Source organism: Sphingomonas canadensis (genome assembly GCF_026013525.1).
Classification (GTDB): Bacteria; Pseudomonadota; Alphaproteobacteria; order Sphingomonadales; family Sphingomonadaceae; genus Sphingomonas; species Sphingomonas canadensis.
This window is the reverse complement of record NZ_JAPDRA010000006.1, coordinates 57,672-114,606: the sequence shown is the minus strand read 5'-3', so window position 1 is coordinate 114,606 and position 56,935 is coordinate 57,672. Positions and strand designations below refer to the sequence as shown.

At 67.1% G+C, this 56,935-nt stretch carries 54 protein-coding genes (2 of these 54 only partly in view); 32 read left to right on the top strand and 22 right to left on the bottom strand.

Translation table 11 applies throughout. The features are described from left to right. The 6 genes from OM513_RS13280 to OM513_RS13255 all read right to left on the bottom strand — a co-directional run. Positions 1-506, bottom strand: partial view of a CaiB/BaiF CoA transferase family protein gene (locus OM513_RS13280; protein ID WP_264944909.1) — the start only. Its footprint begins 646 nt before the window's first position; the window shows 506 of its 1,152 coding nt (coding positions 1-506); the start codon lies at positions 504-506; the stop codon falls past the left edge of the window. Further along, the gene (locus OM513_RS13275; RefSeq protein WP_264944907.1) at positions 506-1,678 is read right to left on the bottom strand and encodes an acyl-CoA dehydrogenase family protein; all 1,173 of its coding nucleotides are present in this window, start codon (positions 1,676-1,678) and stop codon (positions 506-508) included. The genes OM513_RS13280 and OM513_RS13275 overlap by 1 nt, the downstream gene beginning before the upstream one ends. Before the next feature lie 57 nt (positions 1,679-1,735). Further along, the gene (locus OM513_RS13270) at positions 1,736-1,975 is read right to left on the bottom strand and encodes a hypothetical protein (protein ID WP_264944906.1); all 240 of its coding nucleotides are present in this window, start codon (positions 1,973-1,975) and stop codon (positions 1,736-1,738) included. Between the two features lie 48 nt (positions 1,976-2,023). Beyond that, positions 2,024-3,199 carry a Rieske 2Fe-2S domain-containing protein gene (locus OM513_RS13265; RefSeq protein WP_264944905.1) on the bottom strand — a complete coding sequence of 392 codons (1,176 nt, stop codon included), beginning with the start codon at positions 3,197-3,199 and terminating at the stop codon, positions 2,024-2,026. Beyond that, positions 3,192-4,148 carry an SDR family NAD(P)-dependent oxidoreductase gene (locus OM513_RS13260; protein ID WP_264944904.1) on the bottom strand — a complete coding sequence of 319 codons (957 nt, stop codon included), beginning with the start codon at positions 4,146-4,148 and terminating at the stop codon, positions 3,192-3,194. Before OM513_RS13260 ends, OM513_RS13265 begins: the two co-directional genes overlap by 8 nt. Before the next feature lie 139 nt (positions 4,149-4,287). Beyond that, entirely contained in the window at positions 4,288-5,664 is a 1,377-nt protein-coding gene (locus OM513_RS13255; RefSeq protein WP_264944903.1) for an MFS transporter, read from the bottom strand. Between the two features lie 266 nt (positions 5,665-5,930). Between OM513_RS13255 and OM513_RS13250 the strand changes: the two genes are divergently transcribed. From OM513_RS13250 to OM513_RS13230, 5 genes are all read left to right on the top strand, one after another. Further along, positions 5,931-6,773: an alpha/beta fold hydrolase gene (locus tag OM513_RS13250; RefSeq protein WP_264944902.1), complete on the top strand. Its 843-nt coding sequence runs from the start codon at positions 5,931-5,933 to the stop codon at positions 6,771-6,773. Between the two features lie 88 nt (positions 6,774-6,861). Next, positions 6,862-7,596 carry an IclR family transcriptional regulator domain-containing protein gene (locus OM513_RS13245; RefSeq protein ID WP_264944901.1) on the top strand — a complete coding sequence of 245 codons (735 nt, stop codon included), beginning with the start codon at positions 6,862-6,864 and terminating at the stop codon, positions 7,594-7,596. Between the two features lie 124 nt (positions 7,597-7,720). Further along, positions 7,721-8,368 (top strand): TetR/AcrR family transcriptional regulator, encoded by a 648-nt coding sequence (locus OM513_RS13240; RefSeq protein ID WP_264944900.1) that lies wholly within the window; start codon positions 7,721-7,723, stop codon positions 8,366-8,368. Positions 8,369-8,772: 404 nt separating this feature from the next. After that, positions 8,773-11,208 carry a TonB-dependent receptor gene (locus OM513_RS13235; protein ID WP_264944899.1) on the top strand — a complete coding sequence of 812 codons (2,436 nt, stop codon included), beginning with the start codon at positions 8,773-8,775 and terminating at the stop codon, positions 11,206-11,208. A gap of 100 nt (positions 11,209-11,308) precedes the next feature. After that, a complete protein-coding gene (locus tag OM513_RS13230) occupies positions 11,309-12,808 on the top strand; it encodes an MmgE/PrpD family protein (RefSeq protein WP_264944898.1) in 1,500 nt (499 codons plus the stop codon). Between the two features lie 58 nt (positions 12,809-12,866). Here OM513_RS13230 and OM513_RS13225 read toward each other — a convergent pair whose 3' ends face one another. Together OM513_RS13225 and OM513_RS13220 are read right to left on the bottom strand one after the other, a co-directional pair. Next, on the bottom strand, positions 12,867-14,798 hold the full coding sequence (locus OM513_RS13225) for an FAD-binding monooxygenase (protein WP_264944897.1): 1,932 nt from the start codon (positions 14,796-14,798) through the stop codon (positions 12,867-12,869). Positions 14,799-14,941: 143 nt separating this feature from the next. Beyond that, positions 14,942-15,523 (bottom strand): nuclear transport factor 2 family protein, encoded by a 582-nt coding sequence (locus tag OM513_RS13220; protein WP_264944896.1) that lies wholly within the window; start codon positions 15,521-15,523, stop codon positions 14,942-14,944. A gap of 120 nt (positions 15,524-15,643) precedes the next feature. Between OM513_RS13220 and OM513_RS13215 the strand changes: the two genes are divergently transcribed. From OM513_RS13215 to OM513_RS13160, 12 genes are all read left to right on the top strand, one after another. Next, a complete protein-coding gene (locus OM513_RS13215) occupies positions 15,644-16,075 on the top strand; it encodes a MarR family winged helix-turn-helix transcriptional regulator (protein ID WP_264944895.1) in 432 nt (143 codons plus the stop codon). A 136-nt stretch (positions 16,076-16,211) separates the two neighbouring features. Beyond that, on the top strand, positions 16,212-16,649 hold the full coding sequence (locus OM513_RS13210; protein WP_264944894.1) for a hypothetical protein: 438 nt from the start codon (positions 16,212-16,214) through the stop codon (positions 16,647-16,649). A gap of 32 nt (positions 16,650-16,681) precedes the next feature. Further along, the gene (locus OM513_RS13205; protein ID WP_264944893.1) at positions 16,682-17,230 is read left to right on the top strand and encodes a hypothetical protein; all 549 of its coding nucleotides are present in this window, start codon (positions 16,682-16,684) and stop codon (positions 17,228-17,230) included. A 31-nt stretch (positions 17,231-17,261) separates the two neighbouring features. Continuing rightward, positions 17,262-17,738 (top strand): hypothetical protein, encoded by a 477-nt coding sequence (locus OM513_RS13200; RefSeq protein ID WP_264944891.1) that lies wholly within the window; start codon positions 17,262-17,264, stop codon positions 17,736-17,738. Continuing rightward, positions 17,735-17,926 (top strand): hypothetical protein, encoded by a 192-nt coding sequence (locus OM513_RS13195; protein ID WP_264944890.1) that lies wholly within the window; start codon positions 17,735-17,737, stop codon positions 17,924-17,926. Before OM513_RS13200 ends, OM513_RS13195 begins: the two co-directional genes overlap by 4 nt. Then, positions 17,923-18,243 (top strand): hypothetical protein, encoded by a 321-nt coding sequence (locus tag OM513_RS13190; protein ID WP_264944888.1) that lies wholly within the window; start codon positions 17,923-17,925, stop codon positions 18,241-18,243. The genes OM513_RS13195 and OM513_RS13190 overlap by 4 nt, the downstream gene beginning before the upstream one ends. A gap of 159 nt (positions 18,244-18,402) precedes the next feature. Further along, positions 18,403-19,281 carry a VOC family protein gene (locus OM513_RS13185; RefSeq protein WP_264944887.1) on the top strand — a complete coding sequence of 293 codons (879 nt, stop codon included), beginning with the start codon at positions 18,403-18,405 and terminating at the stop codon, positions 19,279-19,281. 4 nt (positions 19,282-19,285) lie between these two features. Then, entirely contained in the window at positions 19,286-19,801 is a 516-nt protein-coding gene (locus tag OM513_RS13180) for a flavin reductase family protein (protein ID WP_264944885.1), read from the top strand. 49 nt (positions 19,802-19,850) lie between these two features. Then, positions 19,851-21,074 (top strand): acyl-CoA dehydrogenase family protein, encoded by a 1,224-nt coding sequence (locus tag OM513_RS13175; protein WP_264944883.1) that lies wholly within the window; start codon positions 19,851-19,853, stop codon positions 21,072-21,074. Positions 21,075-21,120: 46 nt separating this feature from the next. After that, positions 21,121-22,128 carry a cupin domain-containing protein gene (locus OM513_RS13170; RefSeq protein ID WP_264944881.1) on the top strand — a complete coding sequence of 336 codons (1,008 nt, stop codon included), beginning with the start codon at positions 21,121-21,123 and terminating at the stop codon, positions 22,126-22,128. A 22-nt stretch (positions 22,129-22,150) separates the two neighbouring features. Then, the gene (locus OM513_RS13165) at positions 22,151-23,023 is read left to right on the top strand and encodes a fumarylacetoacetate hydrolase family protein (RefSeq protein ID WP_264944880.1); all 873 of its coding nucleotides are present in this window, start codon (positions 22,151-22,153) and stop codon (positions 23,021-23,023) included. Between the two features lie 11 nt (positions 23,024-23,034). Next, on the top strand, positions 23,035-24,024 hold the full coding sequence (locus tag OM513_RS13160; protein ID WP_264944879.1) for a substrate-binding domain-containing protein: 990 nt from the start codon (positions 23,035-23,037) through the stop codon (positions 24,022-24,024). Positions 24,025-24,064: 40 nt separating this feature from the next. On the opposite strand, the gene dmpG is transcribed toward OM513_RS13160, so the two are convergent. Genes dmpG through OM513_RS13145 form a run of 3 tightly spaced genes read right to left on the bottom strand, consistent with a single transcriptional unit; the run spans position 24,065 to position 26,826 of the window. Then, the gene (gene dmpG, locus OM513_RS13155) at positions 24,065-25,093 is read right to left on the bottom strand and encodes a 4-hydroxy-2-oxovalerate aldolase (protein WP_264944877.1); all 1,029 of its coding nucleotides are present in this window, start codon (positions 25,091-25,093) and stop codon (positions 24,065-24,067) included. Beyond that, on the bottom strand, positions 25,093-26,031 hold the full coding sequence (locus tag OM513_RS13150; RefSeq protein WP_264944876.1) for an acetaldehyde dehydrogenase (acetylating): 939 nt from the start codon (positions 26,029-26,031) through the stop codon (positions 25,093-25,095). Before OM513_RS13150 ends, dmpG begins: the two co-directional genes overlap by 1 nt. Before the next feature lie 3 nt (positions 26,032-26,034). Continuing rightward, positions 26,035-26,826: a 2-keto-4-pentenoate hydratase gene (locus OM513_RS13145; protein ID WP_264944875.1), complete on the bottom strand. Its 792-nt coding sequence runs from the start codon at positions 26,824-26,826 to the stop codon at positions 26,035-26,037. Positions 26,827-26,910: 84 nt separating this feature from the next. On the opposite strand from OM513_RS13145, the gene OM513_RS13140 reads away from it, so the two are divergent. The 5 genes from OM513_RS13140 (at position 26,911) to OM513_RS13120 (ending at position 33,225) form a co-directional block, all read left to right on the top strand. Continuing rightward, on the top strand, positions 26,911-27,711 hold the full coding sequence (locus tag OM513_RS13140) for an IclR family transcriptional regulator (protein WP_264944874.1): 801 nt from the start codon (positions 26,911-26,913) through the stop codon (positions 27,709-27,711). 117 nt (positions 27,712-27,828) lie between these two features. After that, on the top strand, positions 27,829-29,115 hold the full coding sequence (locus OM513_RS13135) for an MFS transporter (RefSeq protein ID WP_264944873.1): 1,287 nt from the start codon (positions 27,829-27,831) through the stop codon (positions 29,113-29,115). Positions 29,116-29,153: 38 nt separating this feature from the next. After that, a complete protein-coding gene (locus OM513_RS13130; protein ID WP_264944872.1) occupies positions 29,154-29,978 on the top strand; it encodes an alpha/beta hydrolase family esterase in 825 nt (274 codons plus the stop codon). Continuing rightward, positions 29,975-31,498 (top strand): carboxylesterase/lipase family protein, encoded by a 1,524-nt coding sequence (locus OM513_RS13125; RefSeq protein WP_264944871.1) that lies wholly within the window; start codon positions 29,975-29,977, stop codon positions 31,496-31,498. The genes OM513_RS13130 and OM513_RS13125 overlap by 4 nt, the downstream gene beginning before the upstream one ends. A gap of 56 nt (positions 31,499-31,554) precedes the next feature. After that, on the top strand, positions 31,555-33,225 hold the full coding sequence (locus tag OM513_RS13120; RefSeq protein WP_264944870.1) for a tannase/feruloyl esterase family alpha/beta hydrolase: 1,671 nt from the start codon (positions 31,555-31,557) through the stop codon (positions 33,223-33,225). Positions 33,226-33,228: 3 nt separating this feature from the next. On the opposite strand, the gene OM513_RS13115 is transcribed toward OM513_RS13120, so the two are convergent. From OM513_RS13115 to OM513_RS13105, 3 genes are read right to left on the bottom strand one after another with little or no spacing between them, the layout of a single operon-like run. Beyond that, positions 33,229-33,663 carry a VOC family protein gene (locus OM513_RS13115; protein WP_264944869.1) on the bottom strand — a complete coding sequence of 145 codons (435 nt, stop codon included), beginning with the start codon at positions 33,661-33,663 and terminating at the stop codon, positions 33,229-33,231. Continuing rightward, positions 33,624-34,676, bottom strand: a complete 1,053-nt coding sequence (locus OM513_RS13110; protein ID WP_264944868.1) for an aldo/keto reductase — start codon at positions 34,674-34,676, stop codon at positions 33,624-33,626. Before OM513_RS13110 ends, OM513_RS13115 begins: the two co-directional genes overlap by 40 nt. 13 nt (positions 34,677-34,689) lie before the next feature. Continuing rightward, entirely contained in the window at positions 34,690-35,751 is a 1,062-nt protein-coding gene (locus tag OM513_RS13105; protein WP_264944866.1) for an alpha/beta hydrolase, read from the bottom strand. 341 nt (positions 35,752-36,092) lie between these two features. Between OM513_RS13105 and OM513_RS13100 the strand changes: the two genes are divergently transcribed. The 6 genes from OM513_RS13100 to OM513_RS13075 all read left to right on the top strand — a co-directional run bounded on the left by OM513_RS13100 (position 36,093) and on the right by OM513_RS13075 (position 44,367). After that, complete coding sequence (locus OM513_RS13100; RefSeq protein WP_264944864.1) at positions 36,093-37,400, top strand: sialidase family protein; 1,308 nt, start codon at positions 36,093-36,095, stop codon at positions 37,398-37,400. A 51-nt stretch (positions 37,401-37,451) separates the two neighbouring features. Further along, complete coding sequence (locus OM513_RS13095; RefSeq protein ID WP_264944863.1) at positions 37,452-38,972, top strand: SDR family oxidoreductase; 1,521 nt, start codon at positions 37,452-37,454, stop codon at positions 38,970-38,972. Continuing rightward, the gene (locus tag OM513_RS13090) at positions 38,969-40,042 is read left to right on the top strand and encodes an LLM class flavin-dependent oxidoreductase (RefSeq protein WP_264944861.1); all 1,074 of its coding nucleotides are present in this window, start codon (positions 38,969-38,971) and stop codon (positions 40,040-40,042) included. Before OM513_RS13095 ends, OM513_RS13090 begins: the two co-directional genes overlap by 4 nt. A gap of 35 nt (positions 40,043-40,077) precedes the next feature. Beyond that, complete coding sequence (locus tag OM513_RS13085) at positions 40,078-40,692, top strand: hypothetical protein (RefSeq protein ID WP_264944860.1); 615 nt, start codon at positions 40,078-40,080, stop codon at positions 40,690-40,692. A 241-nt stretch (positions 40,693-40,933) separates the two neighbouring features. Further along, on the top strand, positions 40,934-43,804 hold the full coding sequence (locus OM513_RS13080; RefSeq protein ID WP_264944858.1) for a TonB-dependent receptor domain-containing protein: 2,871 nt from the start codon (positions 40,934-40,936) through the stop codon (positions 43,802-43,804). After that, positions 43,804-44,367: a hypothetical protein gene (locus OM513_RS13075; RefSeq protein WP_264944857.1), complete on the top strand. Its 564-nt coding sequence runs from the start codon at positions 43,804-43,806 to the stop codon at positions 44,365-44,367. The genes OM513_RS13080 and OM513_RS13075 overlap by 1 nt, the downstream gene beginning before the upstream one ends. Before the next feature lie 92 nt (positions 44,368-44,459). On the opposite strand, the gene OM513_RS13070 is transcribed toward OM513_RS13075, so the two are convergent. The 4 genes from OM513_RS13070 to OM513_RS13055 form a co-directional block, all read right to left on the bottom strand. Then, complete coding sequence (locus OM513_RS13070; protein WP_264944856.1) at positions 44,460-45,950, bottom strand: carboxylesterase/lipase family protein; 1,491 nt, start codon at positions 45,948-45,950, stop codon at positions 44,460-44,462. A 36-nt stretch (positions 45,951-45,986) separates the two neighbouring features. Next, positions 45,987-47,354, bottom strand: a complete 1,368-nt coding sequence (locus OM513_RS13065; protein WP_264944855.1) for an MFS transporter — start codon at positions 47,352-47,354, stop codon at positions 45,987-45,989. 9 nt (positions 47,355-47,363) lie between these two features. Further along, on the bottom strand, positions 47,364-47,978 hold the full coding sequence (locus OM513_RS13060; protein WP_264944854.1) for a hypothetical protein: 615 nt from the start codon (positions 47,976-47,978) through the stop codon (positions 47,364-47,366). An 85-nt stretch (positions 47,979-48,063) separates the two neighbouring features. Then, entirely contained in the window at positions 48,064-49,140 is a 1,077-nt protein-coding gene (locus tag OM513_RS13055; RefSeq protein WP_264944853.1) for a TAXI family TRAP transporter solute-binding subunit, read from the bottom strand. A 271-nt stretch (positions 49,141-49,411) separates the two neighbouring features. Here OM513_RS13055 and OM513_RS13050 point away from each other — a divergent pair, with 271 nt between their 5' ends. Beyond that, the gene (locus OM513_RS13050) at positions 49,412-50,083 is read left to right on the top strand and encodes a GntR family transcriptional regulator (protein WP_264944851.1); all 672 of its coding nucleotides are present in this window, start codon (positions 49,412-49,414) and stop codon (positions 50,081-50,083) included. Here the strand turns inward: OM513_RS13050 and OM513_RS13045 are convergent. Both OM513_RS13045 and OM513_RS13040 read right to left on the bottom strand, forming a co-directional pair. Continuing rightward, the gene (locus OM513_RS13045; protein ID WP_264944850.1) at positions 50,080-51,465 is read right to left on the bottom strand and encodes an MFS transporter; all 1,386 of its coding nucleotides are present in this window, start codon (positions 51,463-51,465) and stop codon (positions 50,080-50,082) included. The genes OM513_RS13050 and OM513_RS13045 overlap by 4 nt on opposite strands. A 38-nt stretch (positions 51,466-51,503) precedes the next feature. Beyond that, the gene (locus OM513_RS13040) at positions 51,504-52,574 is read right to left on the bottom strand and encodes an aromatic ring-hydroxylating dioxygenase subunit alpha (RefSeq protein ID WP_264944848.1); all 1,071 of its coding nucleotides are present in this window, start codon (positions 52,572-52,574) and stop codon (positions 51,504-51,506) included. 193 nt (positions 52,575-52,767) lie between these two features. Between OM513_RS13040 and OM513_RS13035 the strand changes: the two genes are divergently transcribed. Next, on the top strand, positions 52,768-53,436 hold the full coding sequence (locus tag OM513_RS13035) for a GntR family transcriptional regulator (protein ID WP_264944847.1): 669 nt from the start codon (positions 52,768-52,770) through the stop codon (positions 53,434-53,436). On the opposite strand, the gene OM513_RS13030 is transcribed toward OM513_RS13035, so the two are convergent. Then, the gene (locus OM513_RS13030) at positions 53,433-54,401 is read right to left on the bottom strand and encodes a PDR/VanB family oxidoreductase (protein ID WP_264944846.1); all 969 of its coding nucleotides are present in this window, start codon (positions 54,399-54,401) and stop codon (positions 53,433-53,435) included. The genes OM513_RS13035 and OM513_RS13030 overlap by 4 nt on opposite strands. A gap of 131 nt (positions 54,402-54,532) precedes the next feature. Between OM513_RS13030 and OM513_RS13025 the strand changes: the two genes are divergently transcribed. Continuing rightward, the gene (locus OM513_RS13025; protein WP_264944845.1) at positions 54,533-56,137 is read left to right on the top strand and encodes an FAD-binding protein; all 1,605 of its coding nucleotides are present in this window, start codon (positions 54,533-54,535) and stop codon (positions 56,135-56,137) included. A gap of 22 nt (positions 56,138-56,159) precedes the next feature. Here the strand turns inward: OM513_RS13025 and OM513_RS13020 are convergent, their stop codons facing one another. Then, positions 56,160-56,762: a MarR family winged helix-turn-helix transcriptional regulator gene (locus OM513_RS13020; protein ID WP_264944844.1), complete on the bottom strand. Its 603-nt coding sequence runs from the start codon at positions 56,760-56,762 to the stop codon at positions 56,160-56,162. 150 nt (positions 56,763-56,912) lie between these two features. Here OM513_RS13020 and OM513_RS13015 point away from each other — a divergent pair, with 150 nt between their 5' ends. After that, positions 56,913-56,935 carry the 5' end (the start) of a family 78 glycoside hydrolase catalytic domain gene (locus OM513_RS13015; RefSeq protein WP_454616531.1) on the top strand. It continues 2,692 nt past the right edge of the window, so the window shows 23 of its 2,715 coding nt (coding positions 1-23); it begins with the start codon at positions 56,913-56,915; its stop codon lies beyond the right edge, outside the window.

The window sequence follows — 56,935 nt, the reverse complement described above, 5'->3', positions numbered from 1 at the left end:
CCCGTGATGTTGTCGGCGATCGTCGGGCCGGACATCCTGGGATCGGCCGGATCGAGCAGCAGCGATGCCATGCCGGAAAGCGCCAGAGGCACGCTGTCATAGGCCGGCCGCGAGCGATAGGGGCCGGTCGCGCCGAAGCCGGTGATGGAGGCGCGGATCAGCCGCGGGTTGATCGTGCGCAGCCGCGCATTGTCCAGCCCCATGCGCTCCATCACGCCGGGGCGGAAATTCTCGATCACCACGTCGGCACGCGCCAGCAGCAGCGAAAGATTGGCCAGCCCCGCGGCGTCGCGCAGATCGATCTGGATGCTTTCCTTGCCGCGGTTATAGGCGACGAAGGGGGGGCTGTAATTGCCGCCGCCATGGCCGCGAAAGGGATCGCCCGTCTCCGGGTGCTCCACCTTGATCACCCGCGCGCCCATGTCTGACAGCATCATGCCGGCAAGCGGGGCGGTGACCATCGTGCCCAGCTCGACGACCAGCAGATCCTTCAGAACCGCGTGCATCACAGGCCCGCCTGCCGCAGGATCGATCGCGCCATGGTGGTCTTCAGCACCTCGGTCGGACCCTCGGTGATGCGGAAGCTGCGCAGGTCGCGCCAATAGCGTTCCAGCGGCGTCTCGCGCGTCAGGCCCATGCCGCCGTGGAGCTGCAGGCAATCGTCGACCACCTTGAACCCGCTTTCGACGCCGGTGATCTTGGCCATGAAGGTCTCGACGCGCGCGTCCATCCCGCGATCGGCCCTGGCCGCGGCATCGCGCACCATCAGCCGTGTCGCGTGCAGCGCCATATATCCGTCCGCCAGCATCCACTGCACGCCCTGCCGGTCCGAAAGCAGCGCGCCGAAGGTCTTGCGCTGCTTCACATAGGCGGCGGTCAGCTCCAGGCATCGCGCCATCGCGCCGCACGAATGCGCGCCGTGGCGGATGCGGCCGTGGTTGATGTAGTTCTGCGCCAGCGCGAAGCCCATGCCCTCCTCGCCTACCAGATGGCTTGCGGGAACCTCCACCCCGTCGAAGAACAGCTCATAGGGCGTGTCGCCCATCATCGTCATCTCGGCCGGGCCGATGCGCACGCCGGGCGTGTCCATGTCGACGATGAAGCAGGATATGCCGCCGCGTGCGCCGCGTTCGGGGTCGGTCACCGCCATCACCTGCGCGAAATCGGCGGTCGCGGCCTTGGTTATGTAGCGTTTGTTGCCCGTGATCCGCCATCCGTTCGCGGTGCGCACGGCCTGGGTGCGCATCGAGGCGGGATCGGATCCGGCGTCGGGCTCGGTCTGGGCGAAGCAAGCCTTCCGCTCGCCGCGAAGCGCGGGCATCAGGTAGCGTTCGCGCATCTCGCCCTGCAGCGAAAGCAGGATCGGTCCGATCGTGGGGCCGAAGATGCCGTGATCGCGCGCGGAAACCGCGGTGGTGCGTGCGATCTCTTCCCAGAAGATCGCCAGCGCGGTCAGGTTGAGGTCCGCGCCGCCCAGTTCCGCAGGAACGTCGACCAGCCAGAAACCCGCCGCGCGCGCCTTTTCGGCCGCGGCCGCCTCGTGCTCGGGGGGCAGCTTGCCCTCGATGGTGACGTGGCGTTCCAGCGGCATCAGCTCGCGCTCGACGAATCGGCGCACGCCGTCGCGGAACAGGATCAGCTCCTCCGGCAGGCTATAGTCGGGGGCGGTCTCAAACATGCTTCTGCCTTTTTGCGGGATGCTGGCGGTCAGGGTTTCGGCGGCGCGGCGCGGCGGTCAGGCGATGCGCCGGATCCGGTCATAGGAGAGCGTTACGGTCACGCCGCCCGTGCCCACGCGGATCTCGCCGCCGGGCGGGCCGTCGAACGCGCCGGTCGCGCCGGTTCGCGCCACCGCCAGCAGTTCGCCGGTCACCGTCCGCCCGTCGATCAGGTGGAAGGTGATCGGGCCGGGATGCCCGCGGTGAAGCCGGTCGAACAGCGCCTGATCGACGGCGTTGAATGCGTCGCGGTCCATGCGCGGGCTCCGGGTGCGCGCGGCCGGCGGCGAACCGCCGGCCCGCGGTCACGCCGCCACCTCGTTGACCTGCTTGGGCATGTGCGCGTCGGCGGAGAGCCGCTGCCACGCCTTGCCGGGCACGCCCTTTTCGATCGCGGCCATCTCGCGCAGGTACAGCCGGCGCAGCAGTGCGATGCCCATGTCGGAACGGCCCAGCACCTCCTTGGTGCGGTCAACGATCGCGCCCTGGCCCACCGCCGCGACATAATCCTGCGCGGAGGTGAGCTGGACCAGCCTGTCGTCGGGCAGGTTGCCCTTGACGAACAGGTCCTCATGGTGATCGGCCGGGTCATATTCCGAGTATTTCTCGAAATATTCGCGGATGCGCGCGTCGGTCTCCGGGGTTGTTGAGGGGATCGAATAGATCAGGAACCGCATTGTGTTCTCGTCGTCCACGGGCGTCATCCACACGCCCACGTCCACCCAGGGATCGTCCACCTCCAGCGTGGGGTGCGAGATGTGGTTGTTGTTGGGGAAGGTCCAGTCGGACACGCGCTTCGATCCCTGCGATCGTACCGCGGTCTGGCGGATGCCCGCCTCGGTCTCCTCATAGGACAGCTCAGGCACCGTCGCGGCCACGACCGACCCGAACGAGCCCACGCGGCCCCAATGGTGGACGAAGCTGACATGCACCGCATCCATCGAGTTCTCGACCTGCTGCAGCCAGTTGCACGGCCACGTCTCGATGCGCGCGAACTGCAGCGCGCCGGGCCGCTCGAACACCGATTTGCGCGGCAGCTCGAACGCGGGTGCCTCGCCCATGCCCATATAGGCGAAGATCAGCCCGGCATATTCCTGCACCGGATAGCTGGCCACCTTGATATGCCCGTTCCCGGCGCTGAGCTCCGCGGGGCGTTCGGTACACCGTCCTTTCCCGTCGAACTTCCAGCCATGGTACATGCAGCGGAGCTCGTCGCCCTGCACCCATCCGTTGGCGAGCAGCGTCAGCCGGTGGGGGCACAGCCCGCCGACCAGGAAGGGCGTGCCGGTTTCTCCGCGATACAGGGTCAGGTCCTCGCCCATCACGCGCAGCTTCCGGGCACGGCCGGGCTGCACGTCCTCTGAACGGCCCACCGGCTGCCAGAAGCTGCGCAACAGTTTGCCCATGGCGGTGTCCGCGCCGGTCAGGTGCAGCTTGCGAAGCCGTTCCATCGCCGCGCTCTCAGCGGTGCGCTCATTCATGCTCATTCTCCTGCCGGGGGCGGTCCTGGCCGTGCGCCGGCTCCCGCTGCCCGGGGATCAGCCATTCCTGGGGCTCCCCGAAGCGGGTGACGCGGGTCCGTTCCGCATAGTCCTTGATGTTGACGCCGCTGTGGATGCCGGGCGTCCAGGTGGGGTATTTGTGCCGCAGCCCGGCATCGACCGGGATGTCGATGCCGGTGATCACCGCGGATTCGTCCGAAGCCAGGAACACGGTGGCCCAGGCCAGGTCGGAGGCGCGCGGAAAGCGCTGGAGCGGCAGCATCTTCAGATATTCGTCGCGCGAATAGAACGACATCCGGTCCGGCCGCTGCCAGTCCGGATCCAGCACCTCGTCCTTCATCAGTGTCCAGAGCTGGTGCTCCATCGCGCAGGGGGTCACCGTGTTCACGCGGATGCCGTGCTGGGCCAGGTCCATCGCCGCCGATCGCGCGAAGCTGAGTAGAGCGGCCTTGGACGCGGTATAGGCCGCGCCGGAAGCCTCGCCGAAATGGGCAGCGGTGGAGAGCAGGTGGATGATCGATCCGCCGTGCCCGCCCGCGATCATCGCCCGGGCGGCATGCTGGGTCGTCAGCAGCCCTGCCGTGGGGAAGCTCAGCACCGCGTCGTTCCAGTCGTCCAGCGCCATGTCGAGCAGGTGCGACCAGTGGACGCGGCCCGCCATGTTCACGGCGATGTCGACGCGGCCAAAGCTATTGACCGTTTCCGCCACGATGCGCGCGACGTCCGCGGCGCTGGTCGCATTGCCCTGGATGGCATGCGCCGTCAGGCCGCGGCTGCGCAGGAAGGCCACGGTTTCCTCCGCGGCTTCCAGGCTGACGTCGGCAACCGCCACCCGGGCGCCTTCGCGGGCGAGAAAATGGGCGATCGTGCCGCCGATATTTGGGCCGGCGCCGAATATGATCGCCACCTTGCCTTGCAACCTGTCCATCGGATCCTCTGCCTGGACGCCGCGCTCGAATCGCGGTGCGCGGGAACGTTTGTTCAATTGGCGGGGTTTGCGAAGGCGCCTCGGCTGAGGCGCCCGTAGAGCGGACACGGGCGGCCAGGCCGCCCGCGCCCGGCTCTGGTCAGCCTGCGGCTGGCGCCGGGGCCGGCTGTTGCTCCGGCTCCGCGTCGCGCGGCGGCGTGGTCAGGTCCAGCGTCTTGCGGAAGCTCTCCGGCGCGCGGAGGATCGCGATCGCCGATATCACGCTCAATGCGATGTAGAATATCGCCACCCCGCTGGGATCGCTGCCGCCCCCGCTCATCAGCAGCCATGTGGCGATCAGCGGCGCGAACCCCGCCGACAGCGTGGAGCCGAGCTGAAAGGTCACCGCCATGCCGCTGTAGCGGATGTCGGCGGCGAACTTCTCGCCCATCCAGGCGCTGATCGGCCCGCCCATCAGCGCGTGGATCAGCGGATTCGCCAGCGCGAGCGCCAGCAGCAGCGCCAGCGGGCTGCCCGTGTCGATCAGCCAGAAGATCGGGAAGATCAGCACGATTCCCGCGATCACGCCCGTCAGCATCACCGGCCTGCGTCCCACCCGGTCCGAAAGGATCGCGAAGGCCGGGATGGTGAAGATGTGGAGGATGTTGACGATGGTCAGCAGTCCCAGCGCCTCGGATCGCGCATGGCCGGCCACATTGATCGCGTAATTGACCATGAAGGTCGCCGCCAGCGTCGTCATCGCCAGGCATGCCAGGCTGCCCAGCACGCCGTTGACCAGCTCGCGCGGGTAGGCGCGGAACACCACCAGCAGCGGAATCTGCGGCTTGCGCCCGCGTTCCTGCTTGCGCGCCTCCATCATCGCCACGAAATCGGGCGTCTCCTCGACCGATCGGCGCATATAGACCGCCAGCGCCACCAGCAGCGCGCTCAGCAGGAACGGCACGCGCCATCCCCAGCTCAGGAACGCGGCTTCGTCCATCGCGGCGAAGGGCATCAGCACCAGCGTGGCCATCACGGCGCCGGTGGGCGCGCCCGATCCCACGATCGATGCGGCGAACCCGCGCGATCGCTTGCCGGCATGCTCCATCGAAAGCAGCGTCGCGCCGGCCCATTCGCCGCCCACGGCAAAGCCCTGGACCAGCCGCAGCGCGATCAGCGCCAGCGGCGCGGCGATGCCCACCTGCGCGTGCGACGGCAGCACCCCCATCAGAAAGCTGGCCGCGCCCATCAGGTAGAGAGTCATCATCAGCATCTTCTTGCGGCCGATGCGGTCGCCGTAATGGCCGAAGAAGATCGCACCCAGCGGACGCGCGACATAGCCCACCGCCAGCGTGGCGAACGAGGCGAGCGTCGCCACCTTGGGATCCAGCGAGAAGAACACGGTGGGGAACACCAGCGCCGCGGCGATCCCATAGAGCAGGAAGTCGTAATATTCGATCGCCGAGCCGAGATAGCTCGACCACAGCGCGCGGCGGCGCATTTTCGGATCGGCCGAATTGTCTGCCGGGTGGGCCATAAAACCAGTCTCTCCGTACCACTCCGACCGACTCGGGGGAAACCGCGCGATCAGAATTTTTATTGAATGTATATTCTGGAACCTGCTATCTCCTCTACAACGCAGGCGGGTGGCTGTCATCCCGCTTATGGGCTCCGGCGCCGCCCCGGGGCCTTGCCCGGAAGAGGCCGGGCGCGGGGCGCGGCAAGAAACTGGCCCGCTGTCCGGAAGACGGACAGGGCACGGCGGCGGAAGCCGGGGATCATGGGGTACTGGGAGAGAGATTGATGGGCGGTTTGACCTGGGAAAGCACCAGCCGGCGCGTTCGCACCAAGAATTGGGACATTCACTACAACGAGGCGGGCAGCGGCTTTCCCGTGGTGCTGGTGCATGGCGGCGGGCCGGGCGCTTCGGGATGGAGCAACTATAATCCCAACATCCCCTATCTCTCGCAGCACTTCCGCGTGCTGGCCGTGGATCTTCCCGGCTGGGGACGCTCGCAGCCCGTGAAATATGAGGACCGCGACAATTCCGGCGCGCTCGCGGAGCTGCTGGAAACGCTTGGGATCGCCCGTGCGGCGGTGGTCGGCAATTCGATGGGGGGCGCCTCGGTCGTCCGACTGGCCTATGAGCGGCCGGACCTGGTATCGCACCTGATCACCATGGGGTCGCCGTCGGGCGTGCCCGGCATCTTCGAGGCGGCGGGGCTGACCGAGGGTGTGAAGGTGCTCGAACGCGCCTATTTCGAGCCGAGCCTGGAGACGATCCGCGCGCTGACCAACGTGATGACGTTCGATACCTCGAACGTCACCGACGAGTTGATCCGCGAACGGCTGGAAAACACGCTGGCGCAGAAGGCGCATGTCGACAACTGGATCGGCGGGCATGGCAAGGGGCCGATGGTGCGGCTCAACCAGGATCTGATCCCGACGATCGCCGCGCCGGCGTTGCTGATGCATGGCCGCGACGATCGCGTGACCCATTTCACCCACGCGATCCGCCTGGCGGGTATGATCCGCAATTCGCGCGCGCTGATCGTCAATCGCTGCGGCCACTGGCTGCAGCTCGAACATGCCGGCGAGTTCAACTCCATGGTCCACCGCTTCATCGCGGACAATCCGGGCGGCTGATCGCCGCCCGGCCGGAACGGCGGCCGGCGCATTCGAAAAAAAAGACAATGATAATAATGGGAAAGGTGTTGGAGGAGGGTTTGGAGCAATGGCTATCGATGGGCGTCTGCTGACGGTTATTAAGTCGATTAACGAACTCGGGATCTGCACGGTGGTGGACATCCACCGGGTGACGGGGATCTCACGGCCGGCGGTACACCGGATCGTGAACAGCCTCTGCTCGTTCGGCTATACCGAGCGGGTGGACGGCAAGAGCGCGATCCGGCTGACCTCGGAGATCCTGTCGCTCAGCGCGGGCTACAAGCCGGAGAACCGGATGGCCGAAAAGGCGGCGCCGGTCCTTTCGCGGCTGCAGAACCGGATCCGCTGGCCCTTCACCTTCGCCACCCCGCGCGACGACATGATGATTGTCCAGGAAACGACGCGCGACAGCAATCCGTTTGTGTTCGACAGCGGGCGCACGGGCATGCACCTGCCGATGCTCTCAACCGCGATGGGCTGCGCCTATCTGGCCTTCTGCGCCGAGGAGGACCGCGAGGCGATCCTGGAGGATGCCCGCCGGCGCGGCGCACGCGACGAGTTCATGGTCGCCGCGCGTCACCGTATCGCCCAGGCGGCGGAACGGGGATTCGCGCTGCGTACCGGCGGCGAGCCCGAACGGACCAGCACGATCGCGGTGCCGGTGGTGATCTATTCCACGGCGGTCGCCTCGCTATGCACCACCTTCCCGACCTCCGCCGTGCCGCTGGACGAGGCCTGCTCCAAATATCTCCCCGAACTCCACGATGCCGCGAAGTCGATCGCGGCGTCGCTGGAGAACTGAGCCGGGGGAACCGCGGATTCGCCGCCCTTGAACCCGGCGCGGCGATGGCGGACAAGGCCGCTCCCGGCGGCGGCATCGCCGCGCCGGACGGCTATATCGGGGGAATGCAGGAAATGGAGCGCGCATGACGGAAACCGGGCGCCCGGAACGCCGCCGCGGGGAGCACCGCTCAACCGCGGCCAATCGCAAGCGGATCCTGGATGCCACCCTCCAGGTCGCGCACGAATATGGCTATCAGGGCACGACCATCCCGCGCGTCTCGCTGAAGGCCAATCTGCCCACCGGCAGCGTCTATTGGCACTTCGAGAGCAAGGACATCCTGTTCGCCTCGCTGATGGAGGAAAGCAGCATCTGGCTGCAGGAGTTCCATGCGAAGCGCCGCCCGCTGCCGGGCGAGACGACGCGCCAGCACCTGGAGCGCATCTATTGCCACACCGACGACGGCCAGTCGGTCGCGGCGCATGATTTCTGGCGGCTGGGCGTGATCCTGACCGTCGATCAGTCGGTGCGCGAGCAGATATCGCGCCAGCGCTTCCTCGACCTGCGTCAGGCGGTGATCGCGGAATATACCTCCTGGTACCGCCAGACGCTGCCCGCCGAAATCCAGCAGCGATGCCCGGAGCGCGCGCGCAAGCTGGCGAAGTTCACGCTGATCTGCGCGGACGGCAACCTGATCATGAACGCCGCGGGCGATAGCCTGCCGGGCTATCTGCGCATGGCGGGGCTCGGCCTGATCGCGCTGGCTGAGGCCGATCCGGCCACCTTCCCTTAAGCGCCCAAGCGGGCGGGAAAGCTTCCGCCCGCACTTCACACGCCGCCACGATCAGCCGCCGCCCTCCGGAGCGGGGCGTTTCCACATGCCTTCGCCGCGGCGGCGCCAGGCAGAGAATGCGCCCGGGGAATACGCAAATGTCCTTACTACGGACACAGAATAAGAAAGGGTCGCGACCTTTGGCCTTTCCCGTTGACTCGAATGGAGCCGCTGGATACCCCGTCAATGTGACCACTAATGTAATCAAGTTCAAGATAAAACGGCAATTTTTGTAGTATATTGTAAGTATAAATTGCCGTGCGATCCTGAAATTTACTGTGATAGCGCGACATAAACGATAAGAAACTTGCGAATATGGGGAGGGTCTGGTGCTAAACGGCAACATTAAATGGATCAGGGCTGGGGTGAGCTGCGGCGCCATTGCTTTCGCGGCGCTGGCGGTTTCTCCGGCATGTGCCCAGCAGGCGGACGAGAGCGCGCAGAGCGGCATCGAGGAGATCGTCGTCACCGCGCAGCGCTCCGAGACAAAGCTTCAGGATACGCCGCTTTCGATCGTCGCGGTCGGCGGGGACCAGCTTGAAAAGCAGGGCACCGACAGCCTGAGCGGCTTCGACACCTTCATCCCGAACGTCACGATCGGCGGCACGGCGGCCCAGGGCAACGCGATCATCAACGTCGCGATCCGCGGCATCGGCGGCGCCCCCCAGGGCTTCGTGACGCAGGAAGGCGCCGTCGGCATCTATGTCGACGATATCCTGTTCGCGCGTCCCAACGGCGCGCTGCTCGACCTGCTCGACGTCGAGCGCGTGGAGGTGCTGCGCGGGCCGCAGGGCACGCTGTTCGGCCGCAACACCGCGGGCGGCGCGATCCGCTATGTCTCCAAGGCGCCTTCGGACAAGCTGGAAGGCTCGATCAAGGCGGTTGCCGGATCGCGAGACCGCTTCGAAGTGTCGGGCATCCTCAATCTGCCGCTGGCCGAGGGGCTGGCGACGCGCCTGGCCTTCGCGAAGAAGAGCCGCGACGGATATGTCCACCGCATCATCGACGACACCTATGTCGGCGGCGGCGATTCCACCACGATGCGCGGCCAGCTCCGCTGGGAACCGGCGGCCGGGCTGGAGATCAACCTTACCGGCGACCTGATCCGTACCAGCGACAACGGCCAGCCGACGCTTTCGGTCAATTTCTCGCCGACCGATCTCTATCCGGCCCAGCTCTACGGCGTGGCCATCCCGGGCGATCCGGCGCCCAATCCCGCGATCTACAATTCGATGCGCGCGCTGGCGCCGCTCTCGGTATCGCCCTCGGGCTATACCAACGCCGCGGCCGATTTCGCCTATTACTACGGGCAGGTCCAGGGCGGGTACGAAGTCTATGGCGGCCTGTTGCCCGATGTGAACAAGTTCCGCAGCTATGGCCTGTCGGGCACCATCGCCTATGATCTGGCCGATATGCTTACGGTGAAGTCGCTGACGGGCTATCGCAAGATTTCCCAGATTCAGAACCAGGATTGGGATCGCACCCCGATCCCGCTGGTCCAGCTCAACGACACGACCGATATCGAATATCTGACCCAGGAGCTGCAGCTCAACGGATCCTTCTTCGGCGACAGCCTGAAGTGGGTCAGCGGCGTGTTCTACTATTGGGATGACTCCACCAACGTCCGCCGCCGTTTCGATCCCTCCGCCGGTGCGAACAGCGCCTTCAAGGGCGATACCGGCAAGGGAACCTACGAAAGCAAGCGCATCAAGACCGAGAGCATCGCGGTCTTCACCCAGGGCACCTACAACATCACCAGCGCGCTCAGCGCCACGCTGGGCCTGCGCTGGGGCAAGGATAGCAAGGACTTCACCTCCTTCCGCGAAGGCCGCGGCCAGGTCTGCATCTCGGGCGGGTCGGTGGTGGCCGCGGTGGGCAGCCCGGCCAGTTGCCCGGCCGGATCGGTCTCCACGCCCAGCGCGCAGTCGGTGAGCGACAACTGGTCCAGCGTGTCGCCGCGCGTCAGCCTCGATTACCGCTGGTCGCCGGAAGTGATGACCTATGTCTCTGCGGCCAAGGGCTACAAGGGCGGCGGCTTCAACGACAGCCTCCAGACGCGCTGCTATCGTTCGCCGCTCGCGAACTGCGGCCTCAACCAGTATGATGACGAGAACCTGTGGACCTATGAGTTCGGCATCCGCAGCGATCTGTTCGATCGCAAGGTGCGCCTGAACATCACGGCGTTCCTCACCAAGTACAAGGCGCAGCAGATCCAGCTCGCCGATCCGGGGCCGCCGCCGCTCGTCTATACCGTCAACGGCGACTCCACCGTGAAGGGGCTTGAGGTCGAATTCCTCGCCGCTCCCACGACGGGCCTGATCCTGAAGGCGAACCTGGGCTATGTCGACGCGACCTATGACCAGGACATCCGCGGCGCCAGCGGCACGGTGGCGATCACGCCGGATGTGCCCTTCTATCGCAGCCCGAAATGGTCCTACTCGCTGGGCGCCAGCTATGAAGTGCCGGTGGGCGATGCGGGCGATGTCTCCTTCGATCTCAACTGGGGCTGGAAGGACAAGCAGTTGAGCTATCCCAGCCCGACCAACTTCGTCGAGCTGCCGTCCTATGGCCTGCTCAACGGGCGCGTCAGCTTCGCGGCGAAGGGCGGCTGGACCGTCTCGCTGTTCGGTAACAACCTGACCGACAAATATTATCTGACCGGCGGGTTCGATCCCAGCGGGCCTTCCAGCAAGCCCACCACCGGCCTGAGCGGCGTACCGCACGACCGCGTGTTCGGCTTCACGATGCTCGACATCGGCCGCCCGCGCGAGCTGGGCATCGAGGTCGGCTACAAGTTCTGATCTGCCCCGCGCAGACTGGAGCACAGGCGGGGCGGTCCGGATGCGGGCCGCCCCGCTTTCATTTCGCGGCATGCGCGGCGTGCCGCCGGAAGGATGGGCGATGATCGATCGAAGAGAATTCCTTCATGGCGCGGGCGCGGCCGGGGGGCTGCTGGCGGCGGCGGGCGCGGCTGCGCGTCCGGCATCGCGCCCCGCCGCGCGGCCGGCGCGCGATGCGATCGAGGATCTGGCCGATTACATGCTGGACACGCGCTTCGCCGACCTGCCCGATGCGGTGCTGGCGGTCACCCGCCGCCAGCTTGCCGATACGGTGGCGGTGGGCATCGCCGGCCGCCATGAGGATGGCGTGCGCCAGTTGCGCGATCTTGCCGCCGAAACGGGCGGCAGGGGCGAAAGCGTGCTGTGGGGCAGCGGCCTGCGCGTCCCCGCCCAGGATGCCGCGCGGGTCAATGCGGCGATGGCGCATGCGCTGGAATTCGATGACACCTTCGGCCGCGGCTTCCTGCATCCGGCGGTGATCACCTTCCCGGCGGCGCTCGCGGTTGCGGACATGGCGGGCGGTATCGACGGCCGCGAGTTCCTGGCCGCGGCCACGCTGGCGATCGATGCCGCCTGCCGGATCGCGCTGTCGTCCCAGCCGGGCGTGGACGGCTTCGCCACCGGCTGGCACAACACCAGCCTGGTCGGATATCTGACCACCGCGATGCTGGCGGCGCGGCTTATGCGGCTCGATCGCGCCCGCATGATCGATGCGGCCGGCATCGCCTATCATCAGGCCGCCGGCAACGCCCAGTCGCATATCGATGGCGCGCTGACGAAGCGGCTGGGGCCGGGACTGGCGTCGGCCGCCGGCGTGTTCGCGGCCCGGCTGGCCGCGCGCGGGGTCAGCGGCCCGCATGCCGTGCTGGAGGGCGAGAAGGGCTGGTATCGCCAGTATCACCGCGGGAATTATTCGCGGGAACTGCTCCTCGGCGGGCTGGGCAGCCGCTTCCCGGCGATGGAGACGGCGTTCAAGCCCTGGCCGTCGTGCCGGGGATCGCATACCTCGGCCGATGCGGCGCTCCGGCTCGTGGCGGATCACGGGCTGCGTCCCGGGCAGATCGATCGCATCCTGATCCGCAATGGCCCCGCAGAATGGCCGTTCCTCAGCAACCCGATCGATCGCAAGCGGCGCCCGGCCAGCGTGGTCGAGGCGCAGTTCAGCATCCCCTGGGTGGTCGCGGCCGCCTTCGTGGACGGCAAGGTGCGCCTCGCCCAATTCACCCCGGATGCGCTGCGTCGCGACGACATATTGGCGATGGCGCAGCGGATCGTCACCGAACAGGACGATGGACTGGCTGGGGCGGGTGGCGGCCCGGGGCAGGCGGAGATCGCGGTCACCACGCGCGATGGCAGGGTGCTGCGTCAGCGCGTCGCCGAAGCGAAGGGCGATCCCGGCGCGCCGATGACAGCGGCGGAGACCGCGGCCAAGTTCGCCGACTGCGCCGATTATGCAGGCATCGGCCCGGATCGCGCCGGGGCGCTCCGCGGGCTGCTGGAGCGCATCGATACGCTCGACGACATATCGCGGCTCACGGCGGCGATGGCGGTGCCGGACTGATCCCGGTTCGCCCCGCCGCGCTGCGCCTCGCGGCGGGCGGCGGCGGGGCAGGGGGGATTCAGCCCGCGGGCAGCAGCACGCGGTCGAAGAAGGCGCCCAGCGCGGCGTGCGCGTCGAACGGCAGGATCTCCGCCACGAACTGGTCCGGCCGCACGATCACCAGGCATCCGTGCGTGCGATCGATCCCGCGCATGTCGAACACGTCCTGCCCGTTCTTCAGATCGGGGCAATAGACCTTCTCATAGTCGGTCAGGCCATAGCGGCCCTTCGCCGGGAACAGGAAGCGGGGCAGGTCGCCCGGCGCGATATCGCGATGGCCCTGCTGGAGCACCGCGATCGTCTCGATCACGCTGTCCGGATCGGCGCCGGCGGGGGTGTGGCGCAGCACTGGCGACGCCGGGTCCTGGCCCAGGAATGCGCACAGCCGGTCCAGCGCCGATCCGGGCTGCGCCGGGTCCGCGCCGGGGGCGAAGGCGAAGATGCGCCAGCGTCCGTCCGCCTTGACGATATGGCCCAGATGCACCGGCTTCGCGTCGGCCAGCCGGATCGACGGCGCCGAATGGAAGCGCATGCCGATGGTCAGCCCGTGCGCCAGCGCCTGGTGCGCGCCGTCGCCGACGATCGCCGACGGCCGGTAATGGACCGAGGTGCCCGCGGTGAAGCGCCCGTGCTTGACGAAATATCGCTGGAACTCCGCGGGATCGACACCTTCGCCGTCGGGATCGTTCGCGTCCCGCGGCGGCGCGCTGAACATCTTTGCGAATTCTCTATCGAAATCAATCAGTTCCTGGGCAATCGCGCGCCGCTCGCTGGAATAGCTGTGCAACAACTCCCCCCGCGCCCGCCCGCGCAGAACCGCCGCAAGTTTCCATCCCAGGTTGAATCCGTCGGCGATGGATACGTTCATTCCCTGGCCCGCCTTGGGGCTGTGCGTGTGGCAGGCATCGCCGGCAATGAAGACGCAGGGCAGCATCTCCGCCTCGCTGCCCGCGGGAACATCGTCATATTTGTCGCAGATGCGCTGGCCGATCTCGTACACCGACCACCATGCGACCTCATGCACCTCCAGCGTATAAGGGCGCAGGATGCGGCGCGCGGCAGCGATCAGATGCTCGGGCGTGATCTTGCGGCTGGCGATGCGTTCGTTCTCGGCGAGCTTGTCCAGCTCGATATACAGCCGGACCATATAGCCGCCCTCGCGCGGGATGATCAGCACGCTGCCCTCGTTCGCCGAATGGATTGCCGCCTTCATCCGGATATCGGGAAAGTCGGTGACGGCGAGTACGTCCATCACGCCCCATGCCTGGTTGGCGGAATCGCCGCGCAGTTCGCGTCCGATCGCGCCGCGCACGAAGCTGCGGGCGCCATCGCACCCGACCGCATAGCGGGCGCGGACAGTCTCGATCTCGCCCGAATGCGCCGGATCGGTCCGCTCGAACCGCGCGGTGACCGGATAGCCGGACGAATCCGCGCGATCGATGGTCAGTTCGATCAGGCGGCGCTCGTAATAGGGCTCGTTCCGGCCGGGGGCGTTTCGCATCACCTCGAGCAGGAAATCATGGACCCGCGCCTGGTTGAGGATCAGATGGGGGAATTCGGACAGGCCGTCCTCGGTATCCTGGATGCGCCCGCTGCGTGCGATATGCTCGCGGTTGTTCTCGCCGGGCTTCCAGAAGCTGGTTTCGTTTACCCAATAGGCTTCCTTCATCACCCGCTCGGCAAAGCCGAACGCCTCGTACATTTCCACCGACCGGCAGGCGATTCCGTCGGCCTGGCCGATTTCCAGCGGCCCGGACTTGGCCTCTGCGATGGCGGTGCGGATGTCGGGAAAGGCGGATAGCTGCGCCGCCAGCGTCAGCCCGGTCGGGCCGCATCCGACGATCAGCACATCCAGCTCCGCCGGCATGCCCGCGGTGCCCTGCCGCGCGTCCGCCGCCGCCGGAGAGACGAACGGGTCGCCGGGATAGAAACCGTTGAGGTAGAATTGCATTGGCCTCTCCCATCGCCGGCGCAAGGCCCGGCCCAAACGATATTGTATGTATACTTACTATATATCCGAGGGCAGCCCGGACGTGGCCGCTGTCCGCCAAGCGGACATGCCGGCGGAGATGTGCCGCCGCCGCTGCGCAGCCTTCAGCCGCCCGCCCAGGGCAGCGGCTTCTTCCACGGCACGGCGGTGCGGTCCCAGGCGGAGATGCTGAAGCGGTGGAACTTCCACTCCCCGGCCTCCCGGCGGCATTCGCAGGTGAAATAGCCCAGGCTGCGTACGCCGCGCGTGCCCTTCTGCGAGTTTCCGTTGAAGTGCGTCGCATAGGCGAAGACGATCCAGCCGCCGTCCGCCGGCACGAAACGGAACTGGCCCGCCTGGTGCATCCAGGCGTCGTCGCCTTCACGGTCGCGCAGGCCGATCAGCATGCGGAACCATTCGAGGATCGCCGCGCGGCCGGCATATCGCGTGCCCTTGCCCACGACCACCGCACCGGCGGTGAACAGCGTGGCGAACGCATCGGCGTCTCCGCAATCGAACGCCCATAGATAGCTGGTGAAAAGATCCTCGATCGCAAGCCGGTCCTCCACCTTCGGCCGCCGGGCGCGGGCCGGGGCGGCCGTGGCCGGCATGCCCGCCGCCGCGATTGCGACAAGGCCGGCACCGGCGAACGCCCGCCTGCCGATGCCCGTCGCGGGGGGATGATCGGACTGCGGCGAATCGGGCATCGGTATCTCCTGACGCTGGCGCATTCTGAAATTAGAATGTATACATACTAAATATGGCGCGGCAAGGATCCGGACGCCGGGGAGTTGCAAAGACGGCGGATGCGAACCTATCCCGATCCCATGAGCCTGACGCGACTCACCGCCATGCCCGGCCACCTCATCCGCCGGGCGCAGCAGGTATCGACCGCGATATTCGCCGAAGAGCTTGCCGATGCGGAATTGACCTCGGTCCAGCTCATCTCGCTTGCCGCCATCGCCGAGCGGCCGGGCCTCGATGCCACCACGCTCGCGGAGCTGATCGATTTCGACAAGGCGACGATCGGCGGCGTGCTCGACCGGCTGGAGCGCAAGGGGCTGGTTCGCCGCTCGGTGAGCCCAAGCGACAAACGTGTGAAGGAACTCGCGGCGACACCGGCCGGGCGTGCCTTGCTGGCGGCATCGATGCCCGCGGCGGAACAGGTGCAGGTGCGCCTGCTCGCGCCGCTCAGCCCGGCCGAGCGCGAGGATTTTCTGCGGATGCTGCGCCTCGTCACCGCGGCTTCACAGGATTGAGCGGAATCGCGCCGCTCCCCTGTCCGTTAGCCGGGCAGGGCCGCATTTCCGATTTATCCCTGCCCCGGCGCGATGGTATCCGGCGGAAATAACGGCGGCCGGCGTCAGGCATGGCGCCCTGTGCGGGGGGAGGTTGATGGTCACGGTCAAGCGGTCGAGCCTTAGGCTTGTGTCGATCGCGCTGGGGCTGGTGTTCACCGCCGCAGTCTATTGCACGATGCATTATGGCTTTCCCTGGGACTGGAAGGCTCCGGGCACGGGAAAGCTGCCACGCGAGATCGTCGCCGGCTTCATGGCGCAGGCCTATGACCGCGGCCGGGGTGCTCAGGCGGTGCGCGACTATTTCGTCCCCGGTGCCGCCGACGATGCGCCCGGCGCGCAGGACCGGCGCGACGGCGTGCCGATACCCCATGAGATCCGCTCGGTTGTCGCGCAGGGGACCACGGTGGTGGTGTTCCACCGGATCGCCGCGGCGCGCGGGGAGGCGGCGGCGGACGTGATCGACCTGTTCGTGACGGTCAACGGCCGCATCATCCGCCGCGAACGCTATCCGACCCGCTTTGTCTCGCGCTGAGCGATGCCGATGCCCGCGCAGGAGTTTGCCGCATGACCAATCGCAAGGACGTTGACGACCGGATCGAGCTTGCGCTCGACGCCGATACGCTTTGGAAGGGCGCGGTCACGCTGATGCGGCTGTTCCTGGGCGCCTGGATGGTGGTTAGCGGCTACAGCTACTGGGCACCGCACTTCGGGCTGCTGCCCGCCTTTCCCCAGCCGCTCGGCACGCTGCCGGCGTCCAACCAGATGCTGGTCACCCTGATCGACATCGGCCTGTTCGATTTCGTCAAGACGATCGAGATAATCGGCGGCCTTTGCCTGATATTCGGCATATTCGTGCCCGCCGCGGTGCTGCTGCTGCTGCCGGTCTCGGCGATGGTGTTCTACAACGCGATCTTCCTGAACCTGCGCACGGACCGGCTGTTCAATCCCACCTATATGGGCGTCACCTGCCTGTACATGAACGTCATCGTCGCGCTGTCCTATGTCCGTTACTATGTGCCGATGCTTTCCTTCCGCTCGGAACCGGGCAGCGTAAAAGATATCGGACAGATCGCGCACCTGATCGATACGAGAAGTGATCGCGCGAATTCATAATCAGGGTCCAGCACGTTATCAGGAGAGTGGCGTGGCGAACGATACACCGACTTATTACATCATAACCTGGATTCGGATATTCTTCGGGGCGCATCTGCTATTCTCGGGCGGGCGCTATATCCTGACCGGATACGTCCCCGAAATCCCCGGAATCGGCGGCGAATGGGCCGCGGCGAACACCGCCATAGGGGTGTATCAGGCGATCAAGTACATGGAGTTCTTCTTCGGGATCATGCTGCTCACGAACCGCTTCGTGCTGCTGGCGCTGATCCTGGAGATGCCCGCCACGGTGAACATCTTCTGGTTGAACACCTTCGTCGTCGCGACGCCGCGCCAGTTGTTCACCGGCCCGCAGGAACTGTTCCTCAACGGTGTGCTGCTGCTGGCGTACAGCGGCTATCTGGGTGCCGCGCTCAAGCCGCGGCTCGATCCGCTGTGGCTGTGGCATTCGGACCGGGCGCTGAAGGACAATTACGCGGAAACCATCCGTGCGGAGGGCTCGAAATGATCGGCAGGAACGAGATGATCGCCATCGGCGCGTGCGTGATCCTCACCCTCGCGGTGTTCGTCGGCTCGACCGGTCTCGGCTATGCGATCTACCGGCCGCTACGCGACTATGACATCTTCTCGCTCAGCTTCGCCTGGGCCGGCTTCGCCTTCTACATGTGGAGCGCGAAACGGGGCGGCGGGCGATGATGCCGCGGCTGTCCGCGGTCGCGGGGCTGCCGCTCCTGGCGGTGCTGCCGCTGGCGCTCGCCGCCTGTCAGAAGGGCGAGCTGCCGGCGGAAAGCCGGTGCGCGATGTACTGGGATTATTATTACAACGCCGGCCTGGGAAAGCCCCCGGCGGAGCGGCAGAAGGCTGAGGGTGTCAGGTTCGACGACATCCGCGCGATCGTCGCCGCGGATCCCTCGGCAAAGACCCGCGTGTGCCAGAAGATTCTGAAGGACGCCTTCCCGGATGATCCGGTCCTGACGCGGGTTCAGGGGGCGATTCCGCCCGCCACACAATGATCCTGCCGCGCCGGAACAACGCCGGCGCGGTCCTTTGCCAACCATGACCTGCCAGCATCTAGCATATTGCCAAAGAGCCGTTTTTGACCACTTGTAGAATGGCGACTCTAGAGTTAATAAACGAATCAGGCGGAGGGGTTAGAGAACATGATTCGGTCCATGGCCTATCTTGGTTTGGGCACCCCTGCGGCGGCCGAATGGGCGGCGTTCGGCGCCGGTATTCTGGGCCTGCAGGCCATCGAGCGCGGTGAGGATGGTGCGCTTCGCTTCCGCATGGACGATGCGGAATGCCGCCTGTGGGTGCATCCCGGCGAGCGCAACGACATCGCCTATATCGGCTGGACGCTGGCGGACGAGGATGCCGCGGCCGCGCTGGGCAAGCGGATCGAGGCTGCGGGGCTCCCGCTCACCCGCGCCACACCCGGCGAGGCGCGCGCACGGTGTGTCGCCGGCTATTACTGGTTCACCGATCCCGCGGGCTTCCGGCAAGAGCTGACCTGGGGCCAGTTCCTGTCGCCCGCCACATTCCAGCCGGGCCGCCCCATGAGCGGCTTTCGCACGGGTGATCAGGGGATGGGCCACATCGTCCTGCTGGTGCCCGATCTCGCCGTCTGCGACCGCTTTTATCGCGAAGCGATGGGGTTCAACATATCGGACCGTATCGTCGACGGCAGCCGCGAGCTGCTCTTCTATCATTGCAACGGGCGGCATCATTCGCTGGCGATCGGATCGCCCGGGCCGGGCATATCCGGCGCGCACCACCTGATGCTGGAGGTCAACGCGCTCGACGATGTCGGTATCGCGGTCGATCTTTGCGGCGAGCGCGGCTTTCCGGTCAGCAAGTCGATCGGCTGCCACACCAACGACCGGATGGTTTCGGCCTATCTCTTCTCCCCCTCGGTGTTGCGCATCGAATATGGGGTGGGCGGGGTCGCGATCGATGATCTGTGGGAGCCGAAATCCTATTCGCGAACGTCGATCTGGGGGCACCATGAACTGCGCCCCGATCTGCCGCCCGCGATGATCGTCGAGCGCTGATCGCGTGTCCGCGCTCGCGCAGGCAGCAGCCCCTTGCGATGCGGATCGCATCCCCGGCGACCTGTTTCGCCGGGTGCTGGGCAATGTGCCGACCTCGGTCGCGATCGTCGCGGGGATGGACGCGGAGGGTCCGTTCGGCGTGGTGATCGGTTCCCTGGTGTCGATCTCGCTCGATCCGCCGCTGGTAGGGCTGTTCGTCGACAATGGGTCGCGCACGTTGCCCCGGCTGCTCGCCTCCGGGTGGCTGTCGATCAACGTGCTGGCAGCGGATCAGGAGGGCTATTGCCGCGAATTCGGCCGCAACGTGGAGGCGCGCTTCCAATGCGGCAACTGGACGCCCGGCTGTGGCGCCGCGCCGCGCCTGGGCTCGGCGATCGCATGGATCGAGGGGCGGGTCGAGCGCGCCGCGGCGATCGGCGATCACCGCCTGATCGTGGTCGAAGCGCGCGCGATGCAGCAGAATCCGGACCGTGCGGATGACGGGCCGCTGGTCTTCTTTCGGGGTGGATTTGGTTTGTGATGCCGTCGCGGGCGCACGGCCGCCCGCGCGGAATGATCTGGAGAATGTCATGGAACTCACGAAGATCGGCGGGACGGATATCAAGCGTCCCTCCACGTTCGAGGAGGTACGCGCGCGGATCGATGCGGTCCTGCCCGCGCTGGCCGAACAGGCGGGCGCGTGCGACGAGATGGGGCAGTTGACACCCGCGGTGTACGAGCTGCTGCGCGACAGCGGCATCGTCCGCGTGTTTCAGCCGCGCGATCACGGCGGAATCGAGGGTGACCCGGCCGAGTTCGCGCGCCTGATCATGGATATCTGCGCCGAGGCGCCCTCGGCCGGCTGGTGCTCGGGCGTGGTCGGGGTCCATTCGTTCGAGTTCGCCCAGGCCGATCCGCGGCTTCAGGAGGAGGTATGGGGCGCCAATGTCGATACCTGGACCGCGTCGCCCTATGCCATGCTCGGCCGGGCGAAGCGGGTCGAGGGCGGCTGGCGGTTCACCGGCCGTTGGCCCTTCTCTTCGGGCACCGACTGGTGCGACTGGGTAGTGGTCGGCGGGCTCGCCGAGGCGGCGGACGGATCGCGTCCCGGCGAGTTCGTTGAGGTCAACCACTTTGTCATGCCGCGCAGCGACTATGTGATCCATCAGGATAGCTGGGATACGATGGGCCTGCGTGGGACGGGGTCCAAGGATGTCGAGGCGGTCGACGTGTTCGTTCCCGACTATCGCGTGATCAACGTCAGGAAGCTCAACGAGCGCGGCTATTACCGCGAGAACCGGCCGAACTCGCGGCTCTATGAGATGCCATTCGATTTCGTGTTCCCCGGCGTGATATCCGCCGCGACGATCGGACTGGCCGAGGGCGTCGTGCGGCGCTTCCGCGAATATTCCGAGAACCGGGTGAACCGGGGCGGGATCAAGTCGATCGACAATCCCTATCAGATGGCGGCGCTGGGGGCGGCGCTGGCGGATATCGCGGCATCGCGCCTGCACCTGCTGGACGACATGCGCCGCGCCTATGACGTTGCGCTTTCGGGCGGCCATGTGACGCTGGAGATGCAGCATGAGGCGCGCCGCAACCAGGTGCGCGCCGTGCGTCGCGCGGCGGAAGCGGCGCACAGCGTCTTCTCCAACGTCGGCGGCAACGTCGCGCGCAACTCGAACCCGATCCAGCGCTTCTATCGCGACATGTCCACGGCGATGTGCCACGCCTGCAACGTCGATCAGCCGGTCTATGCGGCGCAGGCGAGCTTCCTGTTCGGCAAACCGATCCCGCCCGGCATCATCGTCTGAGGCCCCGCACCTTGGCACGCGAACGTTTGCATCAGGGGGATCGGCCATGACATCCGACGCTATCCGCCGGGAGGTGCTGGCGGCTTGGAACGCGCATCATCTGGCGCCGCTGTGGCTCAGCCCCACGGCCCACCGGCCGCCGCCTCCGCCGCAGGAGGCGCATCTGTGGCAATGGGCGAAGACCCGGCCACTGCTGGAGCATGCGTTCGCCGAGACCTCGCCCGAAGTCGTCGAACGGCGGGTGTTGCAGTATCTTACGCCCTACGCGCGTTCGGCGGAGGACGAATATACCGTCGGCACGATGCTGTGCTGCGTCCAGTGCCTGCTCCCGGGGGAAACAGCGCGGCCGCATCGCCATTCGATGGGCGCGCTGCGCTTCGTGCTGGAAGGCAGCGGCGCGCAGACGCTGGTCAACGGCAAGCCATGCCCGATGGAATATGGCGACCTGATCCTGACTCCTGCCTGGTGCTGGCACGAACATCGCCATGACGGCGACGCGCCGGTGCTGTGGCTCGACGTGCTGGATGTGCCGCTGCACAGTTATCTCGGCACCGCGCGGTTCCAGCCGGGGCCGGTGGTGGATCAGGCGCCGGCCGTCCCCGACGCGGCGTTCGCGGCCGCCGGTTTCGTGCCGGTGGAGATCGGCGCGGGGGGCGCGCATGCGCCGGTCTTCCGCTATGCCTATGCCGATGCTTGCCGGGCGATCGCGGCCGCACCTGCGGCAGCCGACGGGTCCCGCACGATACGCTACTCCAATCCGCTCACTGGCGGACAGGCGCAGCCCTTCCTCGATTGCACGCTGACCGCGCTGGAGGCCGGGCGGCCGACGGCCGGGGTGCGCAGCAACGCCAGCATCGCCTGCGTGGTGGTGGCGGGGGAGGGGCGGTCCCAGATCGGCGGCAAGGCGCTGGAATGGCGCCAGAAGGACTTCTTCATCATCCCCCGCGGCAATGCCGCCAGCCATATGGCGACCGGCGGCGGCGCCCAGCTCTTCATGCTTTCCGACCGGGACGTGCTCGATCGCCTCGGGCTGCTCGAAGAAGTCCCCGCCTGATCGCGACCTGATAGGACAGCCGATGCGAATTGCCCTTTTCGATGAAGGCCGTCTTGGCCTGGTGCAGGACGGCCTGGTGTACGACGTGAGCCCGGCGCTGGGCGCGCTGCCCCCGCGCGAGCGGCCGTGGATGGCGATGCGTGGCGATCCGCTGATCGCGAACCTGGACGTGCTGCGGCCGGCGATCGCGGCGGCGCTGCCGTCCGCGCCGGCGAAGCCCGTGGCGAAGGCCCGGTTCCTCTCGCCGGTCCAGCATCCTACCAAGATCATCGGCGTGCCGGTGAACTACCACGAGCATGTCGTCGAGGCGGAGGGCGATGTGGCCACCTTCTCGGACCGCTTTCGCGGATCGATCGAGCAGCAGGGTTTTTTCCTGAAGGCGGTAAGCGCGCTGGTGGGGCCCGGGGAGGGCATTCGACTGCGCTTCCCCGATCGGCGCAACGATCATGAGATGGAGCTGGGCGTGGTGATCGGCCGGACCGCGAGCAACATCGCGGCCGAAGACGCCATGTCGGTGATTGCGGGATATGCCATAGCGCTCGACATGGTGGTGCGCGGGCCGGAGGACCGGAGCCTGCGCAAGTCGGGGGACGGCTATGCGGTGCTTGGCCCCTGGCTGGTGACCCGCGACGAGATCGCCGATCCCGAGGCGCTGGATTTCCACCTGCACGTCAACGGCGAGCCGCGCCAGGCCTCCAACACCAGCCGCATGATCATGAAGCTGGCAGAACAGATCGCCTATGCCTCGCGCTTCTATACGCTCCATCCGGGCGACATCATCATGACCGGCACGTGCGAAGGCGTGGGGCCGGTACTCCCCGGCGACGTCATCTCCTGCGCTATCCAGGACATCGCGGAGATGACCGTCGCCATCCATCCCGAATACGCCGGCTGAAGGATTCCCGCGTGAGCAAGCTGCAACTCTCCGTCGCCGTCGGCAACTATGATCGCTGCCGCCCCCTGTTCGACGGCGATGTCCGGATCGACGGTGTGGACCCCGTCTTCATGCAGCTTTCGCCCGAGGAGATATTCTTCCGCGCGTTCCGCAACGCGGAGTTCGACATCTGCGAGCTGTCGCTCTCCTCGTCGGTGGTGAAGACCGCAAACGGCACGCTGCCCTATGTCGGCGTCCCGGTGTTCCTGTCGCGCATGTTCCGGCACTCCGCCTTCTATGTCCGCAAGGACCGGATCAAACGGCCCGGGGACCTGCGCGGCAAGAAGGTGGGCCTGCCCGAATATCAGCTCACCGCGATGGTATGGATCCGCGCCTTCCTGGAGCAGGACTATGGCGTTGCGCCGGAAGAGATCACCTGGGTGCGCGGCGGCATTTCCGACGCCGACCGGCCGGAGAAGATCGCGCTGGACCTGCCGCCGTCGATCCGGCTGATCGACGCGCCGCCGGGCAAGACCATCTCCGCGCTGTTGGCGGAGGGGGAGATCGACGGCTACATCGCCCCGCGCGCGCCGGATATCCGCGGCGGCGCATCGGAGAATATCGGCTGGCTGTTCGACGATCCGATGGCGGAGGCGATCGCCTATTACCGACGCCGCGAGATCTTCCCGATCATGCACATCCTGGGCGTTCGCCGCACCATCGCGGAGGCGCATCCGTGGCTGCCGGGCGCGGTGTTCAAGGCGTTTGCGGAGGCAAAGAATCTGTGCCTGGAACGGCTGCTCGAAACCTCCGCGTGCAAGATCACCATGCCGTTCGCCGACGAGCGTCTGCACCACGACATGGCGCTGATGGGCCGCGATTTCTGGACCTATGGCATCGATGGGAACCGCCATGTGCTGGACGATTTCCTGGCCCAGCATCACCGGCAGGGGCTGTCATCGCGCCGGGTGACGATCGAGGAGCTGTTCCACCCCGCGACCTTCGAGCAGTTCACGATCTGAGGGAGGCGGGGCCGGGTGGAGCGGCGCCCGCGCCCTCCGTTCAGCCGCGCGCGCCGATCATGTCCAGTGCGACATCGACGATCATGTCCTCCTGTCCGCCCACCATCCGGCGGCGGCCCAGCTCCACCAGGATCGCCCGCGTATCCACGCCATAGTCGGCGCTCGCCTTTTCCGCGTGGCGCAGGAAGCTGGAATAGACCCCGGCATAGCCCAGGCTCAGCGTCTCGCGGTCCACGCGCACGGGGCGGTCCTGGAGCGGCCGGATCAGCTCTTCCGCCGCGTCCATGAGCTTGAACAGGTCACAGCCGTGGTTCCAGCCCTTGCGCGCGGCGGCGGCGACGAACACCTCCAGCGGCGCGTTTCCGGCGCCCGCGCCCATCCCGGCCAGCGAGGCGTCGACCCGGATCGCGCCCGATTGCACCGCGACCAGGCTGTTGGCGACGCCCAGCGACAGATTGTGGTGGGCATGCACGCCGCGCTGGGTTTCGGGCTTCAGCACGCGGTCATAGGCTTCGAAGCGCGCGCGATACCCGTCCATGTCCAGCGCGCCGCCGCTGTCGGTGACATAGATGCAGGTGGCGCCATAGCTCTCCATCAGCTTCGCCTGCCGCGCCAGTTCGTCCGGCTCGATCATGTGGCTCATCATCAGGAAGCCGACGGTATCCATGCCCAGGTTGCGGGCCGCCTCGATATGCTGCCTGGCGACATCCGCCTCGGTGCAATGGGTGGCGATGCGCACCGAGCGGACGCCCAGCGCATAGGCCTGCTTCAGGTCGTGGACCGTGCCGATCCCGGGCAACAGCAGCGTGGTGACCACCGCCCGTTCCACGGCGTCGGCCACCGCCTCGATCCATGCCCAGTCGGTCTGCGCGCCGAAACCATAGTTGAAGGACGATCCGTTAAGCCCGTCGCCATGGGCGATCTCGATGGCGTCCACGCCCGCATCGTCCAGCGCGCGGGCGATCGCACGGACATGATCGATGCCATATTGGTGGCGGATGGCGTGCATGCCGTCACGCAGCGTCACGTCCTGAATGTACAGCTTGTCCACGGCGGGATCGACGGGCATCACGCAGCCTCCCTTTCCAGCCGCCGCGCGGCGATCCGCTCGGCCGTGGCGAGGCCTGCGGAGGTCATGATGTCCAGGTTGCCGGCATAGGCCGGCAGATAATGGGCCGCGCCCTCCACCTCCAGGAACACGCTTGTCTTGATCCCCTCGAAACTGCCCAGGCCCGGTATACGGACCGGGTTGTTCGATCCGAAGCGCTCGAACTGCACGCGCTGCTTCAGCCGGTATCCGGGGACATAGGCGTTCACCCGCGCCACCATCTCTACGATCGCCTGTTCGATGCAGGCCTCGTCGGCGCCGCTGGAAAGCGTGAACACCGTGTCGCGCATGATCATCGGCGGCTCGGCGGGGTTCAGGATGATGATCGCCTTGCCCCGGGCGGCGCCGCCGACCCGCTCGATCGCGGTGCTGGTCGTCTCGGTGAACTCGTCGATGTTGGCGCGCGTGCCCGGCCCGGCCGACTTTGACGCGATGGAGGCGACGATCTCCGCATAATGGACGGTGGCGACCGATGAGACCGCCGCGACGATCGGGATCGTCGCCTGTCCGCCGCAGGTCACCATGTTGAGGTTGGGCGCGTCGATATGCGCGTCGCCGTTGACGACCGGTATCACATAGGGGCCGATCGCCGCCGGGGTCAGATCGATCATCACCTTGCCCGCGCCGGTCGTCACCTCGCTGTGCCGCCGGTGCGCCCCCGCGGAGGTCGCGTCGAACACGATGCCGATGTCCGGCCAGACGTCGAGCTTCTGGAGCCCATCGATCCCCTCATGGGTGGTGGCGACCCCCATGCGCGCGGCCCGCGCCAGCCCGTCCGACGCCGGATCGATGCCCGCCAATGCGGCCATCTCCAGCCGCTCCGAGTTTCGCATGATCTTGATCATCAGATCGGTGCCGATGTTGCCCGATCCGATGATCGCGGCCTTTACCTTCCGCATCGCTCAGGCCCCCACCGAAAAGGAAACGCTTCCCAGTCCGCCGATCGCGGCGGTCAGCCTGTCGCCGGGGGCGATGGCGACCATCGGGCCAAGCGCGCCCGTGAGCACGATGTCGCCCGCGCGCAGCGGGGTGCCGTTCGCCACCATCACGCGGGCGAGCCACGCCGCGGCCTCCAGCGGATGGCCCAGGCATGCGGCGCCGGCCCCCAGCGAGACCAGTTCGCCGTTGCGCTCCAGCGCCATGCCGCAGGTGTAAAGGTCCAGTCCTTCCAGCCCATGGCGTTCGCTGCCCAGCACGAAGAAGGCGGAGGAGCCGTTGTCCGCCACCGTATCGGCAAAGCTGATTTTCCAGTCGGCGATGCGGCTGTCGACGATCTCGATCGCGGCGACCGCGCATTCGGTGGCCGCGGCGACTTCTGCCCGTCCAGCGTCCGGCGCGGTGATATCGGCGTTGAGGATCAGCGCCACCTCCGCCTCCGCCTTGGGTTGCAACACGGAGGCGGCGGGAAGCACGCCACCATCGGGGATCTCCATGTCGCCGAACAACACGCCGTAGTCCGGCTGGTCGACGCCAAGCTGCGCCTGCACGGCCTTGGCGGTCAGCCCGATCTTGCGGCCGACGATGCGGCGGCCCTGGCCGGTCCAGAAGCGGGTGTTGATATCCTGCACGCGATAGGCGCCCGCGCCATCGCCTGGCTCCAGCCCGTCGCGCAACGGCGCCACCGCCGCGCCGGCATAGGCAGTGCGCAGCCGCTCGGCCATGCCCTCGGGGCTGCTGTCTAGCTCTGTCGCCATCTCACTCTCCTCGTCGCGCAGATTAGGGGAGGGCCACGGGCGCGGGAAGCTTGATCGGGACCGTTAAGCTCATAATGTGAGCATATGGAATCGAGAACATCCTCGCTGGCCGGCGCCCGGTCGATCGCCCGTGCTCTGGATCTGGTCGAGGCGCTCACGCACGATGGCGGCCGCCAGCCGGCATCGCAGGTCTGTGCCGCGATGGGGCTCGCGCCCTCTACTGGGCGGCGGCTTGTCGCGCTGCTGGCCGATCGCGGGTTCGTCGCGCGGATCGGGCGCGGCCGCTACGCGGGTGGCCCGGTGCTGACCCGCCTGGCGGCCCAGGTCGTGCCGCACCGGCACCTGATCGAACAGGCCCGCCCGCGCCTGGCACGGCTCGCGGCGGCGTTCGGCGGCACCGCGCATCTGGGGATGCTGGAGAACGACATGGTGACCTATCTGGTCAAGACCGGGGGCCATGCCGTCTTCACGCGCGAGAGCGAACAGTTGGAGGCCTATTGCACCGGCATCGGCAAGGCGTTGCTGACCGGGTTGTCCGAAGATCGCATCGCCGCCTATCTGCGCGGCGATTTCGTCCGGCTTACGCAGCGCACGATCACCGATCCCGCCGCGCTGAAGGCGGAGATCGATCGTTCGCGAAGGCGCGGATATGCGATCGACGATCGCGAGATGGCGGACGATCTGGCCTGTGTGGCGGTGCCGCTGTGCGTTGGCGAGGGGCAGTTCGCCATATCGCTCTCCGGCGATCCCGGCGGCTTTGCGGGCTTGGGATTCGAGCGCTGGGCACGCCGGCTGCGTAGCTGCGCGCACGATATCGCGGCGCGCTTCGCCGCTGCGGCGGGCGAGGTCCGGGCCACGGTTGCCACGGAATCCCCTGTCCCCTGAAAGTTTGCACCGGCATCGCCCCGGGCGCTTGTCCGCACGCGGTTTGTAGCGTAGCACCTCGCATAATTGACTAACAAAATATGCTACCACGTTTGGGGCGTGGGCGAGGGAGGAGCGATGACGCCGATGGCACCCGAGCAGCGGGGGGGCGCGCGGCCCGACGTGCGCGCGATCGCGTCGCTGTTCATTCTCGCCGCGATCGTCGGGCTGAACACGGTCGATCGCAATATGTTCGGCCTGCTGCTGCCGTCGATCCGGGCGGATATCCCGCTGTCCGACGCCAGCCTGGGCTTCCTGATGGGGCCGGCTTTCGTGATCGTCTATTCCACGATGGGCATTCCGCTTGGCTGGCTGGCGGATCGCACTAGCAGGCGCGGGATCATCGCGAGCGGGCTGGCCTTCTGGAGCCTGGTCACCATCGCCACCGGCTTCGCGGGCAGCTTCGCCACGCTGCTGGTCGCGCGCATGGCGCTGGGCGCTGGGGAGGCCAGCAACATGGCGCCCACCTCGGCGCTGATCGGGGACACGTTCAAGGGCCGCTCGCGCGTGCTGGCGATGTCCGTGTTCGCGGCGGGCGGGCCGCTGGCGATGATGGCCTGCTATCCGATGATCGGCTGGATCGTCGCGAACCATAGCTGGCGGATGGCATTCTTCACGATGGGCGCGATCGGGCTGGCCGTTACGCTGGTCATGCTGGCGGTGGTGCGCGAGCCCGAGCGCAGCGTGGCGAAGGCGGATGCCGACGCGCTGCCGATCCGCGCCGCGGCAATCCAGGCGCTGCGGTCGCCGCCCTTCTGGCTGATGGTGATCGCCGGCACGCTGCTCAACATCAACTATTCGGCCATGGTGATGTGGCTGCCGACCTTCATGACGCGGGTCCACGGCCTGGGCGCGCAGGAGACCAGCCTGCTGCTGAGCGCCTACAAGGGCGGCGTGGGTGTGATCGCCACCTTCGCAGCCGGATTCCTGGTGGCGTTCCTGATGCGCTACGACCGGCGGTGGCTGGCCTGGGGGCCGGTGCTGTGCTGCGTGGCGATGGTTCCGGCGCAACTCATGCTGCTGCTGGCTCAGGAGCCGCTGTGGTGGCACATCGGGCTGGCGATCGAGACGGCGGCGATGGCGGCGACCACCCCGTGTACCTTCCCGCTGGTGCTGGCGTTGCTGCATCCGCGCATCCGGGCGACGGGCATGGGAATCTATCTCTTCTTTTTCGGCCTGATCGGGCAGAGCGTGGGGCCGTGGCTGGTGGGCAGGCTCAACGACGGGCCGATGGCCGGATTCGGCGAGCTGGCGGTGCGCTATTCGCTGCTGACCGCGCCGGTCGCCATCGCGGCCGCGGCGGTGTTCTTCATCATGCTCGGCCCGGCGATCAGCCGGATCAGCACGGAAGAGGAGGCCGCCTGACCTTCGGGGCCGGCGCGGGAAGGAGCTAGGAGAAGGCTATGGCATCGTGGTCACGTTGGAAGCGCACAGGCGGCGCGGCGGGCGCGCTGATCGCGGCGCTCACGTTCACGGCGGCCCCGGCCGCGGGGCAGGCGGCGGGGCAGGACCTGCGGCTGACCTATGCCATGGCCCAGGCGGGGGGCGAGCAGATCCCCTATCGCGTCTACCTGCCCGCCGGATGGACGCCGGAGCGGCGCTGGCCGCTGGTGGTGGTACTGCACGGCTATGGCGGCACCGCCGACGCGCCCTTCACCGATGCCGGCGGCAAGCTCCAGCAGGAGGCGGAGAAGCACGGCTTCGTCGTGGTCTCGCCCAATGGCTATAACGGCATGGCTGATTACGGCGCGAACCTGCCGCTGCCGCGCACGCTCGGCCGCGGGAACAAGCCGCTGGCCATGACGCCGCAGGCCGAAAGCGCGCTGGCGGAGGCCGACGTGCTCAACGTGCTGGCGCGTGCCAAGGCCGATTACAGCATCGATCCGCAGCGCATCTACCTGATGGGCAATTCGATGGGGATGACGGGCGTGCTGCATTTCGCGCGCAAGATGCCCGATAGCTGGTGTGCGATATCGCCCAGCGACGGGCCGCCCTGGCGCGACTATCCGGTGGAGGCGCTGCGCACCATTTCCGGCGTGCTGTTCGTCAACGGCGGGAAGGACGATATCGCCAAGCCTGCGGATATCGAGGCGCTGGCGGCGCGGGCGAAGGCGGCGGGCGTCAACGCGCGGGTGCATATCGTGCCGGAGGGGACGCATGCCTCCGCCTGGGTCGATTATCTGACCGAGACCTTCGCTTTCTTCGCCGCTAGCGATTGCGCCCGATGAGCCGGTTCGCCGCAACGATCAGGGCCGCCGCCGCACTTCTCCTGTGCCTGCCGCATGCGGCGCGCGCGGGGGAGGGGCCGGTCGTCGTGACCGCCGATGGCCCGGTGCGGGGCACGGTGGCGGATGGTGTGCTGAGCTTCAAGGGCATTCCCTATGCCCAGGCGCCCACGGGGGACCGCCGCTGGCGCCCGTCGCAGCCGCCCGCGCGCTGGAAGGCGGTGCGCGATGCGGCGCGCTTCGCCTCGGATTGCCCCGGCGCCTTTCCCGATCGCGCGCGCATGTCGGAGGATTGCCTGTACCTCAACGTCTGGACCGCCGGGACTGGCGCCAGGGCGAAGCGGCCGGTGATGCTGTGGATCTATGGCGGCGGCTTTCGCGGGGGATCGGCGGCGATCCCGCTGTTCGACGGGGCGGAGCTGGCGCGCAGGGGCGTGGTACTGGTCAGCTTCGGCTATCGCACCGGCCCGCTGGGCTTCCTCGCGCTGCCGGAACTGAGCGCAGAATCACCGCATGGATCATCCGGCAACTATGGCATCCTGGATGCCGTGGCCGTGCTGCGATGGGTGCGCGCCAATATCGCGCGTTTCGGCGGCGATCCGGGCAACGTCACCATCGCCGGCCAATCGTCGGGATCGGAGACGGTCAACATCCTCACCGCATCGCCGCTGGCGAAGGGGCTTTTCCACCGTGCGATCGGCGAATCGGGTTCCTCGTTCGGCGTCCGCCGCGCGCCGCCGCTGGCAGAGGCGGAGCGGCTGGGGCTGGCGCTGATGCGCGATCGGGGCGCGGCGAGCCTGGCCGATCTGCGCACCTTGCCGTTCGACAAGCTGATCGCGAGCGACGCGGAGAAGTTCGAGCCGAATATCGACGGCTGGCTGTTGCCCGCCGATGTCCACGCGATCTATGCCGCCGGGCGCCAGAACGACGTGCCGATGCTGATCGGCAATACCGCGCAGGAATTCGGCCGCCCGCCTGCCATCACCGCCGAAGCGCTGCGCACGGATATCGCGCGCGAATATGGCGCGCTGGCCAGCGCGGTGGCGGTTGCGCTGGGCGAGGGTGATCCGACCGACCTGCGCTGGATGCTCACCAACCGCGAATGGGGCGATTTCCCCGCAGCCACCTGGTCCGGGCTTCAGGCGCGGACGGGCCGGGCACCGGTCTATCGCTACCTGTTCGATTATGCGCCGCCGGTATCGGACGGCCGTCCGCGCATTGCCCGCCATGGTGCGGAACTGGGATATGTCTTCGGCACCCAGCCTCCTGCCGCGGCCGATGGCGATACCGTGGCGGACACGCGGATACGCGCGCTGGTGCCGGGCTATTGGATCAACTTTATGCGCACGGGCGATCCCAACGGCCCGGGCCTGCCGGTCTGGAAGCCGCTGGGCGCGGCGCCGGGGCAATACCTGCGCTTCGGCACCGATGGCGCGGCGGAGACGCTCGCGCGCGATGCGGCGCTGATCGGACTGATCGGCCGCCGCCACTATGGCGCGACGGGTTCCGGCGCGAAGGAATGACAACGGGCGGTGCGCCGGATCGGCGGCCGCGCATGCGATGGCGAGGGAGAGGAACGATGCGGAACCGGATCGCGGCGGGGCTGGCTATGCTTGCCGCCATGGTGGCATTCGCGGCGGACGGCGCGGCGGCGCTGGCGGGGGTGCAGGCGGCGCCCCGGCCGCCCGTGGTGTTCACCCCGCTGCCCGAACGCGCGGAAATCCTGCCGGTGATGGGTTGCGACGCGCTCGCGGCGCAGAATTTCCTCGGCATCGAGGGCGCACCCGCCCGCATCACCGCGACCGAGCTGCAGACCCGTGAGAACGGGCGGCAGTTCTGCATGGTGAGGGGCATCATCGCGCCGCAGATCCAGTTCGAGTTCCACCTGCCCCTGCGCGGCTATACCGGCCGCTATCTCCAGGGCGGATGCGGCGGTGCGTGCGGCGTGATCTACAAGACCGTCTCGCCCTCGTGCGACAATCAGGTTGCCTTCGACGGCGCCTTCGCGGTGAGCTTCAACAACTCCGGCCACGTCGGGCCTGCGCCGATGGACACGCTGTGGGCGGCCTATGACCCGCAGCTCAGGATCGATTTCGCCTATCGTGCGGCGCATGTGATGGCCGTCACCGCAAAGGAGATCCTGGCCGTCTATTACGGCAGCAAGCCCGCCTATTCCTATTTCATGGGCTGCTCGAACGGCGGACGCGAGGCGATGATGGAGGCGCAGCGCTACCCCGGCGATTTCGACGGGATCGTCGCGGGCGCCCCTGCGCTGTGGATCACGGGCGGTGTCACCCGCATTATCCACGAAGCGCGTATCGCCCGCGACGAGGCAGGGCAGCTCATCCTGACCCAGCGTTCGACCGAGATATTGCACAAGGCGGTGATGGCCGCGTGCGACGGGCTGGACGGGCTGGTGGACGGGCAGATCGACAGCGCGCGCGCCTGCCGCTTCGATCCGCGCACGATCATGTGCAAGCCGGGGCAGGCGGAGGATTGCCTCACCCCGCGTCAGGCGGAGGTCATGGCGGCGCTTTATCGCGGCGCGACCGACGCCCAGGGCAGGCAGCTCTTCTTCGGCGGTGAGCCCTATGGCTCGGAGCTGCTGTGGGCGCAGCCGGGCAGCTTCCTGTTGCGCGGATCGGATCTGGCGGCGAACCAGATCAAGTTCATGATCTATGGCGGCGAGAGCCATCAGGACTTCGACTGGCAGAGCTGGGCGCCCGGCAAGGCCGAGGTGGCGGACCTGATGGAAAAGGGCGGATATTACAACGCCAACAATCCCGATCTCTCCGCGTTCAAGGCGTCGGGCGGCAAGCTGATCATGTGGCAGGGAGAGGCGGACAACGCCGGCGGATCGCACATCCTGCAGGATTATTACCAGAACGTCCGCGACACGATGGGCGGCTTCGCGGGAACCCATCCCTTCCTGCGCGTCTATTTCCTGCCGGGGGTCTATCACTGCTCCGGCGGCTACATAGCCTATGAGCACGACATGCTGGGGGCGATCGTGACCTGGGTCGAACGCGGATCGGCGCCGGACGCGATCGTCGGTGCCGCGGTCCTGGCCGATGGCAAGGTCCGCACCCGCCCGGTCTATCCCTATCCCGTGATGGCCAAGTACAAGGGCAAGGGCGACATCAATGCCGCAGAGAACTTCAAACCGGTGCGGCCGAAGCAGGAGCCCAACGACCACTTCGACTGGGTGGGCGCCGGCATGACCGGCGGCGCCCCGCCGAAGGGACGGTGACGTTCAGCCCGCGGCGGGCGTGCGCAGGCGCATGATCTCCACCATGTGGCCGTCCGGATCCTCGACGATCGCGGCGAAATAATCGGCGCCGATCTCCGGATGGGCCGAGGGCGGGGTTACGCTGCGCCCGCCCGCCGCCACCGCCGCGTCATGCACCGCCGCCACCTGCCCGGCGGTGGTGCAGCCGAATGCGAAATGGGCGTTGCGGGTGATGTTCAGGAACGGCTGGTGCTCGGGCGATTGCAGCCAGAATTCGCCGCGCTCCCTGCCGAAACCCACCGCCTGTGGCAGCAGATCCCAGATGCGCCGCATCCCCAGCGGCGCCAGCATGGCGTCATAGAATGCCGCGGCGCGGGGCACGTCCGCGACGCATAGCGAGGTATGGTACAGCATCGCGATCAGGCCGCCGGCTGCGGAGGCAGGTCGATCTGCCCCCATTGCCCCGCCGAATGGAGCGCGCGCATGCCCGCCCCGGCCAGCAGGTCGTGCGGGAAGCCCAGCACGATGGCACTCGCGGCGTCGAGCGCGGCGAGTTGCTCCGCATCCAGCCGCAGTGCGACGGCGCCCAGATTCTCCTCAAGCTGTTCTGCCGTTCGCGCGCCCAGGATCGGGATCAGCGGGGAACCGGGCAGCTCGCGGCTGCGCACCCAGGCGATCGCCACCTGTGCGGGCGTGGCCCCGGTCTGTGCCGCCACAGCCTCCACCGCATCGAGCAGCGCATCTTCGCGCTCCGGCGAGATCGCGCGCACCGCGCCGCCGCCGCGCTGGCGCCGTCCTTCCTCGCCGCGGCGGTATTTGCCGGAAAGCAGCCCGCCACCCAGCGGCGACCACACCGCCACCGCCATGCCCAGCGCCTGCGCCATCGGCAGGAATTCGCGTTCGGCGCTGCGTTCGGCCAGGCTGTATTCGATCTGCACGGCCGAAACCGGCGTCCAGCCGCGCATCTCGGCGATGGCGGCACCGCGCGAGATTCGCCAGGCGGGGAAATCCGATATGCCCGCGTAGCGCGCCTTGCCGGATCGCACCACATCGTCCAGCCCGCGCAATATCTCCTCCATCGGGGTCACCAGATCGGACAGGTGGACCCAGAAGATATCGACATAATCGGTGCCCAGCCGGCGCAGGCTGCCCTCGATCCCGTGCATCATCGCCTTGCGGCTGTTGCCGGTCTTCAGCAGCGCCTTGGCGCCGCCCGCGGTGGTGTATTTGGTGGAGACGGCAAAGGCGTCGCGGTCGCGAGCGATCAGCTTGCCAAGGTAGGTTTCCGCCTCGCCGTTCTGATATCCGTCGGCGCAATCGAACAGGTTGCCGCCGGCATCGACGAAGCGATCGAACAGCAGTTTGCTCGTTTCGAAATCGGCGCCCCAGCCCCAGGTCTGGCCAAAGGTGCCGGTGCCCAGCGCGACTTCGGATACGCGCAGGCCGGTCCTGCCGAACAGCTTGTAACGCATTGCTGTAAAGTCCTTATTTCCCAAGATGCCGGTCAAAGAAGCGCACGATGACGTCATAGGCGTCGCGCGATTCGGGTACGTCCGGATTGTAGAAGAAGCCGTGGAACATGCCGTCCCACACATGCAGTTCGGCCTGGGCGCCGGCCTTCACCATGCGCCCGTGCGAATAGACCGCTGAGCTCAGTTCGAACGCGCGCGTGCCGGTCAGGAACAGCGTGGGCGGAAACTTCGCGAGCAGGTCCGGCGAATTGGCGGGGGCGGCAAGCGGATCGTGGATGTCCACCCCGGCCAGATAGGGGATTGGCGGCAATCCCTTGCCCAGCGGCGGCGGCGGCTCCGCGGGCAGGTTCGCCTCGCCCACCGGCGCCACGACATAGCTGGCGTCGCCGCCGAATCCGGCCCCCTCCACCAGCGTCATTCCGGCGCAGAAGACGCCTGCGGCACCCGGCATCGGCAGCCCGTGGCGTTCGAACCAGGCGAGCGACATGCCCACCAGCATCCCGCCCGCCGAGCAGCCATAGATGCCGATGTTGCGCGGCGAATAGGTCTTGAGCAGCTCGCGGTAGACCGCGGCCACATCTTCGCTGGCGGCGGGGAAGCGGTGCGCCGGTCCCTGGCGATAGTCGATCGTGACCACCTTGATCCGGCCCGTCGCGGCGATCGGCATCGATTCCAGCTTCGCGCAGCCCGGATAGCAGCCCATGAAGCCGCCGCCGTGGAGGTTGATCAGCACCCGCTTCTCGTTTCCGGGTGCGATCCCGTCGCGCGGCGTATAGACCAGCGCGGCAACTCCGGCGATCCGGGTCGCCTTCACGTCGAGCCGGAATTGCGCCTGCTGCGATGCCAGATAGGGCGCGAGGAAGAAGGGCACCTCGCCATCGGGAAGCTCCTTCGATCGCGGGTCCTGCATGTCCTTCAGATGCTGCGCCAGATAGGCCTTCGCCTCCGGCGACAGATAGGCGGAAACCGGCACCCGGATTGGCGGCATCACCACCGTTCCGTCGTCCTCGATCACGACGGGATGGGGGGCATCCTGCTGCGCGGCGGCGGGCAGCGGACGAGCCAGTAGAGTCACCAGGCAAAGAACCAAGGCGCGAGCGCAGCGCCGCTGCGATTTGCGATCGAACCATTTCATGGTGACGAACTCCCTTCCTCTCCTGGCTTCGCGGCCTTCGTGTCGCGAATGGTGCCCCGATCGCGGCGAAATGCGCAATCGGTTTCAATTCGGGCTTGGCCCCGCATGTCTCTTTGTAGTATCTTACAGCTAAGATAAATAGACGATCGATCGGGAGGGGTGTGATGCGTGCCGTCTGGGCGGCTATGGGCATTGCGTGCGCGGCCGCGGGCAGCCCTGCGGGTGCCGCCAGCACGTCCTATGCTGCGCAGCATGCTGCAAGCGGCGGCCATGCTAGCGACATGCGCCTCAGCCCCGGCGGTTCAGACCTTTCCGCATCGGTTCCGGACATCGCTGTCGATCCGCGCGACCCCGCCCGGGTAGCGGTGATATGGCGCACGCTGGTGATGGCCGAGACCCCGGCGACGCCCGGTTATCGCGCGATGCAGTGCCATCTCTCGCTCTCCGCCGACGGCGGGCAGACCTTTTCCACCGTCGCGCTGCGCTGGGACGTTGCGGACATGCCGGTCTGCAACGCGCCCTTCGTCGATATCGGCGCCGGCGGCGCACTGTTGATTGGCGCCACGCTGGCCGGCGTGCTGCCGCAGGATGCCGAGGCGCATCATGCGATGGCCGCCGGCCGTGTGGTGATGCGGCTGTCGCGCGATTGGGGCGCGAGCTGGTCGCCGGTTTCGACGGCGATCGCGACCGGCGACACTGCGCGCTTCGTGGCGAACCCTGCCGTGCCGGTCGCGGCAACGCTGGTGCCGTGGGATGGCGCGCGCGGTGTGATCGATCCGGAGACCGGCCGGATTACGCTTTCGGGCGGCTTTCCGGCTCCCCCGGGTGACGCGCTCCATTCGCAGCGATTCTACGCCCAGTCCGGCGACGGCGGTAAGAGCTGGGGTCTGATCCGCGCTTTCGGGGCGCCGGGATGGCCGCAGCGCTGGGATGGGCATCTGCTCGCGGCGCATGGGCGGCTGGCGATATCCTATTTGGCGGGGGCCGCTCCGGGGCATGAGGACGGATGCCTGTGCGTCGTGTTCGCCACGGGTACGCCGGACGGCGCCGGATTCGAGCGGCATCTGGTTACCGTCGCGGACGGGTTTGATTCGCTGGTGCATTATCCGCCGATCGCGGCACATCCCGGGCGGGCGGGTGTCTATGCGCTGGCGCTTGTGCCGGGCGGACGGGAAAGCCCGGCGGTACGGATCACAGCAGACGGCGGAGAGACCTGGCGCGAGATCGCGGCACCGGCAGCACCGCCCGAAGGCATAGTGCGCGCCTCGCGGCCGGCGCTTGCCTTCGCGCCGGGCGGCACGCTGGTGCTGATGTGGCGCGGCTATCGTGCCGACGGCAGCTACGACAGCTATGTCGCGGCGGCGCGCGAAGGCGGCGCATTCGGCCCGGCGGTGAAGCTTTCCAGCGAACCATCGGCGATCCCGGAAGCGCTGGCCAAGGATTATGCGGCGCGCGGCGACTTCATCAACGTCGTCGCGGTGGGGCCGGACGCTGTGCATGCCGCATGGACCGACTGGCGATCGGGCGAAACCGGACAGGTCTTCTACGGCCGCGTGCCGCTCGCCGCGCTGGTTGCGGCTCACAATTGAACGGTTTGGAGGGTGGATTTGGGTAGCGGACGTCTATCGGGAAAGGTCGCGTTGATCACCGGCACCGCCGGGGGCCAGGGCAGGGCGGCGGCGCTCGCTTTCGCGCGTGAGGGCGCGCGGATCGTCGGGTGCGACATGAAAGAGGCGCAGTCCGCGGAAACGGTCGCGCTGGTGCGGGCGGAAGGCGGGGAGATGACGGCGATGGCGCCGGTTGACCTCTCCAACGAGGATGCCGCCACCGGCTGGGTGAACGATGCCGCGGCGGTCTATGGCGGGATCGACGTGCTATACAACAACGCCGCGCTGGGCCGGATCGGCCCGCTGATGGGCATGAGCACAGCATCGTGGCACTTCACCCTCAAGTACGAACTGGACATCCTATTCTTCGTCACGCGCGCGGCTTGGCCGCACCTGGTTGCGCGGGGCGGCGGGTCGATCATCAACACCGGATCGATCATCGGATCGCGCGGCAGCGACATGCCCATGGCCGCACACGGGGCGGGCAAGGCCGGTGTGATCGGCCTTACAGCGCACATGGCGCTGGAGGGCGGGCCATCGGGAATCCGCGCGAACTGCATCAGTCCGGGCCTCATCGCGAACGACATGTTCAAGGATCTGCTGCGCGATCCCAACGACAATATGCACAAGCAGGTGCGGACTTCTCCGCTGGGACGGATCGGCCGGCCGGAGGATGTGGCGGGGCTGGCGGTGTTTCTGGCCTCCGACGAATCCAGCTACATCACCGGAACCAATATCGTCGTCGATGGCGGGCAGACGCTGGGCATCGGCATGTCGTTCGGCAGCGAACCCGTATTCGCCGCTCCGCCGGAGCCGGAAACCCTGCCCGCCGCACAGGGCGAGGAGCTGGCGATCGAGACGCCGGACGGCACCTCCCAGGCATGGCTGTTCACCCCGCGCGAGGGGGCCGGCCCGTGGCCGGCCGTGCTTCTCTATACCGACATCATGGGCGTGCGCCCGCTTTTCAAGGCGATGGCGCAGCGGCTGGCGGATGCCGGGCACGCGGTGCTGCTGCCCAATCTGTTCCACCGGCTGGGTCCGCCCGTCGAACCGCCGCTTTCGGTCAAGAATTCGGGCGAATTCGGGCGGCTGCTAAGCATGGCGGGAACGCTGACCAAGGAGACGATCGAGCGCGATTCCGGCGCGTGGCTGGCGGCGCTGGCCGCGCGGCCCGAAGCGGCGGAGGGGCCGGCAGCCTGTGTCGGCTATTGCATGAGCGGATCAATGGCGATCTGGACCGCGGCCGCGCATCCGGATCGGGTGAATGCCGTCGCCGTCTTCCACGGCGGGCACATGGTGATGGGCCGGCCGGACAGTCCGCACAACCTCGTCGGCGAGAGCCGGGCGCGCTTCTATTTCGGATGCGCGGAGACCGACGCCTTCATGACCGCGGACCATATCGCGGGGCTGCGCGCCGCGCTGGAGGACGCGGGGCGGCCGCATGAGATCGAGGTCTATCCCGGCACCTATCACGGCTTTGCGATCGCAGACGCCTCCTACCATCCCGAAGGGGGCGAGCGGCACTGGCGCAAGCTGGTGGAGTTCCTGGCATGAACCGGCTCAAGCTCGGCACCTTTGGCTTCAACCTGGATGGCGGCTTCACCGCCACTACTGCCGAGGAGCGCCACCGGCTCGACTGGCCCACCGTTGCCCGGGTCGCGGGGCTCGCGGAACAGGCTGGCTTCGAGCTTCAGGTGCCGCTCGCGCGGTGGCGCGGGCTGGGCGGGGTGACCAATTATTGCGGCACCAACTATGAAGGGCTGAGCTGGGCAGCCGGCGTGGGCGCGATCACCCGGCAATCGCAGATATTCGCCACCGTCCACGTGCCGGTGATCCACCCGATCGTGGCCGCCAAGCAGATGGTGACCGCGGATCACATCTCGGGCGGACGTTTCGGCCTCAATCTCGTCTGCGGCTGGTTCCCGCCCGAATTCGCGATGTTCGGATCGCCGATGATGGATCACGACAGCCGCTATCGCTACGCGGCCGAGTGGATCGACATCGTCAAGCTGCTGTGGACGCGCGAGGAGGAGTTCGATTTCGAGGGCGAGTTCTTCCGCATCGTGAAGGGCCAGTCCAATCCCAAGCCGCTGCAGAACCCGCATCCGCCGATCATGCAGGCGGGCCAGTCGGGCACCGGCGCGCGGTTCGCCGCCAAATATGCCGACATCGCTTTCCAGAGCGTGAGCGAGGGCGAGCCGATCGAGGACATCCGCCGCCGCTTTGCGGACCTGCGCAGGCTGGGGCGCGAGGAGTTCGGGCGCGAGTTCGAGATATGGCTTTCCTGCTGGGTGATCTGCCGGCCGACCCAGACCGAGGCTGAGCGTTTCCGCGATTATGTGCTGGAGGAGAAGGGCGATCTGGCGGTGCTCGATTCGATGCCGCCCAACCTGGTTCCGAAGGGCGGCGGGCCGGAAGCTCGGCTGGCGCGGCAGAAGGTGCTGGGCGGATTCGGGGGCGTCCATTTGGTCGGCTCCCCGGCGATGATCGTGGACCGGCTGGCGGAATTCTCCGCCGCGGGGGCGGACGGAATCGTCCTCACCTTCGTCAACTATGAAGAAGGCCTGCAGACCTGGATGCGCGATGTCGCGCCGCTGCTGGTGCAGGCGGGGCTGCGGAAATGAGCGCGCCGGGTGCGGACGTTTTGGAGGGGGGCAATATGGGTAAGGGTATCAAACTGGTTCTCGCGGCGATCGTATGCGCGGGCGGCGCGGCGTTCCTGCTGCTCAGTTTCGATTCCTTCCTGTTCTTCGGCCTGCCGATGATCGCCGGGGTCGCGGTCGCCTTCTGGAACAGCGCGCGCCGTGCCGACTGGCGCACCGTCGATCAGGTGACGGACGTGCTGCGCATCTATTTCGGCGGCCACCTGCTCTGGTCCTGCATCCGATATTGGAGCACCGATATGCAGCCGGTGATCCATCACCCGCTGGGCGGCCCGTTCGTCGCATCGCTGGTCGCGATCGGCGCCTTCCCCTTCATCAAGACGCTGGAGGGAGTCGTGGGCATCGCGCTGCTGGGCAATCGCTTCGTGCCGCTCGCGCTGGTGCTGGAGGTGCCCACCAGCATGACGATCTTCTATCTCAACACCTTCGTCACCGCGCGGCCGAGCGGTCTCGCCACCGGCCCGACCGAACTGGGCGTCAATGTGGTGCTGCTCCTGCTCTATTTCGGCTATTATCGACCGTTCCTGGTTGCGAGCGCCCGCGCGGCGCCGCCCCTGAATGGAACGGGCGGGTTTCAGGGCGCGCAGGGTGCTCCTGGGGCTGCGCTGTGAAAAAAGACAATCATAATAATAGCTTACTGGAAATCCATTTTATGGAGGGGGGCATTTTTCGTGCGATCAATGCCCTCTTGAACGGGACGCGGAGCCGCTTCGCCTCGCTTGACAATCGCCATCATAAAGAATATTCAAAATCAAATATAATCTAGGATACTCGCCGGGCGGCGGGCCGCCCCGCGTGTGAAAGAGGTCGCCACCAGTCAGAAGTGGCGCGTTAGCTTGGGGGAGGTTGCATATGGTTGCATTACGTTCGACGCGCCGCTTGGCCGGATCGGCCAGATTGTGCGTCTCGACATCGCTGCTCGCGCTCGGCCTGAGCGTTGCGTCGCCTGCGCTCGCGCAGGAGGCGGCGCAGGAAGAGGAGGGCGCCGCGGCGCAATCCGGCGACGCAATTGTCGTCACCGGCACTCGAATCCAGGGCATCAATCCGGTCGGCTCCGCGGTTATCCCGGTCGGCCGTGACGAGATCGAGGAGCTGGGTGTCACCACTACCAACGACGCGCTGCGCAAGCTGCCGCAGGTGGTGAACTTCGGCGGATCGAATGATCAGTCCGGCGGTTCGGTGATCCAGAACACTTCGCTCAACACCTTCTTCGCCAAATCGGTGAACCTGCGCGGTCTGGGCACCGCGTCCACGCTGAGCCTGGTCAACGGCCATCGTGTGGCGCCGCAGGGCCCGAATGGCCAGTTGTTCGACGCCGACAACATTCCGGCGATCGCGCTGGAACGTATCGAGGTGGTCGCCGACGGCGGCTCCGCGATCTACGGCTCCGATGCCATCGCGGGCGTGGTGAACTATATCATCCGCCGTCCGGAGGACGTGGCGGAGGTTCAGTTCCGCGCCGGCTTCGCCGATTCGGTGCAGGAATATACCGGGTCGGTCGGCTTCGGCCGCCGCTGGGACACCGGCGGGATCTTCGTGGCCTATGAATACCAGAAGCGGACCGCGCTGGAGGCTGATGATCGTCCGGACCTCTATAACAGCGACCTGTCCGCCTATGGCGGGGGCCTCAACCCGCTGTTCTCGAACCCCGCCAACGTGCAGTTCGCGAACAACGGCACGCCCTATGGCATTCCCGCGGGCCAGAACGGCTCGGCGATCACGCTCGGCAGCCTGACGACCACCGCGAACCGGATGAACCCGTGGACGGGCGCCGACGCGGTTCCCAGCGGCAAGCGCAACACCGTTGTCGGCAGCTTCGAGCAGGAGTTGGGCGCATCGGTGAAGTTCAAGGCCGACGGCTTCTTCTCGCGGCGCGAATACAAGCTGGACGGCATCCCGCAGACGGCGACGCTCAGCGTTCCCAACACCAACCCGTTCAGCCCCTGCGCTGTCGGCAAGGCGGACAACAGCGCGACGCTGGATTGCCCGGCCAGCGGCACGGTGCTGGTGCCCTATAACTTCCTGTACGATCTGGGTCCTGCGACCGCCACCGGCTATGAGCAGCTCTGGTCGCTGTCCGGCGGCTTCGACGTCGATTTCGGCGGAAGCTGGCACGCCAACCTCACCGGCTATTACAGCGAGGATGAGGGCGACAGCCGCACCGACAACCTGATTAACGGCAACGGCCTGAACCGTGCGCTGGGCGCCACGGTTGCGGGCACCGCCAAGCCCGCGGGCGTGCCGTACCTCAATCCGTTCTGCGACGGCAGCGCGTTCGACTGCAATTCCGACGCGACGGTGGACCTCTTCCGCGCATTCACGGAAATCGGGTCGAAGTTCGAGCTTTACGGCTTCACCGGCAGCGTGGGCGGCAGCCTCTTCTCGCTCCCGGGCGGGGATGTGCGCGTCGCGGTGGGCGGCGAGTATCACCACGACTTCCTGTCGGGCACGGGCCAGATTTCGAATACCCGCACCGACAATGTCGGCGTGGTGACCGCGATCCCGGTTTCCAACCAGCGCAGCGTCAAGTCGGGCTATGCGGAAATGTTCGTGCCGGTCTTCGGATCGGGCAACGCGATCCCGGGCATCGAGCGGCTCGAGATCGACGCGGCCATTCGCTACGACAAGTACAGCGACGTCGGATCGACCACCAACCCGAAGATCGGCGTGAACTACGTCCCGGTCCAGGGCGTGACGTTCCGCGGCAGCTATGGCACGTCGTTCCGTGCGCCGAGCCTGGTCGATGTGAACAAATACGCCACCGCCGGCTTCCTGCCGCGCACCGGCACGGGCACCGCCGTGGGGCTGACCCCGGCCAATGGCTCGTTCCTGTACGTCTATCCGATCGGCGGTAACCCGAACCTGCGTCCGGAGCAGGCGGAAACCTGGTCGTTCGGCGTCGACATCGCTCCGGAGGCGATCTCCGGGCTGCATGCGTCGCTGACCTACTACAACATCGTCTATACCGATAAGATCGACACCGCGGCGTATAACGCGCCGATCGGCGGCGTGCTGAGCTCGGGCCAATATGACGACTTCATCGTCTTCAACCCGAACTATTTCCCCGGCAAGGCGACGATGACGCTCGCGCAGTTCGTGAGCTATTGGAACTCGATCACCGCCGATCCGAACCTGCCGTATCTCGGCGCTCCGCCGGATCCGACGACGATCATCGCGATCGTGGACGCGCGCCGCAACAACAGCGGCGTGGTGAAGACCGACGGCCTCGACTTCAGCTTCGATTATGCGATCGAATCGCCGTGGGCGACGTTCAACATCGGTGGCCAGGCAAACTACACCTTCCACTATAAGTCGGCGCCGGTTCCGGCCGCACCGCTGGCGGACGAGGTGAACCACTTCGGCTATCCGGCGCGCTTCGCGGGCAGGATGGAGTTCGGCCTGCAGAAGGACGGTTTCGGCGCGACCACGTTCATCAACTATGTGAACGGCCGCAAGATCACCCGCACCTTCCTGCCGGCATCGGTTCCGGATCAGTATCTGAACATCGACTCGTACACTACGGTGGACCTGTCGCTGCGCTACAGCTTCGGTGACGGTGACTCGCTGCTCGGCGGGCTGAAGCTCTCGGCCAGCGTGGTGAACCTGTTCGATGCGAAGCCGCCGCTGGTGGTCAACACCGGCGGTTCGCCGATCCGCTTCGACCCGAGCTATTCCAGCTCGCTCGGGCGCTTCTTCTCCTTCGGGATCTCGAAGAAGTTCTGATGGCTGAACCCGCAGGCGCAACCGCGTCGAACGGGATGGGAGGAACCGGTGAGCGCCATGCGTTCACCGGTTTCGCCTATGCTTGCCAGTTCTTCTATGGAGGCTGGTTCCTGTTCCACGGGCTGAACTACTGGTTCGGCTTCTATTTCGATCGTTCGGTCCTGCCCGGGCCGGGGCTCGTGCCCGCGCTGGCGGAATCGGGCGTAATGACCATCGTCAAGCTGCTCGAGATCGTGATCGGCCTGGCGTTGCTGCTTGACCGGTTCGCCGCGCTGGCGATCGTGGGGGCATGGCCGATCACGCTGATGATCGCCTATGTCAACGGATCGCATCTCACCCGCTTCGGCCTGTCGGTCAGCGCGGTGATCATAGCGCTCAACGCGATCATGTCGCTAGGGCATCTCGATCGTTACCGGGCGATGCTGGCCTATCATGCCGGTGCGCCGGTGCTGGGACAGGGCGGGGCGCGCCCGATCGCCGGGATCGGGCACATCCTGGCCGCGGCCGGCGGCGTCGCGGCTGCGGCAGGAGTCACCTACCTAACCTTGTGGCTGTTGCATTAGGATCTCGCGCCGCCTCCGGCCCAAGCTGGCGGCGCGTCGCGTAAGGCGCCGGGGCCGTCCGGGCGAAGCCAGGACGACGCCGGTCCCCCGCCTTATCTGCGGGCGTCGAAATAGGCGTCCAGGAACGCCTGCGCCTCCGCCCGCGGCTCCGGGATCGCGCCGGCATCGGGCGCCAGCCGCATCAGCATGGGGTTCGCCTCGCTATAGCTGGGCCAATGCGGCAGCCCTGCGCCGTTCGGATCGCCCGTGCGCGCGAAATTGACCCAATAATCGAACATCAGTGCCGAAAGCTTGCGGTCGCCGTCCGTCCACGGCTGGTCCTCGGTCTCCAGCGTCTTGAAGACATAGACGATCTCGGCGCCGTGGAACGCGCCCAGTTGCTGGCGGCCGGGCCAGGGCTGGTCGAACCAGAACAGCCAGGCCTTGTTCTTGCCGGTGCGCGCCTGCAGCCTTGCCCAGCTTCGCATCTGCCACTGGACGGCATCGGTGGCGGATCGCCTGAGCTGGTCCGGCTCGCCGCCATAGATGCGGTCATAGGAGGCTGGATCGGCCTGCGCGCGCTTGATCCAGTCCATGCGGATCGTGGCGCCCTCGTCCGAATTGGAGCCGACCAGCGTCGGCACGTCGTTCTGCGCACCACGGGCGAAGCGGTTGTAGACGATGTCGGGCAGCAGATATCCGTCGCGTTCGGTGGGCCAGAAAAAGGTTGGCTGGGCCAGGATCTGCTCCGGCTTCAGCGCCCGCAACGCTGCCAGCGATGGAGCGTTGAGCTTCTCACCGAACGCCTTGCCATATTCCTCCGCCTGGCGCAGATTCTTGCGCCCGATCAGCCCGCCGTCGGGATCGAACTGCGACGTGCTTTCGCCGATCACCTTGTCGAACAGGCCCTTCGCAAGCGGGGAGGCCTGGAGGATGCTGATCGCGGTGCTGCCGGCGGACTCGCCGAAAATGGTGACATTGCCGGGATCGCCGCCGAACGCGCCGATGTTCTCGCGGATCCATTTCAGCGCGGCGATCTGATCCAGCATGCCGTAGTTGCCGGAGGAACGATAGGGCGCCTCCGCGCTAAGCTCCGGATGCGCTATGAAGCCGAGTGCACCGAGCCGGTAGTTGATCGTGACCAGCACGATGCCCTTCTTCGCGAAGGCCGTGCCGTCGAATGCGGGATCGCGATTGGACCCGGCCATGAAGCCGCCTCCGTGGATCCACACCATCACCGGCATCGGTCCGTCCACCCCCTCGGGCGTCCAGACGTTGAGCGTCAGGCAATCCTCGCTCATCGGCGGGCGGGCACCGGCATCCTCGCCCGGAAAGCGGCTCTGCATGCAGGTGGCGCCGAAGCTGGACGCATCGCGCACCCCGGCCCAGGGCGCGGCCGGCTTCGGTGCCTTCCAGCGCAGATCGCCGACCGGCGGCGCGGCGAAGGGGATGCCGAAGAACCGGCGGACGCCGTCGGCGCTGCTCCCGGCGAGCTTGCCCTGCGCCACGCTCACGTGCGGGACTGGGGGCTGCGCTGCGGCCGGCGCCGCCCCCGGCAGCGTCAGCAGCATCAGTGCGATGGCGGAGCAGGTCGAGCGCAACATGGTGATTCCCCCTTGGGCTGGATGGTGGGCCGGAAGCTAAGCCTGGGCCCTCTTGGGTGAGGGCTCGCCGGAGCCTGGCCGCGCGCCGCGCGCCGCCCAGCCGGAAAGGCCGCACAAGGCGAGCAGCAGCGCGACGATTGCGAAGAAGCCGAAGGAGCCGCCCATCTCCAGCGATCGGACGCCGGTGAACGAACTGAGCACAGCGCCCAGCCGCCCTACCGCCGCCGCCATGCCCACACCCGTGGCGCGCGCGGCCGTGGGATAGGTATTGGCGGCGAGTGTATAGAGCGTGTTGTGGAGGCCCGACATGCAGAAGCCGAGCGCCAGCATCGTCGGGAATATCACCGCGGCGGCTCGCACGTCGCCCGCCAGCAGTAGCGCGAGCGTCAGCGCCAGAATCGCCGCGACACCCGAGAGTGCCATGTGCGTGGTGCTGAACCCCTTACGATCAAGCGCAAGGCCGCTGAACAGCGCGCCGATGACGCCTCCGGTGTGGAAGGTGGTAAGCCCCAGGCTGGTCATCGTCAGATCGAAGTCCAGCATGTGCAGCATCGTCGGCACCCAACTGAAGATCGTGTAGGAAGCCATCAGGCAGGTGAAGAAGCCGCCCCACAGCAACAGCGTGGCGCGGCGCACTTCGGGCACCAGCAGCACGCGCATCGGCGCGGTTGCCTTTTCCAGCGGCGGGATCACGAACTCCCTGCTTGCCGTGCCGGCGATGCCGCAGCGCGCGAGCAGCCGGTCCAGCTCCTGCCGCTTGCCTGCGCGCAGCAGGAAGGCGGGGGATTCGGGCAGCAGGGCGATGAAGCTGAGGCCCAGGACGATCGGCACGACACCCGCCGTCACCAGCACGGTGCGCCAGCCCAGCATCTCCAGGATCGTGGCGCCCAGCCCACCGGCCAGGATTCCGCCGATCGGGATGAACACCATGCCGATCGCGATCGCGCGTCCGCGCCTGCGCGCGGGGGTGAATTCCGAAATCAGCGCAGCGCCGTTGGGGATCGCCGCGCCGATGCCTAGGCCGTCGATCAGCCGGATGATCATCAGTTCGATCGGCTGCTGCGCCAGCGCGCCACATGCCGTGGCGGCGCCGAACAGCAGGATCGATCCGATCAGCGCCCAACGGCGCCCGACACGATCCCCCAGCAGGCCGCCGATCACGGAGCCCAGCGCGACACCGGTCAGATTGGCGGCGGTGACGGGGGCGAAGACGTCGGGCCGCACCTTCCAGTCGGCGATCATCGCGGGAAGGGTGATGCCCAGCGACTGGTTGGCCAGCCCGTCGACCGCAAAGACCAGCGCGAGCCAGACCAGGACGAGCTTCTGGTATCCGCTCCACGGCGCATCGTCGATCAGCCGGGTGAGATCGTTCGGGCCGCCAGGGCCGCTATCGGAGGCGTGCATCGAGGTTCCTCAGGGGTTCGTGGGCTGATCGATGGCACTTTCGCCAAGGAAGCTGGGCGGGGCCGCATAGGCCCGGGCCGCCAGGAACGGCTGGTAGTAGCGGAAATAAGCCAGAAGAAGCAGGCAGTTGGCTCCGATCTCCAGCGGGCCGGTGATCAACTGCCGCGGCGCGGCGGTGATGAAGAAATTGAGATAGAATATGTTGAAGCTGGTCGGCATCTCCACCACCAGCGCCAGCGGCACGAAGCGGTTGGCGAGCAGCAGAATGGCGACGACGCCTTCCAGCGCCTTGATCCCCTGGTACAGCCCCATCGCTTCGAGCGAGGCGACGAACGGGCCGCCCACCGGATGCGGGATCGGCGGCTGGACATCGCCGAACCAATAGCGGGCCGACGACCAGAGCAGGTGAAGCCCCCAATAGATCCGAAGCGCGTCCGTGAGGTGATCGGCGCTTGTCCGGTGCGGGTCCATCCGGCGCAGCACCAGCGCGCCAGCGATTCCGGCGAGAATCGGCAGACCGAAGAAAATGAAGGTATCCAGTGTCGCGAAGAACAACAGATAAAGCGCAATCGCGCCGGTGACGGCCGCGACGGCCTTGAACAGGTTGGAAATCGGCATCGTCATTCCTTCGTTCCGCGCGTGCGGGAAGGCCGGTGGCGGGCGGGCCGGGCGCACCTTTCGGCCGCGCGCGGGGCCTGCCCCGGCGGGCTCAGTCGATATATCCCTTCTCGCGGTAATAACGGGCGGCGCCGGGATGCAGCGGCACGCCCTTGCCGTCAGCCACAGTGAGCGGATCGATCGAATAGGGCCGGACGAACCATTTGAGCTCGCCGCGGTTGCGATCCGCCGCGCGTGCGATCGCATAGGCGACGTCGTCCGGCATGTCGGTGCGCGCGAAGATCACTTCCCCCGAACGGCCCACCGTGGGGATGGTGCGGTCTACGCCGCGCAAGAGCCCCCAGCGGGCCTTGGTGCGCACCATACCGGTGTCTTTCACCAGCCGGTCCAGCAGGTCTTCCGGCAGGTCAAGGAACTGCAGCTTATGGCCTACCGTAACGGTGGTCCAAAATGCCGATTCGGGGTTGTTCGCCGGGCTGGCCAGGCTGGAGATGACGATATCGAACGGCGTATCGGCGGTGATATCGCGCGGGGGCATCAGCGCGCCGCCCCAGCTTTCCAGGCTCTTGCGGTCGAGCCTGTAATATTCGAGCACCGGCATCACGGTGGGCTGGAAATCGGTGATGATGCGGACCGGCAGCTTGCGCTCGCGCACCTCCGCCAGGCTCTTGATACCCAGCTCGGGCTTCACCGCGACGAGCAGATAGGTGGGGTCTTCGATCCGCGCGATCAGCCGCAGGTCCGGATAGGGGCCGTCCTTGGCATAGATGTGCTGGCCGGCATGCGCCCAGACGAGCATCGACGCTTCGGTGATACCGAAATCGATCTTGGCGCGCACGCGCCGCACCGTGCCGTGGCGCAGATCGTCCTCCACCAGGGGCGGGGGATAGGATGCCCTGGCAACGATGCGCGGCCCTTCTGTCCGGTTGCAATTGCGGCAGAGGATGATCTCATAGCCATCAGGGGCCAGGGCCTCTTTGACGAAATCGCCCAGTTCGCCCCACGGGCATGCCTCGATACAGGCGGAAGCGAGCACCAGCCGCTTGGTGCCGAAGCCGGTCTGGCCGACATCCTCCCATTGGGCCGCCTCGTCCTGCGGCGCCGTCTGCGCGCTGGCGGAAGGCGCGGCGATCGCGCCCAGCAGCAACAAGCCAAACCAGAGCGCCAATGGCCCCCGCATGCCGAATCCTCCGTCCCCTGGGTGACACCGAGGGACGGGGCCGGCGAACCGACACCGGCCACCGCCGCGCCCCTGCCCCCTGCTTGCCGCTGGGGCTTGTTCTGTGCGAAGGATTATAAAAAATAATATTCAAAAGTGGAAGTGTAAACTGCATGATGCGCGTTGCCGGCACCGCGGGAAACGGCCGCATTCCGGACGGCCGCCGTGCCTTGGAGAATCGACGCTTTCTTCCGGGGCCTGTTTCGACCATGGGGAGGATATGAAGCTGCGAACAGGTGAGGCGCGCTCGAACGGAGTAGCCACGAAGATCGCCGACGAAGTCCGCACCCTGGTTGCCGGCGGGATGCTGTCGCCGGGCGTGCGGCTGGGCCAGATCGAACTTGCCGAGCGTTTCGATTCCAGCCCGGTGCCGGTGCGGGAAGCGCTGAAACTGCTCACGTCGGAAGGGATCGTGGAGCATGATCCAAATCGCGGCTTCTTTGTCGCGCGGCTTTCCAGTGCGGAGGCGTGGCAGCTTTTCCGGATGCGCCACCTTCTCGAAGACGATCTGCTCCAGTCGATCGAATGGCCGAGTCGGGCGCAACTGGCGGATCTGAGAAAGCGCGCCGTGGAACTGGAGCGGCTGCTGGATGCCGAGCAGCGGCGCGACTGGTGGCTTCGGCACCGCGAGTTCCACCAGACGATCTTCGATTTCTCACCGCACAAGGTGATGGTGCGTGAGGCGATGCGGCTGTGGACGCTCACGGACCGGTTCCGCGCCATCCTGCCGCTTCCTCGCCGCTCGAACGCCCAGCGCAATCTGGTGCGCAAGCACGATCTGGTCGAGGCACTGGCCGAGCAGGATCGCGAGAAGCTGGTGCGGCTGCGCCGTGACCGTCGCGTCTCGTTCGAAGGGATGGTGCTGGAGATCCTTGAGGACCGGAACCTCTAGGTCTGAGCCGAATGGCCGCTCAGCCGGGCGCCCGCGGTTCCTTCCAGCTTTCTCAGCGATGCCATCGCGGCCAGCAGCAACGCGGCGTGGAACAGGAGCGCTACGCGGAAATCCGCCAGGCCGGGTGCTTCGCCCCATCGCCCGTGCAGCGCCGACAGCGCGTTGATGATGATCGCGCTCAGCGATACCGCGATGGCGCTGGTGAGTTGCTGAAACACGTTCCACAGCACGGTCGCCGAGGTCGTCTGATCCTCCGGAACATCGGTGTAGAGCAGCGTCTGGACGCCGGTGAACAGGATCGATCGCGCGGCGCCAAGGAACATCAGGCACACCAGGATCACCCACAACGGCGTGCTGGGCGAGAAAGCGGCGCACAAAGCGGTCCCCGCCGCCGAGGCCAGGCAACTGGCGAGCAGGTTGGCGCGATAGCCCAGGCGCCGGAGCAGCACGCGGATCAGCGGCTTTATCACCAGATCCGATCCGTTGAGCATGATCAGCGTCAACCCGGCGGCAAAGGCGCTCATGCCCAGCGAGAGCTGGAACATCAGCGGAAGCACGAAGGGCAGCGCCCGGATCGCGATACGGATCGGAGCGCCCGCGGACAGCACCGAGATGCGGTAGATGTCGGAACGCAGCGGCGCGAGCGATAGCAGCGGCGCGGGATGGCGCCGGAAATGGCGGACGGCCGCGAGCGCGGCGGCCGCGCCCCCGGCCAGGCAGGCGAGCGCGATGCGGATGTCGCCGCTGGCGGACGAAACCCGGTCGAGCCCGATCAGAAGCCCGGTCATGGCGGCGGCGCCAAGCAGGAAGCCCCGCGTGTCGAAGGGGCGCGGGTTCTCGGCGGGCAGGTCCGGGACGTGGCGCCAGATCATCACCAGCCCCAGCACGCCGATCGGCACGTTGATCAGGAACGCCCAGGGCCAGGAAAGATAGGTGACGCAGAAGCCGCCGATCGCCGGGCCGAAAGTGGGCGCCAGCAGCACCGCGGTACTGGTCAGCGTCATCACCTGCACCAGCCGTTCCTTGCCCGCCGAGCGGACGAGGAGCGAGCCGCCGACGGGCATCATCAGCGCCGCGCTGGCACCCTGTGCCACCCGTGCTGCGACGAACTGGCCTAGCGAATGGGTGAGCCCGCACCACAAGGAACTGAGGGTGAAGCACAGAACCGCAAGCGCGAACACGCGCTTCGGCCCCAGCCGGTCGGTCAGCCAGGCGCTGGCGGGCAGGCATGCCGCCTGTGCCAGCAGATAGACGGTGACGCCGATCGAAAGGTCCACCGGCGCCACGCCGAAGCTTTTGCCCATCGCGGGAAGGGCGGTGTGGATCACGGTCGCGTCGAGTTGCGCCATGAACATCGCCACCGCTACCGCGGTTCCGGTCATGCGCAGCGAGGCAGGGCTTGCCGGGCCGGCGGCAGGGGTCACCGGGCGCCGTCCGCGCCTTCCGCCGCTTGTTCCTCCGCGATCAGGGCGGCGAGCATGCGCCGCGCGGAAACCGGCGCGGCATCGGTTGCCAGCAGGATCGGGTTCAACTGGTTGATGTCGCTCACCGCGCCCATGTTCTTCTGCACCAGCTCGATCATTGGTTCGTCTTGCTGGCGGAAGGCCAGATCGAAGAAGTCGAGCAGCGCCTTGTCGACCTCGGGCTCGTCCTGGCGGCGGTTGCGGCCGTTGATGAAGAAGTAATGCGATGTGAACTCGGTTTCGGGCGTGATCGTATGAAGCTGCGGGATGTGGACGCCGCTGTCGCGGCCTTTGTCCATCTCCCAACTGCCGACCGCGAAATCCAGGAATGCGGGCGGATACCAGGTCATGGTGGTATCGGAATGCACCGGCACGTCGGGATCCATGCCGAACAGCTTCACATGCGCGGAGGAGGGGCCAAGGCCGCTTCGCATGCGGTGGTTGACGATCGACCGCTCCCGGCGTTCCAGCCGTTGCTTGGTCGCCTTAAGTACCGTCTCGGTCGCGTGGCGTCCGCCGCCGAACTGCGGGTGGATGAAGGCTGCATGGCTGAGATCGAGCAGGTTGTCGACGACCAGTTCATAATGGCCGCGCACGTGCAGACGCCCGCGGACCAGCGCATATTCCGGGTCCTCCAGGAACGCGACGCGCGGCAGCGAATCAGGATTCGCCGCGGCCGGATCGCCGGGCCAGAACCAGATCACGCCATAGCGCTCCATTACCGGCCAAGCCCGCGTATCTGCCGCGGGGAAGGGGGCTTCCTTGCCCAGATGCGGGTTATGTACGCAACGCCCCGCGCTATCGAAGCGCAGGCCATGATAGGGACAGCGGATCGTGTCACCCTCCACCTGACCTTCGGACAGCGGGGAAAAGCGATGCGGGCAGCGATCGCGCAGCATCGCGGCGGCGCCATCCGCGGTGCGGAAGAGCACCGCGTCCTCGCCCGCCAGCTTCCGCGCGAGCGGGGCATCGGCGAGCTCTTCGGAAAAAGCGGCTGCGTACCAGGCGTTCTTCAGGATCGAGAGCAATTGCCACCTCTCATTTGACGATGATCGGGTTTGCGCAGGCCGGGCGGCCGGCGGCGGGCGCCCGGACCATGTTGGCGAAACAGGTTGCCGTCAATTAAATATAATATAATATATAGAACCAGCCCGGGGAGCCGGCTGCGGAAGGGGGCATTGCGATGGACGGAAGGACCGGGGGCAAGGGATGAACATCGCCGTGTCCCAGCCGCCCCTCGAGTCACGGGCGGAGCCGGCACCGCGAAGCGTGGTCGACGACCTGGCCGAGGATATCCGCGCCGCGATCTATCGCGGAACGCTGCATCCCGGCGCCCACCTGCCGCAGCGCTGGCTGGCGCAGCACCATCCGGCAAGCAAGGGAACGCTGCGCGAGGCGCTGGCGCAGCTTCGTTCCGAAGGACTGCTGCAGCACGACTATCATCGCGGCTATTTCGTCGCGCGGCTGTCCGCCGGCGACGTCCGCCAGGTCTACCGGATGCGGCGGTGGCTGGAGACAGAACTGCTGACGTCGCTCCAATGGCCGGACAGGAAGCAGCTCGACCGGCTGGCGGCGCTGCAGCGGCGCGCGGCCGATCCGGCCACCGGCCGGCCGGTTCGAGACATGCTGCGCGAGGAACTGCGTCTGCTGATCTTCGGCCTGTCGCCGGAGGGGGTGCTGCTGCGCGAGGTGCAGCGGCTGTGGCTTCGCACGGACCGGTTCCGCACCTATTTCGAGACCGAGGGCGACTATGCGCTGATGGAGGCGCTGGCCGCCGCGGACCGGGACCGGCTTTTGGAGGAATATGCGCGGGAGCGCGCACAGGCTGAGGCGACGCTGGAGGAGGCGCTGGTCGCGATGCCCGCGCTATGGGCCGGGGACGGGCGCTAGAGATCGAGCACGAGCCGGTCACTGAGCGCTCCCGAACAGCAGATCATCATCGATTTCCCCTCGCGCTTGTCCTTTGGCGAAAGGACCGCGTCGAAATGATCGGGAATGCCCTCGATCACCCTCACCTCGCACGCGCCGCAGGTTCCCTGTTCGCAGCTTGAGCCGGCGGCGATGCCGGCCGCGCGGACGACCTCCAGGATCGACTTGCCCGGGGGTACGGCCAGCTCGATACCCGAGCGGGCGAGCGCCACGGTGAAGCTTCCCGCCGGGGCGGCGGCGGGCGGCGGGGCGAAATACTCGAAGTGGATCGCGGCATCGTCACGCCCGTCCGCACGCGCCATCGCGATGAAGTCCTGGATCATCGCGGCCGGGCCGCAGCAATAGAGATGGGCGTCGCGCGGGGCCGCCGCGATTGTCGCCGCCAGCGGAAACGGCCCGCCCGCGGCGTCGTCGAAATGCAGCCGGGCCTGGGGGACGCGATCCAGCCTGTCGGCCAGCAGCAGCGCCGGGCGGCTGGCGAACGCCGCGTGCAGATCGAACGCGCGGCCATGCGTGCCGAGCCAGGACGCCATGGACAGCAAAGGCGTGATGCCGATCCCCCCGCCGATCAGCACCGAATGGCGGGCGTCCGTGACGAGCGGGAAATCGTTGCGCGGCGGCAGCACGCCGATCGCGCTGCCCGGACGCAGGCCATCGTGGACGGCCGCCGACCCGCCGCGCGAATTGGGTTCGCGCCGCACCGCGATGACATATTCGCGCAGCGCGTCGCCCGCCTCGATCAGCGAATATTGGCGATCGATCCCGCCGGGAAGCAGCAGCGTGACATGCGCGCCGGGCGCGGCGGGAGGAAGCATAGCGCCATCGCGGTCGGCGAGGCGCAGCAGGATCGTATCCGCACCGGCCGGCGCAATCGCACTGACGTGGAGCGAAAGCGGGTTCGTACTGGACTTCTGTTGCGATTCCATTTGGTTGATACCGCTTCGAGCCGGAAGCGCGGCCCGCAAATTACCGTCCTGATATCTTAGTGCTAAGATAGATTGACTCGAATATCCAGCGAAAATACAACCCGCCGGCACAAATGATCAGGAAGGATGCAATGGCTGGAGACCTGGAAACCGACGTTCTGGTGATCGGTGGCGGATCCGCCGCGACGCGCGCCGCGCTGGAAGCCGCGGAGGCCGGAGCATCGGTGCTGCTCGTCGACAAGGGAGAGGTCGGCACCAGCGGATCCAGCCCGCACGCGCTGGTCGGCTTCAGCGTACCCCTGCTCGACGAGGCGGACAGCCCGGAACTGTTCATCGACGATTGGGCGAATGCCAGCGGCGGCATCTGCGATCGCGACCTGGTGGCGCAATGCGCGCGGCTGGGGCGCGGACTGGCCGAGGATATGGAGCGCCGCGGCGTCGCGTTCATCGACAATCCGGACGGAAGCTGGTTCATCTCCAAGCGCGCCGGCCATTCGGTGCGCCGCACGCTGATGGCCAAGGGCCATGGCAACGGCGTCCACGCGAATGTGATCGCGCCGATGCGCGCCGCGCTGGAAAAGGCCGGGGTGACGCTGTGCGAGAACACGCTGATCACGCGCCTGCTGGTCAGCGACGGCGCGGTCGCGGGCGCCCATGCCATCGGCCCGGACGGCGAGGCGTTCGTCATCCGCGCGAAGGCGGTGGTGCTCGCCTCTGGCGGCGTGAACCGGCTCTATTCGATCCTGTGCGAGGAGGTGGTCGAGCACCATAGCCGCACCACCGGCGATTCCTATGCGCTCGCCTTCCATGCGGGCGTCCCGCTGATCGACATGGAGTTCGCCCAGTTCCGCGATTCCCCGCCCGCGGGGCCGATCTTCGGCGCGGCATACCGCAACCGGCTGGGGGAGCGGATCATGGAGCGCTACGATCCGGAGAACCTGGAATGCGCACCGCGCTATATGATGGCGCGCGCGGTCTATACCGAGAATTTCGAGGGACGCGGCCCGGTGGTGTGGGAGGTCGAGGAAGGGCAGATCGCCCGTTCGCGCGCGCCCGTGGGCACCTATAAGGCAGGCGAGATCGTGCCGATCACGCTGATGTTCCAGCGGCTGATGGGCGGTGCCCGTATCGATGTGAACGCCGCGACGCAGGTGCGCGGCCTTTATGCCGCGGGCGAGGCATCGGGCGGCGTCCATGGCGGCGATCGCATGCAGGGCTGCGGCTTCCTGGAGACGCAGACGTTCGGCACCATCGCGGGCCGGAGCGCGGCGGCCCATGCCGCGGCCAATCCGCTGCCCGCGATCGATCCCGCCGCGATCGCCGCCGAGCGCGAGCGGCTGGCGAGCGGCGCGGGCAAGGCCGATCCCGCCGAGTTGTTCGAACGCATCCAGACGATCATGTGGAGCCAGGCGGGCGTGGTTTCCAACCGCGAGAAGCTTACCGACGCGATCGAGAAGCTGCAGGCGATCCGCGAGCAGGCGGCAAGCGACCTGGACATCTCCGACATCGTTGCGGCGGAGGAAGTGCGCAACCTGGCGCTGGCCGGGCAACTGGTGGCCACGGCCAAGCTGGCGCGCGAGGAGACCCGCAGCGGCCACGGGCGCACCGATTTTCCGGATGCCGACCCGGCATGGGTGCGGCACGTCCGCCTCTCGCGTGCGCCGGACGGATCGATCGCGGTGGATAGCGTGCCGGTGACGCTTACCGCCGAGCCGGCGGCGATCGCCGCCGAATGACGATGGGGGCCGCGCAGTCCAGCTAGGGCAGCGCGGCTTCGATCGAGTGCAGCAGCTTGCTGAGAAATGCGTTGCCGCGCGCGCGATCGACCGGGCTAAGCCCAGCCATCAGCTCCTGCTCCATCGCCGCGAAATGCGACATGGTGTCGTGCGCCAGCGCCTGGCCCTCCCCGGTAAGCTCGATCAGGTTGGATCGCTGGTCGCTGGGGTGCGAGACGCGCTGGATCAGCCCGCGCCGCTCCAGCCGGTTGGCCAGCCCGGTCAGCCCGCCTGAGGTGACGGGCACATAGCGGCCGGCCAGATCGGTCGGCGCGCCGCGATAGGGCGGGCCGATCCGCATCAGGCCGGCAAGCAGGCGGAACTCATTGTCCGAGAGTCCCGCGCGCTTGAGCGCTTCGGAGGTTCGGCTGCGCAGCCGGTCATCGATGCGGGCGATCCGCGCGGCGATGGCGCGCACGTCGCGATCGAGCGCCGGCACCACCGACACCCATTCGTCGATCACCACGCCGACCGCGGAATCCAGGCGATGCGCATGACTGGCCGCGCGCAGCCCCGCAAGGCTGGTCGCGCCGTCCGAGGGGGCAGGGCCCTTTGCCTTGCCGCGCGGTGCGGACTTTCGGGTCATGCGGAGGGGCGTTCTGGCAAGATCCGGCGCATCGCGAACCTCTAAGGCGTTAGCCCCGCCGCCGCCAGAGCGATTTCCCTGCCGGTGCCGGGAGTGCCTGGGCACGATAATTCCATTGATGAATATAAATTCCCATATAGAATATTCGTCATGCCGTTTGCAGATATGATCGA

Coding starts and splice junctions, on each gene's coding strand:
- OM513_RS13100 (WP_264944864.1), top strand. CDS start 36,093: ATGCGCCTCAGCCCCGGCGGTTCAGACCTTTCCGCATCGGTTCCGGAC.
- OM513_RS13020 (WP_264944844.1), bottom strand. CDS start 56,762: ATGACCCGAAAGTCCGCACCGCGCGGCAAGGCAAAGGGCCCTGCCCCC.
- OM513_RS13165 (WP_264944880.1), top strand. CDS start 22,151: ATGCGAATTGCCCTTTTCGATGAAGGCCGTCTTGGCCTGGTGCAGGAC.
- OM513_RS13030 (WP_264944846.1), bottom strand. CDS start 54,401: ATGGAATCGCAACAGAAGTCCAGTACGAACCCGCTTTCGCTCCACGTC.
- OM513_RS13130 (WP_264944872.1), top strand. CDS start 29,154: ATGGCATCGTGGTCACGTTGGAAGCGCACAGGCGGCGCGGCGGGCGCG.
- OM513_RS13275 (WP_264944907.1), bottom strand. CDS start 1,678: ATGTTTGAGACCGCCCCCGACTATAGCCTGCCGGAGGAGCTGATCCTG.
- OM513_RS13225 (WP_264944897.1), bottom strand. CDS start 14,798: ATGCAATTCTACCTCAACGGTTTCTATCCCGGCGACCCGTTCGTCTCT.
- OM513_RS13145 (WP_264944875.1), bottom strand. CDS start 26,826: ATGGCGACAGAGCTAGACAGCAGCCCCGAGGGCATGGCCGAGCGGCTG.
- OM513_RS13265 (WP_264944905.1), bottom strand. CDS start 3,199: ATGAATGAGCGCACCGCTGAGAGCGCGGCGATGGAACGGCTTCGCAAG.
- OM513_RS13115 (WP_264944869.1), bottom strand. CDS start 33,663: ATGGGGGCAGATCGACCTGCCTCCGCAGCCGGCGGCCTGATCGCGATG.
- OM513_RS13025 (WP_264944845.1), top strand. CDS start 54,533: ATGGCTGGAGACCTGGAAACCGACGTTCTGGTGATCGGTGGCGGATCC.
- OM513_RS13270 (WP_264944906.1), bottom strand. CDS start 1,975: ATGGACCGCGACGCATTCAACGCCGTCGATCAGGCGCTGTTCGACCGG.
- OM513_RS13110 (WP_264944868.1), bottom strand. CDS start 34,676: ATGCGTTACAAGCTGTTCGGCAGGACCGGCCTGCGCGTATCCGAAGTC.
- OM513_RS13215 (WP_264944895.1), top strand. CDS start 15,644: ATGAGCCTGACGCGACTCACCGCCATGCCCGGCCACCTCATCCGCCGG.
- dmpG (WP_264944877.1), bottom strand. CDS start 25,093: ATGCCCGTCGATCCCGCCGTGGACAAGCTGTACATTCAGGACGTGACG.
- OM513_RS13230 (WP_264944898.1), top strand. CDS start 11,309: ATGATCGATCGAAGAGAATTCCTTCATGGCGCGGGCGCGGCCGGGGGG.
- OM513_RS13060 (WP_264944854.1), bottom strand. CDS start 47,978: ATGACGATGCCGATTTCCAACCTGTTCAAGGCCGTCGCGGCCGTCACC.
- OM513_RS13205 (WP_264944893.1), top strand. CDS start 16,682: ATGACCAATCGCAAGGACGTTGACGACCGGATCGAGCTTGCGCTCGAC.
- OM513_RS13150 (WP_264944876.1), bottom strand. CDS start 26,031: ATGCGGAAGGTAAAGGCCGCGATCATCGGATCGGGCAACATCGGCACC.
- OM513_RS13250 (WP_264944902.1), top strand. CDS start 5,931: ATGGGCGGTTTGACCTGGGAAAGCACCAGCCGGCGCGTTCGCACCAAG.
- OM513_RS13170 (WP_264944881.1), top strand. CDS start 21,121: ATGACATCCGACGCTATCCGCCGGGAGGTGCTGGCGGCTTGGAACGCG.
- OM513_RS13120 (WP_264944870.1), top strand. CDS start 31,555: ATGCGGAACCGGATCGCGGCGGGGCTGGCTATGCTTGCCGCCATGGTG.
- OM513_RS13240 (WP_264944900.1), top strand. CDS start 7,721: ATGACGGAAACCGGGCGCCCGGAACGCCGCCGCGGGGAGCACCGCTCA.
- OM513_RS13080 (WP_264944858.1), top strand. CDS start 40,934: ATGGTTGCATTACGTTCGACGCGCCGCTTGGCCGGATCGGCCAGATTG.
- OM513_RS13135 (WP_264944873.1), top strand. CDS start 27,829: ATGACGCCGATGGCACCCGAGCAGCGGGGGGGCGCGCGGCCCGACGTG.
- OM513_RS13220 (WP_264944896.1), bottom strand. CDS start 15,523: ATGCCCGATTCGCCGCAGTCCGATCATCCCCCCGCGACGGGCATCGGC.
- OM513_RS13070 (WP_264944856.1), bottom strand. CDS start 45,950: ATGTTGCGCTCGACCTGCTCCGCCATCGCACTGATGCTGCTGACGCTG.
- OM513_RS13245 (WP_264944901.1), top strand. CDS start 6,862: ATGGCTATCGATGGGCGTCTGCTGACGGTTATTAAGTCGATTAACGAA.
- OM513_RS13085 (WP_264944860.1), top strand. CDS start 40,078: ATGGGTAAGGGTATCAAACTGGTTCTCGCGGCGATCGTATGCGCGGGC.
- OM513_RS13260 (WP_264944904.1), bottom strand. CDS start 4,148: ATGGACAGGTTGCAAGGCAAGGTGGCGATCATATTCGGCGCCGGCCCA.
- OM513_RS13255 (WP_264944903.1), bottom strand. CDS start 5,664: ATGGCCCACCCGGCAGACAATTCGGCCGATCCGAAAATGCGCCGCCGC.
- OM513_RS13175 (WP_264944883.1), top strand. CDS start 19,851: ATGGAACTCACGAAGATCGGCGGGACGGATATCAAGCGTCCCTCCACG.
- OM513_RS13190 (WP_264944888.1), top strand. CDS start 17,923: ATGATGCCGCGGCTGTCCGCGGTCGCGGGGCTGCCGCTCCTGGCGGTG.
- OM513_RS13045 (WP_264944850.1), bottom strand. CDS start 51,465: ATGACCGGAACCGCGGTAGCGGTGGCGATGTTCATGGCGCAACTCGAC.
- OM513_RS13195 (WP_264944890.1), top strand. CDS start 17,735: ATGATCGGCAGGAACGAGATGATCGCCATCGGCGCGTGCGTGATCCTC.
- OM513_RS13065 (WP_264944855.1), bottom strand. CDS start 47,354: ATGCACGCCTCCGATAGCGGCCCTGGCGGCCCGAACGATCTCACCCGG.
- OM513_RS13140 (WP_264944874.1), top strand. CDS start 26,911: ATGGAATCGAGAACATCCTCGCTGGCCGGCGCCCGGTCGATCGCCCGT.
- OM513_RS13075 (WP_264944857.1), top strand. CDS start 43,804: ATGGCTGAACCCGCAGGCGCAACCGCGTCGAACGGGATGGGAGGAACC.
- OM513_RS13090 (WP_264944861.1), top strand. CDS start 38,969: ATGAACCGGCTCAAGCTCGGCACCTTTGGCTTCAACCTGGATGGCGGC.
- OM513_RS13050 (WP_264944851.1), top strand. CDS start 49,412: ATGAAGCTGCGAACAGGTGAGGCGCGCTCGAACGGAGTAGCCACGAAG.
- OM513_RS13185 (WP_264944887.1), top strand. CDS start 18,403: ATGGCCTATCTTGGTTTGGGCACCCCTGCGGCGGCCGAATGGGCGGCG.
- OM513_RS13210 (WP_264944894.1), top strand. CDS start 16,212: ATGGTCACGGTCAAGCGGTCGAGCCTTAGGCTTGTGTCGATCGCGCTG.
- OM513_RS13125 (WP_264944871.1), top strand. CDS start 29,975: ATGAGCCGGTTCGCCGCAACGATCAGGGCCGCCGCCGCACTTCTCCTG.